The organism is Shewanella sp. 3_MG-2023 (assembly GCF_030548765.1).
GTDB lineage: Bacteria > Pseudomonadota > Gammaproteobacteria > Enterobacterales > Shewanellaceae > Shewanella.
Genome location: NZ_JAUOSH010000013.1, coordinates 1 through 57,671, shown reverse-complemented (window position 1 = coordinate 57,671; position 57,671 = coordinate 1). Strand labels below are relative to the sequence as shown.

General features: G+C 41.8%; 41 protein-coding genes, 1 tRNA gene, 1 rRNA gene and 1 pseudogene (1 of these 44 running past the window's edge). 30 read left to right on the top strand and 14 right to left on the bottom strand.

Annotated features, from left to right (window positions below; translation table 11 throughout):
* Nucleotides 1–289 carry the 5' portion of an inosine/xanthosine triphosphatase gene (yjjX, locus tag Q4591_RS09385; RefSeq protein WP_102476923.1) on the bottom strand. Its footprint begins 269 nt before the window's first position, so the window shows 289 of its 558 coding nt (coding positions 1–289); the start codon lies at nt 287–289; its stop codon lies off the left edge, out of view.
* 102 nt (nt 290–391) lie between these two features.
* Here yjjX and Q4591_RS09380 point away from each other — a divergent pair, with 102 nt between their 5' ends.
* From Q4591_RS09380 to Q4591_RS09370, 3 genes are all read left to right on the top strand, one after another.
* On the top strand, nt 392–1,165 hold the full coding sequence (locus Q4591_RS09380; RefSeq protein ID WP_102439719.1) for a ribonuclease H family protein: 774 nt from the start codon (nt 392–394) through the stop codon (nt 1,163–1,165).
* 498 nt (nt 1,166–1,663) lie between these two features.
* Nucleotides 1,664–2,956: a serine/threonine transporter gene (locus Q4591_RS09375; protein WP_102439718.1), complete on the top strand. Its 1,293-nt coding sequence runs from the start codon at nt 1,664–1,666 to the stop codon at nt 2,954–2,956.
* 190 nt (nt 2,957–3,146) lie between these two features.
* Nucleotides 3,147–4,514: an L-serine ammonia-lyase gene (locus tag Q4591_RS09370; RefSeq protein WP_102439717.1), complete on the top strand. Its 1,368-nt coding sequence runs from the start codon at nt 3,147–3,149 to the stop codon at nt 4,512–4,514.
* A gap of 89 nt (nt 4,515–4,603) precedes the next feature.
* Here Q4591_RS09370 and Q4591_RS09365 read toward each other — a convergent pair whose 3' ends face one another.
* Entirely contained in the window at nt 4,604–5,059 is a 456-nt protein-coding gene (locus Q4591_RS09365; protein ID WP_102439716.1) for a GNAT family N-acetyltransferase, read from the bottom strand.
* A 275-nt stretch (nt 5,060–5,334) separates the two neighbouring features.
* On the opposite strand from Q4591_RS09365, the pseudogene Q4591_RS09360 reads away from it, so the two are divergent.
* Nucleotides 5,335–5,556, top strand: a pseudogene (locus Q4591_RS09360) (hypothetical protein); the annotation flags it as partial.
* A gap of 195 nt (nt 5,557–5,751) precedes the next feature.
* Entirely contained in the window at nt 5,752–7,089 is a 1,338-nt protein-coding gene (locus Q4591_RS09355) for a dicarboxylate/amino acid:cation symporter (RefSeq protein ID WP_303460693.1), read from the top strand.
* A gap of 71 nt (nt 7,090–7,160) precedes the next feature.
* On the opposite strand, the gene Q4591_RS09350 is transcribed toward Q4591_RS09355, so the two are convergent.
* Entirely contained in the window at nt 7,161–7,577 is a 417-nt protein-coding gene (locus Q4591_RS09350; protein ID WP_102439713.1) for an META domain-containing protein, read from the bottom strand.
* 194 nt (nt 7,578–7,771) lie between these two features.
* Here Q4591_RS09350 and Q4591_RS09345 point away from each other — a divergent pair, with 194 nt between their 5' ends.
* Genes Q4591_RS09345 through Q4591_RS09335 form a run of 3 tightly spaced genes read left to right on the top strand, consistent with a single transcriptional unit; the run spans nt 7,772 to nt 8,954 of the window.
* The gene (locus Q4591_RS09345) at nt 7,772–7,999 is read left to right on the top strand and encodes a hypothetical protein (protein WP_102439712.1); all 228 of its coding nucleotides are present in this window, start codon (nt 7,772–7,774) and stop codon (nt 7,997–7,999) included.
* Nucleotides 7,996–8,538: a GNAT family N-acetyltransferase gene (locus Q4591_RS09340; RefSeq protein WP_102439711.1), complete on the top strand. Its 543-nt coding sequence runs from the start codon at nt 7,996–7,998 to the stop codon at nt 8,536–8,538. The genes Q4591_RS09345 and Q4591_RS09340 overlap by 4 nt, the downstream gene beginning before the upstream one ends.
* 50 nt (nt 8,539–8,588) lie before the next feature.
* Nucleotides 8,589–8,954: a hypothetical protein gene (locus tag Q4591_RS09335; protein WP_303460691.1), complete on the top strand. Its 366-nt coding sequence runs from the start codon at nt 8,589–8,591 to the stop codon at nt 8,952–8,954.
* A 47-nt stretch (nt 8,955–9,001) separates the two neighbouring features.
* On the opposite strand, the gene Q4591_RS09330 is transcribed toward Q4591_RS09335, so the two are convergent.
* Nucleotides 9,002–9,592: a GNAT family N-acetyltransferase gene (locus tag Q4591_RS09330; protein ID WP_303460689.1), complete on the bottom strand. Its 591-nt coding sequence runs from the start codon at nt 9,590–9,592 to the stop codon at nt 9,002–9,004.
* A 316-nt stretch (nt 9,593–9,908) separates the two neighbouring features.
* On the opposite strand from Q4591_RS09330, the gene Q4591_RS09325 reads away from it, so the two are divergent.
* The gene (locus tag Q4591_RS09325) at nt 9,909–10,511 is read left to right on the top strand and encodes a flavin reductase family protein (protein ID WP_102439708.1); all 603 of its coding nucleotides are present in this window, start codon (nt 9,909–9,911) and stop codon (nt 10,509–10,511) included.
* A 142-nt stretch (nt 10,512–10,653) separates the two neighbouring features.
* Here the strand turns inward: Q4591_RS09325 and metK are convergent, their stop codons facing one another.
* Nucleotides 10,654–11,805 (bottom strand): methionine adenosyltransferase, encoded by a 1,152-nt coding sequence (gene metK / locus Q4591_RS09320; RefSeq protein ID WP_303460686.1) that lies wholly within the window; start codon nt 11,803–11,805, stop codon nt 10,654–10,656.
* Between the two features lie 782 nt (nt 11,806–12,587).
* Between metK and Q4591_RS09315 the strand changes: the two genes are divergently transcribed.
* The 12 genes from Q4591_RS09315 to Q4591_RS09260 all read left to right on the top strand — a co-directional run bounded on the left by Q4591_RS09315 (nt 12,588) and on the right by Q4591_RS09260 (nt 34,238).
* Nucleotides 12,588–14,672, top strand: coding sequence for a winged helix-turn-helix domain-containing protein (locus Q4591_RS09315; RefSeq protein ID WP_102476928.1), 2,085 nt, complete (start codon nt 12,588–12,590; stop codon nt 14,670–14,672).
* Nucleotides 14,673–14,878: 206 nt separating this feature from the next.
* The gene (locus tag Q4591_RS09310; RefSeq protein WP_303460684.1) at nt 14,879–18,655 is read left to right on the top strand and encodes a S8 family serine peptidase; all 3,777 of its coding nucleotides are present in this window, start codon (nt 14,879–14,881) and stop codon (nt 18,653–18,655) included.
* A gap of 83 nt (nt 18,656–18,738) precedes the next feature.
* Nucleotides 18,739–22,338 (top strand): S8 family serine peptidase, encoded by a 3,600-nt coding sequence (locus Q4591_RS09305; protein ID WP_303460682.1) that lies wholly within the window; start codon nt 18,739–18,741, stop codon nt 22,336–22,338.
* Between the two features lie 408 nt (nt 22,339–22,746).
* Nucleotides 22,747–24,741 carry a transketolase gene (gene tkt, locus Q4591_RS09300; protein WP_102519118.1) on the top strand — a complete coding sequence of 665 codons (1,995 nt, stop codon included), beginning with the start codon at nt 22,747–22,749 and terminating at the stop codon, nt 24,739–24,741.
* Nucleotides 24,742–24,870: 129 nt separating this feature from the next.
* The gene (epd, locus tag Q4591_RS09295; RefSeq protein WP_102439702.1) at nt 24,871–25,893 is read left to right on the top strand and encodes an erythrose-4-phosphate dehydrogenase; all 1,023 of its coding nucleotides are present in this window, start codon (nt 24,871–24,873) and stop codon (nt 25,891–25,893) included.
* 87 nt (nt 25,894–25,980) lie between these two features.
* Entirely contained in the window at nt 25,981–27,156 is a 1,176-nt protein-coding gene (locus tag Q4591_RS09290) for a phosphoglycerate kinase (RefSeq protein ID WP_102476933.1), read from the top strand.
* A 292-nt stretch (nt 27,157–27,448) separates the two neighbouring features.
* On the top strand, nt 27,449–28,513 hold the full coding sequence (fba, locus tag Q4591_RS09285) for a class II fructose-bisphosphate aldolase (protein WP_102476934.1): 1,065 nt from the start codon (nt 27,449–27,451) through the stop codon (nt 28,511–28,513).
* A 280-nt stretch (nt 28,514–28,793) separates the two neighbouring features.
* Nucleotides 28,794–30,137 carry an MATE family efflux transporter gene (locus Q4591_RS09280; RefSeq protein ID WP_303460680.1) on the top strand — a complete coding sequence of 448 codons (1,344 nt, stop codon included), beginning with the start codon at nt 28,794–28,796 and terminating at the stop codon, nt 30,135–30,137.
* A gap of 180 nt (nt 30,138–30,317) precedes the next feature.
* Complete coding sequence (locus Q4591_RS09275) at nt 30,318–31,058, top strand: DUF481 domain-containing protein (RefSeq protein ID WP_102439698.1); 741 nt, start codon at nt 30,318–30,320, stop codon at nt 31,056–31,058.
* 398 nt (nt 31,059–31,456) lie between these two features.
* Entirely contained in the window at nt 31,457–32,209 is a 753-nt protein-coding gene (locus Q4591_RS09270) for a hypothetical protein (protein ID WP_102439697.1), read from the top strand.
* Nucleotides 32,210–32,225: 16 nt separating this feature from the next.
* Nucleotides 32,226–32,756: a hypothetical protein gene (locus Q4591_RS09265; RefSeq protein WP_133126407.1), complete on the top strand. Its 531-nt coding sequence runs from the start codon at nt 32,226–32,228 to the stop codon at nt 32,754–32,756.
* 90 nt (nt 32,757–32,846) lie between these two features.
* Nucleotides 32,847–34,238: a hypothetical protein gene (locus Q4591_RS09260; RefSeq protein ID WP_102439695.1), complete on the top strand. Its 1,392-nt coding sequence runs from the start codon at nt 32,847–32,849 to the stop codon at nt 34,236–34,238.
* A gap of 56 nt (nt 34,239–34,294) precedes the next feature.
* On the opposite strand, the gene Q4591_RS09255 is transcribed toward Q4591_RS09260, so the two are convergent.
* The 6 genes from Q4591_RS09255 to Q4591_RS09230 form a co-directional block, all read right to left on the bottom strand.
* Nucleotides 34,295–36,529, bottom strand: a complete 2,235-nt coding sequence (locus Q4591_RS09255) for a PAS domain-containing protein (RefSeq protein ID WP_102439694.1) — start codon at nt 36,527–36,529, stop codon at nt 34,295–34,297.
* Between the two features lie 168 nt (nt 36,530–36,697).
* Nucleotides 36,698–37,339: a TatD family nuclease-associated radical SAM protein gene (locus Q4591_RS09250; protein ID WP_241904103.1), complete on the bottom strand. Its 642-nt coding sequence runs from the start codon at nt 37,337–37,339 to the stop codon at nt 36,698–36,700.
* A gap of 175 nt (nt 37,340–37,514) precedes the next feature.
* Entirely contained in the window at nt 37,515–40,655 is a 3,141-nt protein-coding gene (locus Q4591_RS09245; protein WP_102439725.1) for an efflux RND transporter permease subunit, read from the bottom strand.
* Nucleotides 40,656–40,693: 38 nt separating this feature from the next.
* Entirely contained in the window at nt 40,694–41,908 is a 1,215-nt protein-coding gene (locus tag Q4591_RS09240; RefSeq protein WP_102439693.1) for an efflux RND transporter periplasmic adaptor subunit, read from the bottom strand.
* Between the two features lie 255 nt (nt 41,909–42,163).
* Nucleotides 42,164–43,396, bottom strand: coding sequence for an ATP-dependent RNA helicase SrmB (srmB, locus tag Q4591_RS09235; protein ID WP_102476937.1), 1,233 nt, complete (start codon nt 43,394–43,396; stop codon nt 42,164–42,166).
* Nucleotides 43,397–43,477: 81 nt separating this feature from the next.
* The gene (locus Q4591_RS09230; RefSeq protein ID WP_303460678.1) at nt 43,478–44,227 is read right to left on the bottom strand and encodes a tRNA1(Val) (adenine(37)-N6)-methyltransferase; all 750 of its coding nucleotides are present in this window, start codon (nt 44,225–44,227) and stop codon (nt 43,478–43,480) included.
* 448 nt (nt 44,228–44,675) lie between these two features.
* Between Q4591_RS09230 and brnQ the strand changes: the two genes are divergently transcribed.
* From brnQ to recJ, 4 genes are all read left to right on the top strand, one after another.
* On the top strand, nt 44,676–46,019 hold the full coding sequence (gene brnQ, locus Q4591_RS09225; RefSeq protein WP_303412070.1) for a branched-chain amino acid transport system II carrier protein: 1,344 nt from the start codon (nt 44,676–44,678) through the stop codon (nt 46,017–46,019).
* An 85-nt stretch (nt 46,020–46,104) separates the two neighbouring features.
* Nucleotides 46,105–47,007 (top strand): site-specific tyrosine recombinase XerD, encoded by a 903-nt coding sequence (xerD, locus tag Q4591_RS09220; protein ID WP_102439689.1) that lies wholly within the window; start codon nt 46,105–46,107, stop codon nt 47,005–47,007.
* A gap of 141 nt (nt 47,008–47,148) precedes the next feature.
* Entirely contained in the window at nt 47,149–47,877 is a 729-nt protein-coding gene (gene dsbC, locus Q4591_RS09215; RefSeq protein WP_102439688.1) for a bifunctional protein-disulfide isomerase/oxidoreductase DsbC, read from the top strand.
* A gap of 156 nt (nt 47,878–48,033) precedes the next feature.
* Complete coding sequence (gene recJ / locus Q4591_RS09210) at nt 48,034–49,758, top strand: single-stranded-DNA-specific exonuclease RecJ (protein ID WP_303460676.1); 1,725 nt, start codon at nt 48,034–48,036, stop codon at nt 49,756–49,758.
* A 280-nt stretch (nt 49,759–50,038) separates the two neighbouring features.
* On the opposite strand, the gene Q4591_RS09205 is transcribed toward recJ, so the two are convergent.
* Nucleotides 50,039–50,114 (bottom strand) — tRNA-Phe (locus tag Q4591_RS09205).
* A gap of 182 nt (nt 50,115–50,296) precedes the next feature.
* Nucleotides 50,297–51,061, bottom strand: coding sequence for an outer membrane protein assembly factor BamD (locus tag Q4591_RS09200; RefSeq protein WP_102439686.1), 765 nt, complete (start codon nt 51,059–51,061; stop codon nt 50,297–50,299).
* Between the two features lie 125 nt (nt 51,062–51,186).
* Here Q4591_RS09200 and rluD point away from each other — a divergent pair, with 125 nt between their 5' ends.
* The 4 genes from rluD to Q4591_RS09180 all read left to right on the top strand — a co-directional run bounded on the left by rluD (nt 51,187) and on the right by Q4591_RS09180 (nt 56,221).
* A complete protein-coding gene (gene rluD, locus Q4591_RS09195; RefSeq protein WP_076540848.1) occupies nt 51,187–52,161 on the top strand; it encodes a 23S rRNA pseudouridine(1911/1915/1917) synthase RluD in 975 nt (324 codons plus the stop codon).
* A gap of 38 nt (nt 52,162–52,199) precedes the next feature.
* The gene (pgeF, locus tag Q4591_RS09190; RefSeq protein WP_102439685.1) at nt 52,200–52,934 is read left to right on the top strand and encodes a peptidoglycan editing factor PgeF; all 735 of its coding nucleotides are present in this window, start codon (nt 52,200–52,202) and stop codon (nt 52,932–52,934) included.
* Between the two features lie 144 nt (nt 52,935–53,078).
* The gene (gene clpB, locus Q4591_RS09185) at nt 53,079–55,652 is read left to right on the top strand and encodes an ATP-dependent chaperone ClpB (RefSeq protein ID WP_102519101.1); all 2,574 of its coding nucleotides are present in this window, start codon (nt 53,079–53,081) and stop codon (nt 55,650–55,652) included.
* Nucleotides 55,653–55,912: 260 nt separating this feature from the next.
* Nucleotides 55,913–56,221, top strand: a complete 309-nt coding sequence (locus Q4591_RS09180) for a hypothetical protein (RefSeq protein WP_102439683.1) — start codon at nt 55,913–55,915, stop codon at nt 56,219–56,221.
* A gap of 96 nt (nt 56,222–56,317) precedes the next feature.
* On the opposite strand, the gene Q4591_RS09175 is transcribed toward Q4591_RS09180, so the two are convergent.
* Nucleotides 56,318–56,761 carry a DUF4124 domain-containing protein gene (locus Q4591_RS09175; protein ID WP_102439682.1) on the bottom strand — a complete coding sequence of 148 codons (444 nt, stop codon included), beginning with the start codon at nt 56,759–56,761 and terminating at the stop codon, nt 56,318–56,320.
* A 740-nt stretch (nt 56,762–57,501) separates the two neighbouring features.
* Here Q4591_RS09175 and Q4591_RS09170 point away from each other — a divergent pair.
* Nucleotides 57,502–57,671, top strand: a 16S ribosomal RNA gene (locus tag Q4591_RS09170); the annotation flags it as partial.

Below are 57,671 nucleotides of genomic sequence, written 5' to 3'. Positions count from 1 at the left end.
ATGTCGCAGGGCCATGGTCAAAATTATCAACACCGCCTTCCATCGCGATAAAAAAGTCAGCCTCTTGGGCATTTGATTGGTATTGCGACTGGCAAAACTGGGCGCGATTAATGGCCCCTAATTTGGTTTCTGCATCTGTCATGGGTTGATCGGCCACTAACGAGGGCGCATGCATGCCGCTGCAATTGATTTTACGATCAGGAAAATACTGACTGATGGCCACTTTGGCGGCATTGATTTTTACGGGGTTATTTGAGCCGACAATAATCGTTAATGGTGCTTGAGGCATAAATTAGTATCCAAGTTTTACTGAACAGTTGGTGATTTTGCTACGTCATACGCTAAACTGGTGCGCATTGAGTATCTTAAGCGATTTTATAGAGAAGTCATTATGGCGAAGAAGTTTTATGTGGTTTGGGCAGGGCGTGAGACCGGCATTTTTACCAGTTGGGATTATACCAAGAAGCAGGTGGATAAATTTCCCCAAGCAAAATACAAATCTTTCCCGACTGAAGCAGAGGCTAAAGCGGCATTTGGCGCATCGGCAAGTAAAAGTATAGGTAAAGCGGCTTTTAGCGCGAAAAGTAAAGCTAGCACTGCGACTAAAACAACATCGACCAGCAAAGCTAAGATTGATTTATCCACTCATGAGGTGATGATATTCACTGATGGCGGCTGTGAGCCCAACCCTGGTAAAGCGGGCTCAGGCATGGCGATTTACCGTAATGGCGCAGTCGCTGAGTTGTGGTTTGGTTTATATAATCCCAATGGCACCAATAATAGCGCCGAATTGAATGCGCTTTATCAAGCGATATTAGTGGCACAAAAGGCCATTAAGGCTAATCAAACGGTTAAAATACTCAGTGACTCCCAATATTCGATTAATTGCATCACTAATTGGGCTTATGGCTGGAAGTCAAAAGGCTGGAAACGCAAGACTGCCGGTGATATCGCCAATCTTGAAGTCATTAAGCAGGCTCATGAACTTTATGATGCCATTAAAGATGATATGGAGATTGAACACGTTGCCGCTCATGTGGGGATTGAAGGCAATGAATTGGCCGACCGTATGTCGATTTATGCCATTGATCAAAAACTGACTGGGTTTGTCAAATATGACAAGGCGCTGGATGTCGCCGCCATATTAAGTTTAAGAACGGGCTAGCGATATTGTTATATCGTATATAACTTCAGTTGAGTCGAATTTACCGCTGTAAAAATGTAAATTCGACGCTTTGCTGGGTGAATATTAACTTTGCTTTTAGCTTACTTATCTATTTCCAGCTAACTTTCTTTTTCAAGCTAATCTTCTATTTCAAGCTAACCTTCTCGTTTCCCTTTCGACAGTGATAAGGCTATTTTATCATCGAAAAACCTTGAGTTACTTGATTGAAATAGTCAAGTATTCACTAGGTTATTAGTGTTTAAACCCCTTTGGCTTGTGACTTTGCAGTACATTCGCAGTTGATCATTTGTATCTAATGTTGGCAATTAAATTAATTGTTGTTAATGAAGCTGTATTAGTAACCAAGTTAATATTTGATCATGCGCACATTGCGCCTCTCTTATTGCTGTGTGGGATCAAAAAAATGAACTAGGTCACTATTCTCAAATAAGAACACTGTATTCTCCGCGCCAAATTAGTTACCTCAAAGGTTATTCCATGCAAAGAGATTCAATCAGTGCGCAGGATGTTGCTGTAGCAACTCAAGGTGAGCAAACTCAAGTTAAAGGCTGGAGTCGTCAAGATACCACTTGGATGTTAAGTCTATTTGGCACCGCTGTTGGCGCCGGTATTTTGTTTTTACCTATTAACGCGGGTATGGGCGGTTTTTGGCCTTTAGTCATGATGGCCGTTTTTATTGGACCTATGACTTACCTTGCTCATCGCGGTTTATCTCGCTTTGTGTGCTCTTCTAAGAATCCGGGTAGTGATATTACTCAAGTGGTAGAAGAGCACTTTGGCGTTAATGCGGGTAAAGCGATCACGCTGTTATACTTCTTTGCTATTTTTCCTATTGTGCTTATCTATGGTGTTGGTATTACTAACACAGTTGATAGCTTTATTGTTCACCAGCTTGGCTTTGCCTCACCGCCACGTTTTTTATTATCGGCATTACTTATTATTGGCATGATGTCAGTGATGGTTGCGGGTGAAAAATTCATGCTGAAAGTGACGCAATTTTTAGTCTACCCACTGGTTGCGATTTTGGCATTTATGTCATTTTACTTAATTCCTGACTGGAAAATGGATGCTTTGCAAGTGGTGCCATCGGCAGGTGAGTTTTTTGGTACTGTTTGGTTAACTATTCCAGTATTGATCTTTGCTTTTAACCATTCTCCTGCAATTTCACAATTCTCTGTGTCACTTAAGCGTGAGCATGGCAACAATGCAGCTAAAAAAGCAGATGTGATTTTACGTAACACCTCAATGATGCTTGTAGGCTTCGTGATGCTGTTCGTGTTCTCTTGTGTTTTATCATTAAGCCCAGCGCAACTTGCTGAAGCAAAGAGTGAAAACTTAGCTATTTTGTCTTACTTAGCCAATGTTCACTCAAGTGGTTTTGTGAGCTACTTTGGCCCTATTATTGCGTTTATTGCGATTATTTCTTCTTTCTTTGGCCACTACTTAGGGGCGACTGAAGGTTTAAAAGGCATGATCACTAAGCAATTACGTAGCAGTAATAAAGAAGTATCAGAGGCTAAGCTAAATAAATTCATTTTGGCTTTCATGTTCTTCAGCATCTGGATTGTTGCGGTTATTAACCCAAGCATTTTAGGCATGATTGAAGCGTTGGGCGGTCCGATTATTGCTGCAATCCTTTATCTAATGCCTATGTATGCTGTCCATAAAGTACCTGCGCTAAAAGCTTACCGTGGCCGCATTAGTAATGTGTTTGTGGTTATTGCTGGTTTACTGGCTATGACAGCGATTCTATTTGGCTTAATGAGCTAAATTAATTCAAGTTTTGCTGTAGTAGAGGAGTATCTTTGATGCTCCTCTTTTCTGTTTTATCTTTGCTGTTTTAGTGTGTTGTTTTGGTCCAAGTGAATTAAGTTAACTCAACTGATTAACTACAATCGATGTTGATTTGACATGATAGCCAAAACCGCGCGCTTAGATACAAAAGTGTTGAGGTACATCTATGTTTAGTGCATTTGAAATCTTTAAGATTGGTATTGGGCCATCAAGCTCGCATACCGTAGGCCCAATGAAAGCGGCTAATCGGTTTGTTGATGATTTAATTGAACAAGGGCAGCTAACACAAATTACTAAATTTACCGTGGATGTTTATGGTTCTCTTTCACTAACGGGAAAGGGTCATCATACTGATATCGCTATTATTATGGGTTTAGCCGGTAATGAGCCTGAAACTGTGGATATTGAAGCTATTGAACATTTCATTGCTCAAGTGGCTAAAACCGAAGAAATTATCATTGGTGATGCGATTCATCATGTGGCGTTCCCTACTGATGCATTAGTGTTTCATCCTGAAACGCTGCCATTACATGAAAATGCGATGAAGTTGCATGCTTGGATTGGTGATGAGCGTGTTTACTCAAATACCTACTATTCAATCGGTGGTGGATTTATTGTTGATGAAGCTGAGTTTAATCAAACACACTCTAATGGGGTAAAAGTACCTTATCACTTTAATTTTGCTGATGAACTCATGGCGCACTGCAAAGAGTCAGGTTTAAGCATCAGCGGTTTGATGAAGCAAAATGAGCTGTGTTTTCGCACTGAAGAAGAGATGTACACTGGCTTTAGTTTAGTATGGAAAACCATGCAAAACGCCATTGAAAAGGGCTGTCATACTGAAGGGGTGTTAGCGGGGCCGCTAAAAGTGTCACGTCGAGCGCCAGCGTTACATCGTGAGTTATTACGCTGTGAGCGTTTAAGTAATGATCCAATGGAAATAATTGATTGGGTTAACTTATTTGCCTTAGCTGTGAGCGAAGAAAATGCTGCTGGTGGCCGCGTGGTGACGTCACCAACCAATGGCGCTGCTGGGATTATTCCTGCGGTATTAGCTTACTATAATAAGTTTATTCAAAAGGTTGGCCCTAAAGAATGCAGTCGTTATTTTTTAGCAGCAGCGGCAGTCGGCTCGCTTTATAAACGTAATGCGTCAATCTCTGGTGCTGAAGTGGGCTGTCAGGGTGAAGTGGGTGTGGCGTGTTCTATGGCGGCGGCGGGCTTAGCTGAGTTAATGGGCGGCTCACCTTCACAAGTGTGTATGGCGGCTGAAATTGGCATGGAGCATAACCTTGGCTTAACTTGCGATCCAGTCGCAGGTCAAGTGCAGGTGCCTTGTATTGAGCGTAATGCCATAGCATCGGTTAAAGCGATTAATGCCTCACGTATGGCGCTTCGTCGTAATTCAGAGCCTAGAGTAAGCTTAGATAAAGTGATCGCGACTATGTATGAGACTGGCAAAGACATGCACTCTAAATACCGTGAAACCAGTCAAGGCGGCTTAGCCATTAAAGTGACTAACCTTTGTGCTTAATTTTTAGTTTGAGATAACAGCTTGAACTCAATAAAAAGGCTTTCATTTGAAAGCTTTTTTTATTGAGATTTTTTGATAGTTGACGCTGATTAGTGAGCTTCTGGAAGCTGTTCAAACATCAAATAATGGCTTTGCTCCATGCCGAGTGCCTTATAGGTTTGCTGAGCGGCATGATTATCATGCTCTACATATAATCTGAAACTGGCCGCGCCGCCCATGTCCTCAGCCATTGCTTTAACTTGCTGATAAAGTTTGCCATATATTCCTTGGCGGCGGTTTTGCGGGCGTATATACACACTTTGGATCCAGCAATAGTTAGTTGCGCGCCAATCACTCCATTCAAGGGTGACCATTAATGAACCCACGATGTCACCATCTATCTCAGCCACTAAATAAAAGCCTTTTTCTGGGCTGCTTAGCATAGTGCTCACCCCTTTAGTGAGCTGTTCATTATCCAAGTGAAGCTGCTCAGTTTCCATTGCCATGGCTTGGTTAAATTCAACTAATGCTGATAAATCTGATAGTTGGCCTTTTCTTATTTTCATTGTGGCTCCTTGATATAAAAATAGTGCTAATTTTTATTCGACTAAAGTCTAAGCTGCTATGCTTAATAATTATACTTGTTTTGTTTTTGGGGGCAGTTATGGCAAAGCCACATGCTCAATGTCAATCAGGATTAAATTCTACGGTTCAGGCTAATAAAGCTGTCAGCTCATCGATTTACCGACGCTATCAATTTAGGGTTAGGCGATATTTTAGCCACCCTAATAGGATTCACTTAGCTCATGCTACTACAGTCAGATCGCTTACACAGCCTTCGATTAATCATTTGTTGCATTTTTTGCTCACCATAGTCACCTTTGGCTGTTGGGGCATGGTCTGGTGGTGGTTAATCTTAAAATCACGTGGCGAGGGCAATAATTTTCTCGCGGGATTTGATGATGATTACTGGAGTTACTTAATTGAAAGGGAGCGACCTCCGGCAGCACTTTATACTCTAAAGGTCGGTACTGATGAGGCTGAAACTGTTTTTGAAGCTTAATGCGCTTAAACCCTGTAATTTATAGTGTATAGACCTTATAAGGTGACCTAGATCATCTAATGTAGTTGAGGTGTCATGCTAGTATGCGTCGCCGATTTTTATCGTGATATATGCCACCTTTAGCGGTGCATTCGTTAGTCATATCATAAGCAGCGTACTTAATTACTCAACTATCAATTTTACAGGGTTTAAATCATGTCAAAACATGCTCCTTCACTTCTTGGTCGGGCCTGGTCTCGCTGGATGTCAGTTCCTTTGTGGTTACAAATCCTCATAGGTATGGTGCTAGGTATTATTACTGGGGTAAGCCTAGGTGAAGATGCCAACTATTTAAAACCCATTGGTACTTTGTTTGTAAATACCATCAAAATGTTAATTATTCCTTTGGTATTTTGCTCGCTCATTGTTGGTGTGACCTCGATGCAGGATACGGCGAAAATGGGCCGAATTGGCTTTAAGTCTTTTGCCTTTTATTTAGGTACCACTTCGATTGCTATCAGTATTGGCCTGCTTGTCGGTTATATCATGCAGCCTGGTGCAGGTCTTGGTCTTAAAGGGGCTGCAGCTGCAGCCGATGTAAAGCAAGCGCCAAGCTTAATGGATACCTTGATTAATATTGTGCCGACTAACCCTGTCGCGGCACTAGCCAGTGGTCAAATTCTGCAGGTAATTGTATTTGCTGTGGCATTAGGTATTTCACTGGTGTTAATCGGCGAGCGTGGAAAGCCTGCGATTAAGCTATTTGAAAGCTTAGCAGAAGCCATGTACAAGCTGACTGACATGGTGATGAAGTTAGCACCTTATGGCGTGTTTGGCCTGATGGCTTGGGTTGCAGGTGAGTATGGCTTAGAGATGTTGTTGCCGCTAATTAAAGTCATTGTAGCGGTTTATTTGGGGTGTGCATTACATATTCTTGGTTTTTACAGCTTAGTATTAACTGTGTTTGGCAAACTCAATCCGCTGCAGTTTTTTAAAGGCATTGCTAATGCGATGGCGGTGGCATTTACCACTTCAAGTTCAGCAGGAACCCTGCCTGCGAGCATGAAGTGTGCCAGTGAAAACTTAGGTGTGAATAAAAAGATTTCAAGCTTTGTATTGCCACTGGGAACCACCATTAATATGGATGGCACAGCGCTTTATCAGGGCGTGACTGCGTTATTTGTTGCTCAGGCATTTGGGGTGGATTTAACTTGGGTTGAATACATAACGATTATTCTTACCGCGACTTTAGCCTCAATTGGCACTGCGGGTGTGCCTGGCGCTGGTTTAGTGATGTTGACCTTGGTGTTAACAACGGTAGGCTTACCACTTGAAGGTGTGGCAATTATTGCCGGTATCGACCGAGTATTAGATATGGCGCGAACAGTGGTTAACGTTTCAGGAGACTTAGTGGCAACGACTATGATTGCTCGCTCTGAAGATGAACTTGATGTTGAGCATTATAATGCGGATATGGAGCAGTCTGCGATGATTGTGCAGCAGGCAGAAACTGAATTACAACAAACTGAGTCACAGGTAAAAATACCTAGCTAGCATCATGCTGTGAGCGATTGATACAAAAAGAGTGAAGCCATGGCTTCACTCTTTTTTTGTTTAATCGCAAGCTAATCTTGTTTAGCCAATACCAATAAGGTGGCGCCATCTTGAGATTTTAGTAATAGCTTACCCGATTTCGCTTGTTTGATATTGGTGACTAACGTCATTGCTTTCATAATACTTTGCTCTTGCTGCATCAATACTTCAACACAGGCCATTCTGGTAGTGCCTGCAGGCGTTAAGCTTAGCTTATCTTGTTGCTGGCTATAATCACCAAAGAAGCGGTTACAGCTGTTGTTGCCAGATAATTTACCTTCTTCAGCAAAGGTAATTTGTGCAGGGCTATTATCAATCACAGGATTTGATAGCGCGGTTTCAATATGCCAACTGCCAAGTAGATTGACTTGTTCAACTGGAGGCGGCGCACTTTGACAAGCACTGAGTCCAAAAATAATACAACACGCGCCGAGGAGAGGTTTGAACATGAGAGGCATTTCCAAATAGGGTCGTTAATAGCCATAGTATATACTGAGTCACATTGATTTTTTTCATCTTGAATAATAATTAATGATAATTTACTGATTTTATTACCGCCTTATTTAATCAATAAATGTTAAATCAGCCGAATCTGCCCGATAAGGCGATACAATAAGGCTATTAGCCAAAAAGAGTGAGTTTAATGAGTAACATTTTTAAAATTTTGCATGCCGTTGGATTGATTTTTGTCGCCGTCGGCGCTGGTTTGTATTTATTCACTGAAGTGGCTAGTCAAGTCTCTGGCATGTTAGTCGTGGCGTGTTTAATTGGGCTTGGGTTTGTCATCATGGCGCCTTATCCGGTAGCCCTGGTTTTTAGTTGGGCGCAAAAACAAGCCGTAAACTCAACTGATGATGAGCAAGATAAATGAAAGTTAGTTATCGATTAGCCCAACGAGATGATGCCGCTGAAATTGCTCAGCTTGAGCTAACTCATATGCATGATGAGCTAGGGGCAAATGGACAGGGGATGGCAGGGCAACACTTTTCGGAGCCGCAAATTACCAGCTTAATTAATCAAGGCTGGATAATGCTGGCTTGCTGCGATAGCAAGATTATTGGTTATGTTATTGCTGGCCCTTGGTCCCTATTTAAATCTTGGTCTATCTATCAAGCGATATTAAAGCGCTTACCCAGTATCGAAATGGGTTATAGCCGTTTATCTGAGAGTAACAGTTGCCAATATGGTCCTATTTGGATCCATAGTAATCATCGCGGCCAAGGTATTTTTGAACAACTGGTTAGTCAGTTAGCAAGGCATGTAGGCAAAAAGCTACCTTATATGGTCACCTTCATTGCTGAAGATAATGCATTATCTTTTGCCGCACATACCCGTAAGGCATCGATGGAAGTGGTCGATTATTTTGGCTTTCAGCAGCGTGATTATTATTTACTGGTGTTAGCTAATTAGTATCGTACTCTCATCGAAAAAGACATCAAGATGAGGTTTAAGAGGTCACTATGGAACAAAATACAACTCAGCTGTTTAATGAGTTATTTGCATCTTATTTGTCGTTAAGACTATCAGCATTCGAGAATTTAAAAATTGTAGTGGGTGTGCTTGCGGCTAATGAATTGGATTGTGAAGCATTTGAGCTTAATAAGCAGCCGACAACCAGCGGGAATGCTCAGTCAATATATGCAGTAAAATGGCAAGACCAATGGATTTTATGCGGGCGTTCAAATGGTTATCAAGAGCAAATTGTGCTGAGTACTGACAATCACCTACTTGATACTGACAATGGTCGAGTGATGAATGTACCAGTTTTATCATTACAGCAGATTTCCTTTATGTGTGTCGAAACTGCGCATTTTGATCACTGTTAACGAAACGATTATTAACGCGAAGTTTTTAACAAGCGGTTGCTTTTAAACTATTTTCTAGAAGAAAGTTGAGTCTGCAGCTGCATTAGCACCAATGGTTTTTGTGGTGAACGATGTTTTAGATAAAGTTGTTGAATATCATTTGTCGCCAGTTTTACCTCATTGAAGCCATGCTCTTGATAAAGTTGGGTTAAATGGGGTAAGGAAAATACAAAACATTGCTCGCATTTTAGTTTTTCAGCAATGAATGCTAGCAATGTATGGGCAAGTCCACCGCCTCTATACTCACTAGCAACGACAAGGCCGGTTACCAACTGATATTGGCCAATGGGCTTTATTCTTACTACCGCAATAATACTATTGTCAGGATTATTGCGACTCTTTCCTTTAGCAATAGCGGCACTAGAAACTGTATTAACAGGTTCATTCATTTCTTTATCAATATTCGACTGCTGTAACTGAGTATCTTGAGCCATGATCACCGCTATATCTTCTTTCATTGTTGGCTTTGAATAAGGCATCTGTTGTTTGTAAAACTGTTTCAGCATTGACCAGCACTTTTGTTGCCTGGCTGTCATCGCTGGTGCTATTGACGTTTTGAATTGAGTGACATCATCAAATAACCATTGGGTTTTACGCATTAAATTTTTACCTATTGAGTATGTAGAGCGATAAAGTTCTGAAAGGTGAAAGCTCATTCTTTTGTTATTGGATGGCACAATTTTAATGTTTAATTGATGGCTTAGATAGAAAAGACTCGCTTCATTACTCCCTTGTTAGAATTGAGCAATTGTCATTCTGAACAGCGGTTTGATATCTTGCAAAGGAGTTTCATCTTTAACCGATCAAAATGTGTTGGGTTAACATATTTTTAAAACCTATACAGCGTACATACCTGACATAGTACTGTTAAAGTTGAATGTGATTTACCCTATTAAGAATATTTGCGAGAGCCTAATGTTATTGTCGCCACAACAGTTAAGTAAGCAACAAATATATAAGTTATTGATTGGTGGAGTAACGCCTAGACCCATCGCATGGGTTTCCACTATTTCTGTTGATGGGGTGGCCAATTTAGCACCTTTTTCGTTTTTTACTGTGGCCAGCGCTAACCCGCCAGTGCTGTGTTTCAACCCTATGGGCATGGATGATGGTCAGGAAAAGGATACGTTAACTAATATTCGCCAACAGGGTGAATTTGTCATCAATACAGTGAGCTATCCTGATTTAGCGGTGATGAATGAAACTTGCCATCATATTCCTGCGGATATAGATGAATTTGAGTATGCCAACATTGAAAAAGCCCCAGCATCTATAGTTAAGCCGAGTCTCGTTAAGCAAGCGCTAATTAGCTTTGAGTGCCAGCTTAATCAGATTATTGATTTGGGCAATGAACCGTTATCTGGCCATTTAATATTAGGTAATGTCGTCGCTATTCATGTTAAAGATGACATCATTGAGGATTTTAGAATCGATAGTGACAAATTAGATGCCATAGGAAGAATGGCCGGCAGTGATTACTGCTTAACCAGAGAGAAGGTTAAGCTTACTCGTAAGTAGTGACAGTTTATGTGCTCTGCAGAACTGTAGCGAAATAAAACTATAGCGAAATAGTCCAAGTTGAATCAATCAGCAAATTATAGATATAAAAAAACCGTCAATTGACGGTTTTTTTAGTTTTACATACTGTAATGAGGGCTAATTATAGACCGGCATCAGCACGTAAGATTTCAGCTTTATCAGTCGCTTCCCATGGGAATTCGTTACGGCCGAAGTGACCATAAGCAGCAGTTTGTTGGTAAATTGGACGAGCCAAATCCAACATCGCTGTTAGGCCGTAAGGGCGCAGTTCGAAGTGTTGACGAACTAACTTAATTAATACTTCTTCTGATACTTTACCGGTACCAAATGTTTCGATGCTAATTGAGGTAGGCTCTGCTACACCGATTGCATAAGAAACTTGGATTTCACAACGATCTGCAAGACCTGCAGCGACGATGTTCTTCGCTACATAACGTGCTGCGTATGCAGCACTACGGTCAACTTTTGATGGGTCTTTACCTGAGAAAGCACCACCACCATGACGCGCCATGCCGCCATAGGTATCAACGATGATTTTACGACCGGTTAAACCACAGTCACCTACAGGGCCACCAATAACAAAACGGCCAGTTGGGTTGATGAAGTACTTAGTATCTTTGTTTAACCACTGTGATGGTAAAACTGGCTTAATGATGGTTTCCATTACGCCTTCGATTAAGTCTTCCTGACTAACATCTTCACGATGTTGAGTTGATAGAACGATTGCATCGATACCAACAATTTTACCTTCATCATAAGCAAAGGTAACTTGGCTTTTTGCATCTGGGCGAAGCCAAGGTAAGGTGCCATCTTTACGTACTTCAGATTGACGTTTCACAAGTTTGTGAGCGTAAGTAATAGGAGCAGGCATTAATACGTCAGTTTCGTTGCTGGCATAACCAAACATTAAACCTTGGTCACCAGCGCCTTGTTCTGCAGGATCACTGCGGTCAACACCTTGGTTGATATCAGGAGACTGCTTACCAATGGCATTTAAAATGGCGCAAGAATCAGCATCAAAACCCATATCAGAATGAGTGTAACCAATTTCACGCACTGTTTTACGCGTGATTTCTTCGATATCAACCCATGCAGAAGTTGTGACTTCACCACCGACTAATACCATGCCTGTTTTTACGTAAGTTTCACAAGCAACACGCGCTTTAGGGTCTTGCTCTAAAATTGCGTCTAATACTGCATCAGAAATCTGATCAGCGATTTTATCTGGATGACCTTCTGAGACCGACTCAGAGGTGAACAAGTGGTTTGCCATAATGGGAAATCTCGTCTTTTTGAATTTGAACGTGTAGAGGTATCTACATCTAGACGTCTATTTTAGTCGAATTTAAAAATGATAACACCCCCCAATACGATAATAAGTCAAAAATTGTGCAATGCCGCAAATAATTAAATTCAACCTAAAAGCTTGTTTAGGAATTAGTTGTGCTTATCTTTATGATTGTATTAGTTTAATGTGTTTTTTGTGGTGATATTTTTTAAGGCTGTATGCTAAATTAAACAATTTATTTAGCCAGTGGATTTGGGCTTATCAATAGAGGCCCCCTTATTGACTTACTAGAAATATGGTCATTAAGCCTTATGTAAACCAGCAAGATTCCACTTTATTGTACCTATACAGAGTTTGATAAGCCTTAAGAGAGGCTAAGCTCTGAAAAAATACTGTGGTTAACCTCGTGTCTTTATTGAATAAAATCAGACAAGTAAGTTGTATTTTAAATAATGCTGCTGTGCCTTTAGCATTTATCACTAAAAAAAGCGCTAATATCAACACAAATCTCTTGTTAAATAAATGTAAACGTAATTGTTAGCTGGTACGCTATTTTGTATACTACCAAGCTATAACTCATAATATTTATTTATATAAAGTGACTGTTTATATTTCGATACAAGTTGTAACACTGGTTAATTCCTATATTAACAGTGGCTTAATTAATTTTGTATCAAACAACTTGTGCGTAGAATGGTTTTTATTTGATTTATATTTATGATGACTAGTGAAAATAATAATAATAACAAATTACTAGGTGAGACTTGATGGCATTACTTCAGTATCAAATAGGGCCGTGTACGTTAGATTGCAGCATAATGACCTTAAGCTGTGGTGATAAGACAATTAAGTTGTCGGCTAAAGTGTTTGAGTTGCTGAAACTGTTTATTGATAGTCCAGATCATATTGTTTCTCGCCAAACAGCAATTGATACCATCTGGGATGGTAACCAAGCTGTTGGTGAAAAAGGTTTCACTAATTCAGTATGGCTAATACGAAAATCCTTTAAAGATTTACATATTGAAGCTGATTTACTGCTGACATTACCAAAACTTGGTTACCAATTAGTGTTACCGATTTCATTAATTTCTTCAGCTAATGAGGAGACGAGTCTTTCAGATATCACTCACAAAAAGGCAGGCCGTAAACATACCGTGTTGGCAGTTTTTGTGCTCGCATTTGTGATACTACTCAGTTATTCCGCTTATCAATTTATCAAATCTTTTACAGAGCCTGAAGCCGCAGCCGCTTTGGCGTCACCAATAAAAAGTAAAGTGACCAATTTTGAAGGGGTTGAAGAGCATATTGCCGTGTCCAATGATGGCAAATACCTTGCGATGCAATGGCGTAATGGTCAGCAACCGGGCAAAATTTATATTAAAGAGCTTAATAACAATGACTCGCCACTGAAATTAATTTCGTTTGTCGATAGTGAAGAAGCTTCTCCCGCTTGGTCGCCGTCCGATCAAAAACTGGCTTACGTGCGAGTTTTAGCTAGTGGTGTTTGCCAAGTAAGAGTAAGGCATTTACAGCAAAATACCGATGATCTTGTGACTGAGGGCTGCTTTTATTTGCCATTTAAACGAGTACTGAGCTGGTCAAAAAATGATGAAGATACACTTATTTTTGCGAAGCAATTAACTGATAGAGTGGCTTTGTTTTCATATTCGATGTCGACAAAGCAAAGTACACAATTAACCAAGCCCGGTAAAAACGAGGTAGACTTTTCGCCTCATCAATTGACCAATAATGATGAAATTGCGTTTATCAGAGAAAAAAGTTCATCACTTCAAATGAGCCTGCTATTAAAACGTGGTGAAAGTGATGTTGTTGATTTAATAGCGAATAGTGTCAGTATTATTGACTATGACTTTAGTTATCAAAATGACAGCTTTTATGTGAATCATATTGAAGGATCAAATTTAGTGATTTCTAAAATTGATCTGTTAGGTAATGTTCAGCATACCATTCCATTTACTGGCTTAATCAGTAGCGTCACTTATTCCGATGTGACCGAGACGCTATTTATTAGCGAGCACATTTCAAAAGAGTATATTGCACAACTGAGCTATCAAAACCAAAAAGTACTGCGAAAAATCTCCTCATCTTCACGAGACATGTATGCCCGTTATTCAAAAAAGACTGGTGATATTTTATTTTTGTCAAATCGTTCAAAATTGTGGTCCACCTGGAAAAATAACCAAGTCACTAGTAAAAACCTGACTAAAAGCATGGGGAATGCAGGGGTCGTGGGGGTATCGCCCACCAGTGAGATGTTTGCCGTCACCATCAACCGTAATGATAAACAAACCTTATATTTAGGTAATATTCAGTCGGAACTATTTGAAAGAGTTGATATTGGCGATCTTGCAGCCGAAAACATCAGTTGGTCTAAAGATGGCAAGGCTATCTATTTTAAAGGCACTGAAAATGAGAGTAGTGGCATTTATCGTTATTCACTTGATGATAAATTACAGCCAATTAAGTTTGGCCAAGGGAATTATGCTGTTGAAGGTGAGTCCCCAGATATACTGTATATGTCGAAGTTTAATTTAAATGGTATTTGGCGTTTTGATGCCAATACTAATGAAGTTAGCCAGATTACCGATCGTTTAGCTAAATATGATTTTGGCTCATTTTACTATGAAGATGGCTTTGTATATTTCGTCGAACGCACAGTAAAACAAGACCTGATCCAACGAATCAACGCTGCTGGCGAGATACAAACTGTGATGTCATTTCCAGCGAATACAGTGCGCAAGTTTTTTGGTTTATCAAGCGCTGATGAACAGTCTTTATTGTTAACATTAAAGGTTGCTAACGAGGCCGATGTTGTTGGTTATCGCCTCTAACTAGTGTTGTTAGTGTTATGTTTTGCGTAGTTAACTGTCTGTATTTAAATAAAAAAGATAATTAAAAGATATAAGCTAGACAAGCGCAGATATAAATATGAGTATTAAATGAATCTGAGGTTGTTGTGACAATGTTCCTTGCACGTTATTAATTGGTTAGAGCCTGAAAAAGGCCGAATAACAAAAAATAACGTGAAGGAATGGAAATGAAATTTAATAAATGCACGCTCGCATTATGCGTCTCAACCGCCATTCTGTCGGGTGCTCTACATGCGAATGCTCAGACCGAATCAGTATCAGCATATGGTAGCGCTCAGCAGCAAGAACGCGCGACCTATACTCTATATTTAACAAATGCCGCAGCTATCGAGCGCCAAGGTGATAAACGCGATTACACGCAACGCCTTGCTGAAGTTAGCAAATTACAAGATCAAGTATTCAACCAAATTAAAGCCATTGATCCGCAGGCAATATTAACAGCGCGTTCAGGGTTAGTAGCGAATATAATCAATGTTGAACTGCAAAGCGGCTCAGTTGCTCAAGTTAAGGCGCTTGATGCAGTGCAACGTATTTTCAGTGCCAGCAATACTAGCAGCGTTAAGCAAACTGAAGCGACTCAGTCTGTTCAGCAAAATGCTACAGTAATGGCTGAGGAAGATGTGACCTTACTTTCTCCATATACTGGCAATGAATCGGCTGGTGCTGGTGTTAGCGTTGCAATCATTTCTACCGGTATTGATTACACTTTACCAATATTTGGTGGTTCAGGTGTTTATGGCGAAAATAATGACCCTGAAACGCCTCCACCGGCTGGCAGTTATTTAGAAGCCTTAGAAAATGGCGCTATTGAATATAGCGGCTTCCCTACAGCGGTAGTTGCAGGTGGTTGGGATTTTTCAAGCGAAAACTATGGTAATGACGCTAACCCAATTGATCAAAATCTTAGCTATGTGGATTGGAATGGTTGGGAATATCCAACAGGTATGGGCACAGAGCTTGCGAGTATCGTGCATCAACTTGCACCTGGTGCATCACTTCATGCTTATAAAGTCTATAACGTATCGGGCGCAAGTTGGGACCCTACTTATATTACGGCGTCAGGACCTTCATTAGATAAACTTGTTCAAGCCTTTGAGCATGCTCTTGACCCTAACCAAGATGGTGATATTAGTGACCGTATCGATATTGCATTACTAGAGGCTTCTGGCGCGGGTGCATTCTTTGATATCGATGGTAATGCCTCGGTAAGCTTACTGCAATTGATGATTGAACGTGTATCAGCTCAAGGTATGACTGTAGTCACTCATGCTGGAGATTTAGCTGAGTATTCACTTTATGGTGACGCTGAAGCTAAACACCGTAACTGGATTTCTGCAGAAGGTAGTGCGACTTCGGCAATTACTGTTGGTGCAGTAAACTATGCTGACGATGGTGAAACACTTGTTGTACCTGAATGGGCTGCAATGGGCCCAGTGCGTGGCTCACAAACCTTAAAGCCTGAAATTGTCACTTTCACTGACAATCAGCCAGTGGTGCATATTTCCAATGCAGATGAAACTGCAGCTAAGTACGGTATGCGCTCTGGCTCTATGGCAGGTGCTGCAAGAATTGCTGCCGCTGCTGCGGTGATTAAAAGTCAGTTCCCAGGTTTTGGTCCTGCTGAAATTAAAGCTGTTTTAGCTAACACTGCTAATATCGATAGTATTTTAGAAAGTGATGAAATTACCCCTGCTGAAATCTATTCTATTGGTCATGGTGTTGAAGATTTAGATGCTGCAATCAGCTCGCCTTTAGTGGCTTGGGAAAGCGCTTCAAATCAACCTTATGTTCAATTTGGTATGCATGAAATTGCAGATACTAAAACAGTTCATAAGAATATCACTGTTCGCAATGTCTCAGATACCGCTCAGACCTACAGCTTATCGTTTAAAATGGTCGGTGATAAAGCTGCCCATGAAGCATTAACACTTAACTTGCCTGAATCAGTGAATATCCCTGCTAATTCAAGTGTGGTTATTCCTGTGTCTATGATAGTTGATGCTAATAAACTGCCACAATGGCCGTTGATGAGCACTGCGGATCATACTGACGCTAACTTAAAAGCAACTGAGCTAAATGGTTACATTAGCTTAATGTCTGAAGGAAAGCCTGAGCTTAACCTTGGTTGGATGGTAAAAGCGCGTCACAGCACCTCGATTACTAAACGCCCAAACGCGATTGAGTTTCCGACTTATCTAGGTTGGAACCCAGACACTTTCCAAACAGAATGGAATCACTTAGCTTGGGGTCGTGAATTATACCCTGATGATGAGTTTGGTAATGGCAGTTATCAAGGTTATGTGGCTTCATTCATTAATGATTCTAAGACTGAAACAACCTTTCAAGCTTATCCGTTAATTTTACAAAACCGTACCGTTAGACCTGATTTAGAAAATGTTAAAGGTCATAAAATCAAAGCTGTTGGTGGCGCTATTTTTGATGATGCCATGTGTACGGTTTCAGGTAAGAAACTCAATATTGCGGTGAGCTTATTTGACCGCGCTGATGTGGCACTGGCTAACTTTCAAGAGCGTGGCCCACAGCTATTTGCTTATGATCTTTTTCTTGAATCGGTTGTTTTAGAAAATGGTTGGAATGAGAGTTTTTCAGATGGCACGATTTGGGATGAAGCGCAGCAGGTCAATCAACCACGTATTGCGTTAAATGCCAAAGGTCAACCAGCGACATATGTAATTGATTACAGCGTTGCTTATGACTACACCAACCCAAATGGTCGTATGAAAGAATCTACCCTACCAACGTATTTTACCAATAATGGCAAAAATATCGTTTCTCAGGTTTGTCTTGAAGACCTATATCACCACGAGCTTGATAGCGTAGAAGATTTTGACCAAAACTTTGGTTTCCATATTCAAACCGACCGCCACACAGGTAAAGAACAATACGAACCAATTGCACAATTTAACCCGATTAAAGGTGGTAATTATGCAGTTGAAGAGTCTTGTTACTTTGATTGGTTTACCGGCATGGATGTGTGTACCGATGTAGCAAATGACCGCTCTGTTCATGTTGGTTTTGCGGCAATGGGTCAAGATGCTGAAGTTGGCGAGCTAGCGTTTTCACCAACCTATACTGCTCAACCAGGTGAAGAGGTTTATATCGCTTCAGTGGGCGCATCTGATTTAGGTGGTATCGGCCAGATCCCTGCACCGAAAGATTTCATGGTTGTTAGTGTAAACGATGACTTTATGCAAATTGGCTATAACGCAATGGTAGATGATGATGGTTCTATTGTTGCAAGAGCACAGGCTAACCAAGTCTTTAGCGTTGCAGAAGGCGCTGAAATGAATACTGTTTTAGGAAAGATTGAGCTGGATACTCAGGGCTTCTTTACTTACGGTTCAACAGACTTTGAGCCGCTTGAATTGCATATCGTTAATTCAGTTACAGGTACGCCTTTTGCGATTGACCAAGAAACTCATGAGTTATACGTGGTTAATCCATCAGCGCTTGATTTTGAGAATAACCAAGAATTTGAACTTAAAATCCTTGCTCAAAAAGGCAACACAGTTGGTGAAACCGAAAGCATTAAGGTGATGGTCACGGACGTGAATGATATTGCGCCAGTAGTTGATGAAGACGTTGCCGCTGCTATGCCGACTCCTCAATTGACCTTCAAAAAAGGCGATTCAGCAAGCTTTACCATGGATATCGATGGACTGTTTATGGATGTCGAAGGTAACAGCTTAAGCTACACAGTTGAAGGTTCAGGCTTTACTGCACTGGCTATCGCTGGCACTCAAATCACGGGTGAACTTGATAGTGAAGGTAGTCATCAACTAACTGTTACGGCTTCTGACGGTGTGAATGAAGTGAGCCATACGTTAACTGTAGAGTCAACGTATGAAAAAGACAGTGGTGGTAGCTTAGGTATGTTATCTCTGCTGTTCGCAGGTCTTATCGCACTGCGTCGTCGTTTCTAACTGGCTAAACACTTGCTTGTTTAACCCTGGTAGGGAAAGCCGAATTCGGCTTTCCCTTTATAAAAAGAATAATAGGTTATCAAATGAAATTAAGTAGTAGATATTTGGTTCTTAGTGCTGTGAGTTCAGTATTGGCATTTTCTAGCCATGCTGATTCAGGCAAACCGCTTAACAGCATCAATCCTGGCCTAGAAAAAATAAAACTAGAACGTGCCGGTAAAATGCGTACTGACGGACTGTACTTTGTCCGTTTAAAAGATAGCGCGCTAGCAAGTTACGATGGCTCGGTTACAGGCTATGCCGCAACCAGCATCAAAAGTAATCAAAGTAACAAAACTACAGCGGGCGTATTAAATCTTAAATCTCAAGCCAGTGTGAGCTATAAACGCTACCTTGAGTCAAAGCAGACACAAATTACCCAAAGGTTAAGCGGTAAACTTAACCGTACTTTAAAGCCAACACAACAATATCAAGTAGTTGCTAATGCATTTGCACTGCAGCTTGATGCCAGTGAAGTTAAAACCATCCAAAAAGATCAAGATGTATACAGTGTTGAACCTGTCGGTATGCATTATATTCAGACTTCTACAGGACCTGAATTTATCGGAGCCAAAAAAGTTTGGCAAGGTGTCAATGATATCCCTGGTACCAAAGGTGAAGGGATTATTGTCGGTATTATGGATACCGGCATTAACGCTACGCATCCCTCATTCAAAGAAGTGGGCGATGATGGCCATGTATTTGTTAATCCAAATGGCGAAAATCAATACTTTGGCGATTGTCAGCAATACCCTAAATTTTGTAACAACAAACTGATTGGTATTGTGAGCTACCCTGAACTTATCGACTATCGTGCCTCAACGGCCGATAATCTGGAAGACCCATCATATGATGACTTAGCTGATAAAGCTAAAGTGGGTTATGACTTCCACGGACATGGCTCACATGTGGCATCTACGGCAGCAGGTAACGTCGTTAAAAACGTTAATTATTACCTTCAAGTGGAAGAAGAAGATGGCAATATCATTGCCGAAAAAAGTGCCTTTGAATTTCCTGCGATTAGTGGCGTGGCCCCCCATGCCAATATCGTCTCTTACCAAGTATGTGACGATGTAGGCTCTTGTTACCCTGAATTTACGATTCAAGCTCTTGAGCATGCCATTGAAAATGGCGTGCAAGTACTTAATTATTCAGTTGGCGGCTCTGCAACTGACCCTTGGGATTCAGTAAGCGCTGAGGCATTCCTAAATGCGCGTGAAGCTGGTATTCATGTGGCAACAGCAGCTGGTAACGCAGGACCTACAGCGAGCACAATTGGCTCTCCTGGTAATGCGCCTTGGGTAACAACCGTAGCAGCTTATAGCCATAACCTGAGTTTTGACGAGAAAGGTTTGACTGATTTCACCTCTGTTGGTGGCACTTCTCTGGCTGATTTATCGGGCCGTGGTGTTACCAAAGGCTTTACCGGTAAGGTGGTTCAGGCTAAAGATTATGATGAAGCCAATGCTATGTGTACTGAGCCTTTTGAAGCAGACACATTTACTAGCGATCAAATTGTTGTCTGTGAACGTGGCCTTAACGCTCGTGTACGTAAAGGTATTATTGTCAGAGATGCCGGTGCGGGTGGCATGATTTTGATTAACTTGGAAGGTGGTGCAGATACGGTAAATGATGATAACCACGTACTTCCAGCTATTCATTTAAATGATGTTGACGGCCAATTATTGACTGACTGGTTAGCAACTGGGACTGATCACCAAGCAGCAATAGCTGCCAGTGTAACCAGCACTGATGATAGTTTGGGTGATATTGCCGGCGCATTTACTTCTCGCGGACCAAACCTGCCATATCCGAATATTTTTGCTCCTGATATTGCTGGACCGGGTGTGGATATCTATGCTGCAAATGCAGAGGACAGAGTATTTGAAGGTGAGATTGGCCATATTCCTTATGTGTCATTCTCTGGGACATCCATGGCAAGCCCGCATGTTGCTGGCGCACTTGCCTTGATCAAATCAGCTTATCCTCTATGGACGCCTGCGCAAGCGCAAATGGCTATTATGTCTACAGCTTATCAGGTGACTTACCAAGATGATGACTATGACGGTGTTAAACAGCGCTCTGATTTCTTCACTCAAGGTGCCGGTAGTATCCGTATTAATGATGCCCTAAAAGCGGGTTTATTAATGGATATCACTAAAGAAGAATATCTTGCAGCTAACCCATCGATTGACGGTAACCCAGGTGATTTGAATACAAGCTCGATGGTTAACAATGAGTGTATTTCAAATTGTACTTGGACACGTAAAGTCACAGCGACGAAAAGCAGTAACTGGACAGTGGGTTATGAGTACTTAAATGATGGCTTTACTTTTGAAGTGTCACCTTCATCATTTGCACTTAACGCTGGTGAGTCTCAAGTATTGACGATCAAGGCTATCGCTAATGCAGAGTTAGTTGATGAATGGGTGCATGGCTACATTAATCTAAAGAATTCAGCTGATGACATGAGTGATACTCACTTACAGGCCACTATTGGCTTTAAAGCGGGGCAAATCGTAGATAGCGTTTCAGCTAAGTTAAACAACCTAGATAATACAATCGAGATCAATGACATCGTTACATCTGGTAGTAATGATCTGCAAGTTAACGGCTTTGGTTTATTTAAATCACAAAGCTTTAGCGGCACAGCGATCGGTGCATCTAATGATGTTGAGCGTAACAGCCCTGCATACAATCAAGAGGTGTTATTTACCACAACGACTGTTGTTAAACCCTATACCAAACGTTTAGTGGTTGAAATCACAGATACAACTTCACCTGACATGGACTTATATGTGGGTATTGATGAGAACAATGATGGTAAAGCGGATGCAAGCGAACTGTATTACTCATTAGTGTGTATCAGTGGTGAAATTGACTCTAACGAACAGTGTATTATTCCAACACCTACCACAGGTAATTACTGGATACTTGCGCATAACTATGAAGGCACAGTCGCTGATGAGCCTGATGACGTTACAGTGCGAGTGACTCATGTTAATTATTCTTCTCAAGCCAGTTTCGACATTGATGCGCCAAGTACTGTTGCCCAAGACGAAGAGTTTGATGTCAGCATGACAGTTAATGGCTATCTTGATGACAGTCAAACCTTAACTCCGCTAGAAGAAGGTGAGGTTTACTACGGCTTACTAGAACTGGGGACAACGTCAAGCTTAGTGCGTAACATTGGTGGCACACTGATTAAAGTTGAAGGTTTGGCTCCAGTTGAAGTACCTGTTAATACCGCTCCAACAGTGGCTAATCCACTTAGCGATGTTGAAACTGAGCTTACTGACTCAGGCAGTGTTGCATTCAGTGTTGATTTAACAGATGTATTTGCTGATGCCGAAAATGACACTCTGACTTATAGCGTGTCAGGCTTAGATACATTAAGCATTGATGGCATGAGCTTATCTGGCAGCTTGACTGAAGCGGGAACATTTGAAATTAAAGTGACAGCAACGGATGGTGAGTTATCAGCATTTAGCATGTTCACACTCACGGTTGCCGCAGCGCCAGAGGTTATACCTCCGGTAATCGAAGAACCAACTAAAAGCAGTAGCGGTGGTGCTATGGGTATGGGTTGGATGATGTTACTTATCATGGCTTGTATTCGCCAACGTAAACGTGTTCAGAAATAGCTTAAAAACTAACTGTAAACTCGCTGTTAATATCAGCCCGATGAATTATCAAGTCATATAATTAATCGGGTTTGTGGCAGTACTTCTTATTGTTTAATTACCTTTATAAGGCCAACAAGGATGTTGGCCTTTTTTTCCTTCCCGTTATCATTTCAGCTATTGCCTCCCCAACGCATCCAAAGTTCAACTTTTACAAAATGTTAATTATTGGTGTAAATGTGATTTAAATGTTACCGATAACATGGTATAAATCGAGCCATTAATAATATCGTCAGGTGTAAGCAGTATTGCTCGGGATAAAAAATTGCTACTTATATTTAATTATAATTTGCGTCCCATCGCTGAGTAGGGGAAAATATGTCCCCACAATTGCCCGCTAGACCTCATCATCAACAAGCAGGAGAGAGCATGTCATCTCGTAAAGAACTCGCCAACGCAATCCGTGCGTTAAGTATGGATGCCGTTCAAAAAGCAAATTCTGGACACCCAGGCGCACCAATGGGTATGGCAGATATTGCTGAAGTGTTATGGAATGATTTTTTAAAGCATAACCCAACCAATCCTAACTGGGCCGATCGCGACCGTTTCATCTTATCAAATGGTCATGGTTCAATGCTTATCTACTCTTTACTGCATTTATCGGGTTACGAACTTCCGATTGAAGAACTAAAACAGTTCCGTCAGCTGCATTCTAAAACGCCGGGTCACCCGGAATTTGGTTACACACCGGGTGTTGAAACCACAACCGGTCCTTTAGGCGCTGGTATCAGTAACGCTGTCGGTATGGCGATTGCTGAAAAAACCTTAGCAGCACAATTTAACCGTCCAGGTCACGACATTGTTGATCACAACACTTATTGTTTCTTAGGCGATGGCTGTTTAATGGAAGGTATCTCCCATGAAGCTTGTTCATTAGCGGGTACTTTAGGTCTAGGTAAACTTATCGCATTCTGGGATGACAACGGTATTTCTATCGATGGTCACGTTGAAGGTTGGTTTACTGACGATACGCCTAAGCGTTTTGAATCATACGGCTGGCATGTTATTGCTGATGTTGATGGTCACGACAGTGATGCTATTCGCGCTGCAATCGAAGAAGCTAAGTCAGTAACAGACAAACCAACAATGATTTGTTGTAAAACTGTCATTGGTTTTGGTTCGCCAAACAAGTCTGGTAGCCATGACTGTCACGGCGCGCCACTTGGCGATGCTGAAATTGCAGCAGCTCGTGAGTTCCTTGGTTGGCCACATGCCCCATTTGAAATTCCTACTGATGTTTACCAAGGTTGGGATGCTAAAGAAGTTGGTATTGCTAACGAAAAAGCATGGGATGAAAAATTTGCAGCTTATAAAGCGGCAGAGCCAGCACTTGCTGCTGAATTTGAGCGCCGTGTATTAAACGGTGACTTACCAGCTGATTTTGAAGCTAAAGCTCAAGCATTTATCCAAGAGTGTCAAGATAAAGCAGAAGGCATTGCCAGTCGTAAAGCATCACAAAATGCCATTGGTTTCTTCGGCGAAATGCTTCCTGAATTACTAGGCGGCAGTGCTGACTTAGCGGGTTCAAACTTAACCCTTTGGTCTGGTTCAAAAGGTATTCAAGACGACGCTGCCGGTAACTACATCTACTACGGTGTACGTGAATTTGGTATGAGCGGCATCATGAATGGTGCATCATTACATGGCGGTTTTATCAATTATGGTGCAACTTTCATGATGTTTATGGAATATGCGCGTAATGCGGTACGTATGTCTGCACTGATGGGCATTCAAAACATCTTTGTTTACACCCATGATTCAATTGGTCAAGGTGAAGATGGTCCAACTCACCAACCGGTTGAGCAATTAGCTAACTTACGCATGACGCCAAACATGACGGTTTGGCGCCCATGTGATGCTGCTGAAACAGCGGTATCTTGGAAGTCTGCAATTGAAACGCGCAAGTCGCCAACCTCATTAATCTTTAGCCGCCAAGGCCTAAAAGCACAAGCGCGAACAGCTGAGCAGTTAGCCAATGTTGCTAAAGGTGGTTACGTACTTGCTGATTGTGAAGGCACAGCAGACGTTATCTTGATTGCCACAGGTAGTGAAGTACAACTTGCATTAGACTCGGCAGCAGCATTGACTGAAAAAGGTCAAAAGGTTCGCGTAGTGTCTATGCCATCTACGAATGTATTTGATAAGCAAGATGCTGCGTATAAAGAGTCTGTATTACCTTCATCAGTACTTAAGCGTGTTGCGATTGAAGCAGCTCACGTTGATTTCTGGCATAAGTATGTTGGTTTCAATGGCGCAGTGGTTGGTATGTCGACCTTTGGTGAATCAGCGCCAGGTGGCGACTTACTTAAACACTTCGGCTTTACTGTTGAGAATGTCGTTAATACGGTTAACTCATTAGGTTAATCCCTAAGCGACTCAATTAAAGGGTAAACTTTTAGCCTTTTAATCTGTATAATGGCGGCCTGCAATCACTTGCAGGCCGTTTTTTTTCTAAATTCTGCTGAGTACTGTTAAGAGGAAGCTTAACCCTCAATGATCCGAGTTGCTATCAATGGTTATGGCCGAATAGGCCGTTCAATCTTACGTGCCTTATACGAATCGGGTAAACGTCAACAGATCCAAATTGTTGCCATTAACGAGCTTGCTAAACCTGCTGCTATCAGTCATTTAACCCAATATGACACCACCCATGGCCGCTTTCAAAACAGCGTTAAATTGCATGAAGACCAATTACATATTGGTGATGATGTCATCCAATTATTTCACCAAGCTGACGCCAGTAAATTACCTTGGGCCGAATTAGACATCGATATAGTGTATGAGTGCAGTGGCAGCTTAATTGAAAGGCAAGCCTGTGAAGCCCACATCTATGCAGGGGCCAAACAAGTGTTAATAAGTCACCCATCTTCTGCAGATGTTGATGGCACTATCGTATTTGGGGTTAATGACCACTTACTTCAGCCGCATCATACTGTGGTGTCAAATGCATCTTGCACCACCAATTGCATCGTGCCAATCATCGATGTACTGGATAAGCACTTTGAAGTAAAAAGCGGCGCAATTACAACAATTCATTCAGCGATGAACGATCAGCAAGTGATTGATGCCTACCATGATGATTTACGTAGAACCCGCGCAGCAGGTCAGTCAATTATACCGGTTGATACTAAACTTGCCCGTGGCATCGAGCGGATTTTACCGCACATGAAAGACAAGTTTGAAGCGATCTCAGTGCGTGTTCCAACCATCAATGTGACCGCAATCGACTTATCAGTCACCGTTGATAAACTGGTTGATATTGCCAGTGTAAATCATGTGCTAGAGCATGCCGCCAGCGGTCGTTTTAATGCTATTTTGGGTTATACTGATGAACCATTAGTATCGTGTGATTTTAACCACGATCCCCGTTCCAGTATCGTCGATGGTACCCAAACACGCGTCAGCGCAGGGCATTTAGTGAAGCTATTACTGTGGTGTGACAATGAATGGGGCTTTGCTAATCGAATGCTTGATACCAGTTTAGCGATGATTTGCGCTAAAAATAACGGTAATTAATTTATATTAATTGAGCGCTTTATCTTATGAGGTAAAGCGCTCAATTGTAACAGCAGCTTTGTTTTTAAATTAAAAGGAAATATCTCCATGGCTATTATCAATATGAGTGAGTTGGATTTGACCAATAAGCGTGTGCTTATTCGTGAAGATCTTAACGTGCCAGTCAGTGACGGTGTTGTGACCAGTGATGCACGTTTACGCGCTGCTTTACCGACAATTAAGCTGGCCCTTGAAAAAGGCGCCGCAGTGATGGTGATGTCTCACCTTGGGCGCCCAACAGAAGGCGAATTCAACGCTGAATTTTCTATGCAACCAGTGGTTAACTACTTACAAGCGGCATTAGACTGCCCAGTGACTTTAGCTGCTGATTACCTTGATGGTGTTGCTGCGAACATTGGCGAAGTGGTTGTGTTTGAGAACGTGCGCTTTAATATCGGCGAAAAGAAAAACGATGAAGCATTAGCTAAAAAATTGGCTGCATTATGTGATGTATACGTAATGGACGCCTTCGGCACCGCTCATCGCGCACAAGCATCAACCCATGGCGTTGGTCTACATGCGCCTATTGCTTGTGCTGGCCCGCTACTTGCAGGTGAACTAGCTGCATTAGGTAAAGCACTTGATAATCCAGCTCGTCCAATGGTGGCCATTGTGGGTGGCTCAAAAGTATCAACTAAGCTAACGGTACTTGAAAGCTTATCAACTAAAGTTGATCAGTTAGTTGTAGGCGGTGGTATTGCTAATACTTTCGTTGCGGCAGCAGGCCATCAAGTGGGTAAATCACTCTTTGAAGCTGACTTAGTTGATGAGGCTAAGCGTTTAGTGGCCAATGCACAAAGCCGTGGCGGCGATATCCCTGTCCCTACAGATGTTGTTGTTGCCAGTGAGTTTAGCCCGACTGCAGCGGCAACCTTAAAGTCAGTGGCGGATGTTGCTGACACAGATATGATTTTTGATATCGGCCCCGATAGCGCTGAAGCATTAGCAAAAATCATTGAAGCTGCAGGCACTGTAGTATGGAATGGCCCAGTGGGCGTATTTGAATTTGATCAGTTTGGCGCAGGGACTAAGCGTATCGCTCAAGCGATTGCCGATTCAAGTGCATTTTCAATTGCGGGTGGTGGTGATACTTTAGCGGCAGTGGATAAATACGATATAGCAGACAAAGTCTCTTATATCTCAACAGGTGGCGGCGCGTTCTTGGAATTCCTTGAAGGTAAAGAGTTACCAGCCGTTGCTATGCTCGAACAACGCGGCAAATAATAAGCATTAATAGCTTAAGCGGCGAATTTAATCGCGATTATCAGAGTTATCTCGGCACAACTGAGTCAAGATGAGTCGTGGTTTATCGCGAATAACGAGTAAAAATTGTAGTACGAAACCGATAATAATTAGAAAAAAACCGCTCTTATACTTGCTAGTTTACTGTTTGAGTGCTTGCTGACATAAGTTAACAAGCACTTTTACATCGGATATTAGCAAGATGTAAGGGTATAAAAATCAATCCAAGCGATAGCGACCTAGGTGAGTAATCACCCTATTTTTGGAGTAAAAAATGGCCTTAATATCTCTACGACAAATGCTAGATCATGCTGCAGAACACGGTTACGGTGTTCCAGCATTTAACGTAAATAACTTAGAACAAATGCGTGCAATTATGCAAGCAGCTGAAGCGACTGACAGCCCTGTTATCGTGCAAGCATCAGCGGGTGCGCGTAAATATGCTCGTCCACAGTTCCTTAAGTATTTGATGGCTGCCGCACTTGAGCAGTATCCAGATATTCCAGTATGTATTCACCAAGACCATGGTACTGATCCTGATATTTGTCAGCGTTCAATCCAATTAGGTATGTCATCTGTGATGATGGACGGTTCTTTGATGGCTGACGGTAAAACGCCAGCGTCATACGAATACAATGTTGATGTAACTCGTCGCACTGTTGCTTTCGCACATGCTTGTGGTGTATCTGTTGAAGGTGAAATCGGTTGCTTAGGCAGTTTAGAAACTGGCGAAGCAGGCGAAGAAGATGGTATCGGTGCTGCTGGTATCTTAACGATGGAGCAAATGCTAACAACCCCTGAAGAAGCGGCGCGTTTTGTATCTGACACTCATGTAGATGCTTTAGCTATTGCGATTGGTACTAGCCATGGTGCTTATAAGTTCAGCCAACGTCCAACGGGTGATGTGCTGCGTATTGACCGTATTAAAGAGATCCACGCCCGTATTCCTAACACGCACTTAGTCATGCATGGTTCGTCTTCAGTACCACAAGAGTGGCTGCAGATCATTAACCAGTACGGCGGTGAAATCCCAGAAACTTACGGCGTGCCTTTAGAGGAAATCGTTGAAGGGATTAAGCATGGTGTGCGTAAAGTGAATATCGATACCGATTTACGTTTAGCATCAACAGGTGCAGTACGTAAATTCTTAGCTGAAAACCCAGCTGAATTTGATCCACGTAAATTCTTAAAAGCGTCAATGGAAGCAATGGCTGACATTTGTACCACACGTTATGAAGCGTTTGGCTGTGCTGGCATGGGTTCTAAAATTAAGCCTAAGTCACTACAAGCAATGTACAAAGCGTATCAATCTGGTGAGTTAGATCCGCAAATTAACTAACTTACTCAATAGTGCATACAAGATGTTCAATGGTTTTTTACTGCTGCTTTTTGTGTAACTAATTGATTAATAATAGTACTAAAAACCCAACCTTTCGCGTTGGGTTTTTTTATGGCTTTTTTTCTAAAACCACTTGTATCCCTTAGGTAAATAGCGCAATATCGCCGCCCTTAAAAACGGACTTAATTTCATATTGACAATAAGCTGGGCGAAATCTCATAAATTATTGTTAAGCTTTAGAAGGAACTGACTAACCTTTTACCTATATTGAATATGACGTATGCACGCTAAACCCAATGCCCAGTTATCGCTTTTCTCCCTCACTTGGCCATTATTTTTTGACTTTGCGTTGCACTTTTTGACCGCAGCTTTAAATACATTAATGATTAGCCGAGTTTCTTATCAAGGGGTTGCCGCACTGTCAGTGGGCAACATGGTATTTGAGCTATCGATTACGCTTTTTAGCTTCGTCAGTATTGGTGCCAGTGTGGTGATCACTCAATATCTCGGTGCCAATAATAAGGCAACGGCTAGCGACGTTGTTTACTCGTCGATAGGGTTTAATTTATTAGTGGGTGTGGTTGCGGCATTAGGGGTATTTAGTGGTGCAGGATTAATTCTACATCTAATGAATTTACCTGCTGAGCTGATCCCAGATGGTAAACTTTACCTGCAAATTGTCGGTATTTGTTTAATACCTGAGGCGATGGCAATGTGTCTTGCTGCAGGGATGCGAGCCCATGGCTTTACCCAACAAGCCATGTGGGTCACTTTACTGATGAATGTGATTACCTTTTGCGGCAACTTGCTGTTACTTTACGGCTGGTTTGGTTTGCCGCAAATGGGCGTTGCAGGTGTGGTTATTAGCACGGTTGTAGGGCGCTTAGTTGGCATGACATTAATGGCTTACTTATTTGTTAAGTACACCAAAATCCAACTTAAACTGCTTGAAATTATCAAACCTAAAAAGCAGCTTCTTAATAAAGTTTTTCATATCGGACTGCCTGCAGCGGGAGAAAATATTTCTTGGATGCTGCAATTTATGGTGGTGACCGCCTTTGTGGGATTAATGGGCGATAAAGCCCTCGCAGCACAAGCTTTGTACTTCCAAATTTGTATGTTTATCTTGTTATTCGGCTTATCTATTGGCATTGGTAATGAGATTATTATTGGTCATATGATAGGCGCCAAACAATATCAAGCTGCTGAAGCACAAATGTATAAAGCACTCAAGATAGGGCTAATCGTCACCACTATAGTGGCGGCATTAGCTGCTGCTTTTGGCGAGCATTTAGTGGCCTTTTTTACCAAGGACCAAGATATCCTTACTATGGTTGGTCAGCTATTTATTCTAACTCTATTAATGGAACCTGGTCGGACATTTAATCTGGTCGTCATTAATGCCTTAAGAGCCAGTGGCGACGCTCGTTTCCCATTTTTTATCGGCCTTTTATCTATGTGGTGTATTGCTGTGCCTGGGGCATACTTTTTAGGAGTACATTTAGATTTAGGCTTAGTAGGCATTTGGTGCGCTTTGGCTGTGGACGAGTGGGTTAGGGGCTTATTGATGTTATGGCGCTGGCGCAGTGGGCGTTGGCAGCAAAAGTGCCTAGTGATGGCTTAGTGATAATTTGGCAGCGCTAAGCTGATGCAGCACAAGAGATTATAGAAAATGGTTTTTAGGGTTTTGTATTAATCGCTTTAATAGGTGAGTAGTTTTTTTCATTTTCGCTATCAAAGTGTTAGAATTCGGTTCGATTTTTGGGGTGAGTTTGAAACTATTGTAATTAAAGGACTTGATGACATGAAAAAATTGCTACTTGCTGCAGCTGTAACTTTAGCTATGCCGTTTGCTGCCCATGCTGGTGCAGACTTTGTTGAAGGTGATAAAACCTTCGCTGGTGAGGCTGAATTAGGCGCAACACTAACAACGGGTAATACCGATACTTCTTCAGTTAAAGCGCGTTTAGGTTTGAAACAAGAATTAGGCAATTGGGAGAATGCATACCTGCTAGAAGGTTTGTATAAAGAAGATTCTGGTGAAAATACTGCTAAACGTTACTATGCCGGTGTTCAAGGCAACTATCAGTTCGACGAAAAAAGCTATATGTATATCACCGCAAACTATGAAGCCGATCCTTTTACTGGTTTTGATTACAAAATGATTGCTTCAGCGGGTTATGGTTACAAGTTTATTGATAATGAAAGAGCTTTTTTGAGTGCAGAAATCGGTCCAGGTTATATCTATAAGCAATTAGATGATGAGCAATCATTGGCATTAGGTTATGACACTGAGGACAGTGTTGTTGCTCATGGTATGATGAACTTTACCTATAAAATTACCGATAGCTCAACTTTTAGCCAACTGTTTGTTGCCGATTACGGTGACAACTTAGAAGGCCGCTCTGAAACTGCGCTAACGGCTAATATCATTGGTGCATTGGCAATGAAGTTTGCTGTTATTGTGCGTTATAACGATGCACCACTTGAAGATAAAAAGAGTACTGATACTGAAACCAATATGACTTTGTTGTATGCATTCTAATTAGTTTTTGGGGCAAGCGCCCTTAAAAAAATCGTCATATCAGAAACCGAGCTATGCTCGGTTTTTTTTGCTTAATAATACAGCTTTATTGATACAAAATTAGCGCAAAAAAAAGCTCGCCAACTATTGAAAATGATTTTTATGTTCGCTAGGGGTGGTGGGTGGTGTTACTAAGTATCGGTTAATGTTGATCTGTGTTGGTTTCGGTGTGATTTTTATGCAACTTGGTTAACAGTTGTATGCTTTTGCGGGCCGTTGGAGTTGATTTATGTCGAAATTTCGCGGCGTAGTTCACGAATTTTAATCTTGTCTGACTATCAGTTGTGTGGATCACAAATAACTATTTACTGCTCCGCTATAATCTAATGATATATAGAGCAATATGAGATGGACTAGGCATGCAAATTGGGTGTTGTTGGTTTGATGATAAGCAAAAAGTGCTTAGCAACCAATCCAAAGCTACCACATGGCAGCTCAATAATAACGAATTCTGGGTGTTGAGCTTATTAGCAAAACATCGCGGACAAGTTGTGCCTATCGAAAGCCTCTCTTTCCCCACTGATGGCCAGCATCAGCAGCAAATTTCAGAAGAAGATTTACAACAAATAATTGTGTTGTTTCAGGATTATTTAGGCGCTTCTCATAGCAGGCTAATAGAGTTAATCCCCAATCAGGGTGTCATTCTTTATACTAAAGTCGTTTCTGGTAAGAATAGCCTATTTGATTCACCTAATAAGGTGATTTCTTATGGTCAGTATATTGTGATTATTTTGCTAACGTTAATCGCACTATTTTTTGTTCATTCACACCTTAATAATCAAGAATCGGTGAAGCCGGATGCTAGCCGAGAGTTTTTAACTCAACAAGGCAATGTTTCTAACCTGTATTTATATGCCTCTAAAGCCAGTGAAATCGATTTAGATTTAAGCAGTATTGCAGACCGTATCTCTAATCAGTTAAGAAATTGCCCCATCATGCCTTGGGATGCTATTTCCGCCACTTTGGCTGAAGATAATAAAGCCGTCAGCATCGTAATGAAAAAACGCCTACCCGATCGCTGGCGTTTTTATAATATCAAGGTTTTGAGGGATCAAGCCCAGCATAGCTTTGTAACGCCTGCGTGGCTAAAAAAGGTAAATATTTGTGGTTAAAGCAGTAACAGATTTTTTGTTAACTAGAATTGGTCGTGTTGTTTTTACTGTCTGTTTCATCGTAGTCTCTTGTATTTCGGTGTTAATGTTAGAGCAGTTTGCTGATACAAGAGATATATGGGCCTTTGATTGCCAGAGTGATTTATATGAATTTAGCGCTGACAAAGAGCATACAATCGAGCTTGATCATGGACCACTATTTTTAGCATTAACAGTTAAAAATAAGCAAATTCAGTTGAATTATTACAATGCCAAAGGTTCAAAAAACCATGAATATGCAACATTCGATGGCGATTTGACTGAACTAGAGGTTGGTGACATGACCTATAAATTAGATTTAGTGTTAACCGATGCTCAGTTTAACCAAAATAATTCCTATTTGAGAAAGTACCTCGCCAAAGAGCTTAAAACCACAGCGGCTCAGTTGCAAACTCAAACACAGCTGCATATAGCTGTTCAAGTCTTAGAAATGGATATTGATAATAAATATATCTTAATGAAATTTAAGCCCTACAATATGCTTTGGGCATGCCGTTTACATGAATAATGGTATAGTTTTAGTTATTTACGCCTCCTTTATCTGCTGAAATTCGTTATAGTTAAGGCAAGGCAAACTCTGAGATAAAATACTTCCATAGTGGCTAAAGTCAAAGTAAAGAAAGAAGAATCATTATCGATTAAATTCAGCCATCAAATGGAGGCTGGGCAGCAGCGCAGCTTTGATTTATATTTTTACTTACCCACAGAAATGGGGGTTGGCGAAAAAACCCTAGACGAAGAAGAGTATTACCACAGCGCAATGCTTGGGCGGCGGTCTTATTACTCTCAAGGGTTACACCTACCATTAGTACAAAACCGTTTTGCCAGTATTAATAAACGCACTAAAGAAGAGTTCCGTTTATACCTCAACTTATTTGCCTATCAATTTGCCGTAGCCATTGAGACTGATGCAAAAGAATTACGTCTTATCACTGACCCTGACGACTTTTATCCCGCATTAACTGAATTAGGTGAGTCGGTCACTCAGTTACTTAAAAAGTTTCGCCGTAACGAGCCCAGCGATGAAAAGCTCAAATCCTACTTCAATAATGCTGACAATTACCTGTCCTGGTTTTGTGAACAACAACTGTTAAAAACCTTAGCTTATCGGCCGCGTAGTGCTGAATATAGTGATGTTAAAGATCAACTGGTGGCGTTATGCCGCGCTGAGCATCATTACCGTGAAGAGGAAAGAAAGTATAACTCATCCGGCACCAAGCAAGATGCTAATCGTATTTCAAATAAGATGCTGTTATTAAGGCGCTTAATACAACAAGGTGTGGTATTAAAGGAGGAGCTAAAACCTTTAGGCATAGGCTTGAAAAAGTTCGTGACGGGATTAGCTACGGGGTTAGTGATGATGGTGGTATCAGCACTGATCATTAAGGCCCAAGGGGTGTTTAGCGGCTTAACCATGAGTTTGGTGGTTACCTTAGCGGTGATATACGGTTTTCGTGAAATTTTTAAAGAAGATGTACGGGTTGCGATGTGGCGTTATATTCAGCGAGGACGTCCACGCTGGAGTCAGATTTTAAGGGATACCACCACCCAAGCCGTGATTGCTAAGCAGTTCGTATGGCTGGATTTTATCCGCACCCAGGATATTCCCGCTGCAGTCGCTGAGATAATGAAACAGCGGCATAGGCAAAATAAAGTCGATGCCGTGGTGCTGCATTACCGTATTGCTTCAAAGGTGACCAACAAAGAATTTGAAGCCGGCTACTCCAAAATCCAAGAGCAAGTAAACTTTAGCTTGGTGCCATTTGCCCGTCACTTAGAGCGTGGTAAGGCAAAAATCTATAGTGAACAAGATGGCAAAGTCAGTAACGAATCAGTAGAAAGGCGCTATCAAGTCAACCTTGTTGCAGTGCTAAAAGATGGCAAAGGCCCACTTGAATATGCCCGTTACAAAGTTATTATGAGCCGCTCTAGTATCATTGAAATTACTCAAAGCAAACTGCCAGGTGGGCTGTTAGAAATTGGCGAATAAGTTGCTTATTCGCCAATTAGACTTTAGCTGTAGTGATGATATAAGGCTGGCTATGATTAGCGAGCCTTACGGGTAAAGGCTTGGCAAATATTTTGGTTACCGGTTTGCTTTGCACGCCTTAATGCTACCTCTGCATTACTGAGATAATGTTCAAAAGACTGCTGCTCTAGATACCCAGAAATACCGATATTAATCCCTTCATTTAATTCATTTTGCTCCAATCTATCCATAATGCTCATGGCGTATTTGTGTGCTTGAACGGAATCACTTAGTGGCAGCAATATCACCAAAGAGCCTAGACGCCAATGGGCGATTTGAAAGCCTGTGGGTAAATCGATGAGTAACTGCATTTCAATGTCTTTTTGGCGTTGCTCTAAATGGTCTATATCACTGATGTGACTTATGAGCCCCTCAGGGTTAATGTCCATGATCAATAAGCAGGTTTGTTCACGGCTAGACTCTGTTAGGGTATTAAAATGTAGTTCTAATTCTGAAAGCTGCAATACCATTGAACTCAGTGGCGTTTGTTGATTAGGTAATTGTTTTAGCGCTGTTTGCGGCAATAGATTTTCAAAAGTACAGATAAAATACTCGTGTTCACCGTCGACAGAATGCTCCGAGCGAATATTGGCTTTTAAGCTAGTGGCAAAAGGGGTTTCACTGCTGGCGATTACTTGGCCCTTCCATTTCCCTTGCAAGCTGATGCGGCTATTGATATCGGCCCATTGTTTGGTGATGTCTTTACCTAACAGGCTTAAGATATTGACATTGCTGTCAGCAGCGAGGGCCATTAAGTTTTTAAATTTAAGGTTATATTTGAGTAATTGACCGCTGGAATCCGTTAATGCCGTGGCTACCGCGCTCTCAGATAATAACTGGTAACGGTATGCTTGATGCTTTGCTTGGGTAAGTTCGGTGATGTTTTCAAAGGTCACCAGCCAGTATTGCTCACTGTGTTTATTTTTATAGCTGGGCTGACAACATAGTGAAATAGTGCAGTTGTCATTATTTAAATTGACCACCTGCTTCCAAGTGACATTGTCACGCATGGCTTCAGTGAGCTGTTTATATTGCTCATCTTCTAATGACAATACGCGCTGTAAACTGCGCTCAAACAGTGATTCAATACTGGTTGATAGGGTATTAGCTGCTTGTAAATTGGCTTTGATGATGCGACCGCTAGTATTCACTATTAAGCAATTTTGATTACTGTTAAATAATACGCTGGCTAAATTAATACTATTGCTATTGGCGGTGCTTTCTAAATAGAAGCGATGCTTTAACACCAATAAACTGGAGGCTAACGCGGTAATGATCAAAGAGAAGCAAATTAACATATAGCGCCAGTGATCAAACTTTGCAGCGATATCCTCATGGCGAATATAAGACAGTAGATAGTATTCTCTTACCTCTGCATCTTGAGGTGCTACTTCAACCTTTAAAAACACAAAAGTGCCACTGTCAGTATGAAATTGACCAAAATGGGTGTTGGCCATGTGTTGCCATAATTCTGGGTATGACTGAATAATACTGCTGCCCAATGTATTAGGTAGTCTTTTCATGGGAAACTGCTGATTACCGCCCGCATAGAGCACGCCTTTAGAGCCAATAAGCAGTAATGGCGAGTTATGGTTAAAAAATGCCGGTTTGATGGATTCGAGTATTTCAGAAACCGAGTTGTAGGTCACTAAGTAACCGCGAATACTTTGGTCGTTATTTTCAATCCATGCCAACTGGTAAACATAAGGGGTTAACTTGCCATTTATTGGTACAAATTGAATATTGGAGTAGTAAGTGTCATTGCCTCCCATTGTATTGGAAGCTTCTAGAATAAATTCAGGGATAGTGACGTTACTAAAAGCATCTGTTGAGCTTATGCGTGGATTACCTTGGGGATCAAACAGGGTTAAACCTAATAACTCAGGAATATTGTTAAGCAATATGTCCCAGTTTTCTTCTAGCTTATGACGTTGCGCCTCAGATGGATTGGCTAAATATTGTTTCACAAGCTCTGCTTTCGCGAAAGCTTGGGTGCGAAATTGAAGGAAGTTAATTTTATCCGATGCGAGGGTGCCTACTGTTTGTATTTCACTATAACGCTTATCTGCCCAATCTTCTTGTAGGCGCCTTTCGCCTAACTTAAGCAGTAGCACAGTCAAAATGACAATACTTAACAGCATAACCAATAATTGACTAGACAGCGCTAATACATGTTGTCGCGCCCATTGAATATCTTGGGTGGAGATTAAAACAGACTTTGAGACGTTTTTATTAGTATATCTCTTAAACATTCACTTACTTATTTTTAACAGTCCCGGTAAGTGAATGTTAGCACGAATGCCCCATAAGGTTGACCTTAGAGACTGAGTTTTTCAGTAATTTTTTGTTCAAAGGTAAAAGTTACCATAGGGGCAAGTGGAGCCAATAATAAAGCTTAATCCAGAAGCCTCTTGGTTTAGTTAGCCAACAATATCCAGTTGACGACATTTAAAGGTTGCGCCTCGTTGCTCAACTAATATTTTACAACGGGCAATATCAACCCCTTCAAGGCCATTGATTGCCGACACCTGTACATCACTTATAAAAGTGGGCGCCATTTCGATAAAGCTGAGTACAGCAGCAAATGCGTGTTTCAATTTGGGCTGACAATGCTGAATATACAGGGCTTCAGTATCGGCATTGAGCGATATTGACAAGCTATCAATACAAGATGCTAACTCAGGTAATATATTGCGCCGATGGAAAAGGTTAGCTAAGCCATCGGTATTTAAACGCACTTTCGCACCTGATTTTTTAAGCTGCGTAGCGACCACTAATAAGGTCTCAAGGTTTAAGGTTGGCTCGCCATAACCGCAAAAAACATACTCATCAAAGTCAGCAGCATTGCCTAATAAAGGAATAATATCGTCAGGCTTCACTTGCCTATCAAGAGATAATTCATATTGATGAACTTGTTTTGAGCCATTATGTTTGGGGCAAAACTGGCATCTTAAGGTGCAGCGACCAGTAATATTAAGGTAGCGACTGCCGCGAATATCATAGACTAAGGTGTTGGCTGCGGTATCATTTGTCGCCGTTGCTGTGGTATTCGTTTTTGACATTGTGGTTTCAGGCTTCATCTGAATATCATTATTGCAGTGTGATTAAATGATATTAACCTAAGCCAATATTGATATCTGTTTGTGAGTTCGCATTATTGGCTAAAGCGCCAATTTCATGAGCTTTAGGCATAAAAAAGGGAGCTAAGCTCCCTTGTTAATGTACTTGGACTAGGCGCTAATAATAAGCTTCATCGTCTTCTTTTTTCGGCTGCCACCACCAGTTAAATATCCGCCGCGTTAACTGCTTCACATCATCTAAAATGATGTACAGTACAGGCACTAAAATCAGCGTTACTACAGTGGAAAACAAAATACCAAAGGCTAATGATGTTGCCATCGGAATGACGATTTTAGCTTGCAGGCTTTTTTCTAACAAAATAGGTACTAAGCCAACAAAGGTCGTCATTGAGGTTAAGATTATTGCTCTGAAGCGATAACAGCCCGAGTCGATGGCTGACTCCATTAACGAGAAGCCTTTGCGGCGGGCGCGGTTAACAAAGTCCACCAAAATCAGTGAGTCATTGACCACAACCCCAGCCAAGGCAACAATGCCACAAAGGCTTAATACACTCATGGATATCCCAAGAATGAAGTGACCCACCAAAGCGCCAATCATGCCAAATGGGATCACCGACATAATGATTAATGGCTGGCTATATGACTTTAATGGAATCGCCATCAAAGCATATATGGTAAACATGGCAAAAAAGAACCCTTGCAAAAGGCCCAGCATGGCATCTTGTTCATCTTGACTGCCACCATCTAATGCGGCGTTGACCTCTTTGTAGCGCTCAGTCAATTGCGGTATAAATTCTTCTTGGATTTCACCAACCACTTTTGATGGCTCAACGGTGTTTTTGTTCACATTAGCGCTAATGGTAATCGCTCGGCGACCATCAACACGAGTAATTGATGCAAAGGATTCACCTAGCTCAATATCTGCCACCGTTGAAAAAGGCACAGCAACACCTTGTGGGGTGCGAATTAACATGTTTTCAAGGTGACCAATGGTGCGGCGCTGCTCTAATGGGTAGCGCACCATCACTTTGATCTCTTCTTTGTTACGAAGAATTCGCTGGGCTTCATAACCATAAAAGCCATAACGCACCTGACGGGCTAGATCTGACAGGGTTAACCCTAGTGCTTCGGCTTCTGGGCGAATGTTGAGTCTGATCTCTTGGCTACCAGATGAAAAGTTATCCGAGATATCGAACACACCTTCATAGGTGGCAAGTTTGGCTTTTAACTCTTTTGAGGCTTGGGCTAGTTGCTCTAAGTTACTTGAGGTTAATCTAAACGAAATATCGCCGCCGGCATCATTGGTACTGGCAGAAATATTAAGCTTTTTCACTGATAATAATTCAGGTAGCTGTTTACGCCACTCTTCAGCTATTGTGACACCGTCAATTTCACGATCTTCACCTTTTGACAGCTCAGCAAAGATAAACCCAGAGCTACTGGAATTTATCGCGATAAAGCTGTGCTTTAACACGTCAGAGCCAGTCTCTTCGACAAACTTTTCATTCATGGCGTACAGCGCTTCTTCAACTTGCTGTACCACATATAAGGTATTGAGCTCGGAGCTGCCTTCTTCCATCTCAAGGTTGACTTGAATAAAGTCCGACGGAATATCAGGGAAAAATACCCAACGAACTTTGCCACTGGCAACCAGTGCGATAGATAAAATCAGTACCCCGACAAACACCGCCACAACGTTGTAGCGATTTTTAATACAAGTACCTAAAAAGTTGCGATAATTGTTGTGAATAAAGTATTGCAGCTTCTCATTAATCCACAGTTTAAATTTTGAGAATATGTTAGTTGGCGGGCGCTTTTTCTTCACTTTCATATGAGCTAAATGCGCCGGTAAAATCAATTTTGATTCGATAAGTGAAAACGCTAACGCTAGGATCACCACCATACCGATGGACTTCCAAATTATCCCCATAGGTCCTGACACCATGATCATCGGTATAAAGGCGGCAATTGTGGTGAGTACGCCGAAGGTTGCGGGCATGGCGACCTTTTGCACCCCTTTAATGACATTCTCTAAGGAGTGACCGTTGTTTTCTACTTCTGTGTAGGCACTTTCGCCGATGACAATGGCGTCATCCACCACGATCCCCAACACCAGAATAAAGGCGAATAGGGTTAACATGTTGATTGACATGTTAAAGGGCTCTAATGGCATCAATAATAAAGTGCCAAGAAAACACACGGGTAAGCCGACCATAACCCAAAATGCCAGTTTCAAGTCGAGAAACAAGGCTAAGATCATAAACACCAATAATGCACCATAAAACATGTTTGATAACATCATGTTTAAGCGGCCTTCAAGGTAATGGGTTAAATCTCCCCAGGTATCTAGCTCGACATTGGCGGGTAGGGTGGTTTTCTTATCGGCGATATAGCTTTTAACTTGCTCTGAAATCGTCAGCGCGTTTTGATCGTCAATGCTGGTGATTTCAATAATCGCGGCAGGTTTACCATTAAAGCGGGTGTATTCAATGCGCTCTTCGAAACCATCTTTAATGGTGGCAACATCGGGTAGCATGATACGGCTGCCATCTGGGCGGGTGGAAACCACAATGTTGGCAAAGTCGGCTCCAGTATAGGCCTGGCCTTTAGTGCGCAGCAAGATATCACCATCTTGGGCTCTAATTGAGCCACCGGGTAAATCTATCGAAGAGTTTTGTACCGCTTGTGCGACTTGAGTGAAGGTTATTTCATATTCACGCAGCTTATCTTCTGATAACTCAATGCCTATTTCATAATCTAGCACGCCATTAACTTGGGCACGTGTGACAGCAGGTAAATCGGTAATATCATCACGGATGCTTTTAGCCATTTCTTTCATCTCATGGAGACTTAAGTCGCCATAGACAGAGACCCAGATGACATTGTTTTCAGGTTTTATTTGGAAAATATTCGGCTTTTCTATGTTGTCAGGAAAGGTTGAAATCGCATCGATACGCAGCTTAGCCTCATCTAAAACTTGCTGAACATCATAACCGTCTTCAACCTCAATGGTGACTGTTCCTACGCTATCACTGGCAACTGAGGTGACCTTGGTAATACCATTAATATCTTGAATGGCCTCTTCGATTTTAATATTAATCCCTTCCTCAATCTCTTGAGGTGCAGCGCCAGGGTAGGCTACTGAGATCGTCAGCAAATTAAGTTCAAAGCTAGGGAAAACTTCCTTATTAATTAATTTGGCGCTGAATAAACCACCAATGAGCAGGGCTGCCATAAGTAAGTTAGCGGCAACACTATTGCGAGCAAACCAAGCAATAATGCCTTTGTTGTAATCGATATCGTTATCGGAGGCTGAGTTTGAATTAGTGTTATCCATTACAGATCACCTGCTATGGTTATTTCATCACTGTTTTCTGCTGGCGCTTCTAGTTCCTCATCTGGCGCGTCAGCTTCTTCACCTAACAATTTCACTTTCTGGCCTGAGGTCATATTATTGATATCGGTGATCGATACGCGCTCACCACTTTTCAGGCTACCCTTAATATAGACATGTTCAATATCGGTGCGCACGATATTAACTGGGCGTATTTCAATGGTATTGTCGTCTTTAACAATGGCAACTTGATTGTCTCTTACCACATAGCGGGGTAGCTTCACTATGCCATCGACAGTGCGACCAGTGATAACGGCAGTCACAAAGCTGCCATATTTAAGTGGGAGTTCATTTTCGCCGCGCTGTTGTCTTAGGTAAGGATCTTTAACTTCTGCGACTAAGTAAACCATACGGTTTTGCTCATCAATGACGTTTTCACTGCGGACAATATTACCTTGCCAAGTAAATGAATTACCCGCCAAAGAAGCGCTTAAAGTGACTGAGGTATCAGGGTTATCCACCGACTCTAAGTAAGCTAAATCATTGTTGCTTAACGGTAAGCGAACTTCAGCAATGCTGATATCGTATAGCTCACCTAAATTTGTCCCTAAAGAGACATATTGGCCTAAATCGACGTTACGCGCTTTAATGAGGCCATCAAATGGGGCTCTTATCACTGTGCGCTCTAAATTTCGCTGAGCACGGGCAAGTGCGGCTTTAGCGTATTTGACATTGGCTTGTTCTTTTTTCAGTTGCGGTATACGCAGGCCTAACTCTGGCGGTAGGCCATCATCAAAATCTTTAAATTCAATTTTAGCGACTTCACCACGGGCGACTTCTTCATTAAGCGCTGCATAGGCTTGGGCAAGGCTAGCTTCTGCTTGGATAAAATCAGCTTCATAATCTGAAGGTTCAATTTGTGCTAAAGCTTGACCTTGTTTGACTATACCGCCGGCGACAAAACTTGGATCTAGGCTAACTAAACGGCCTTGTACTTCGGTGACTAACTGGGTTTTGTATTTAGGGCTGACAACACCATACGAAGGCAGATTTAACGAGACTGTTTGTAGCTCGACGTCAATGACATCAACAATAGCAATTTTAGCTTGTTCTTGTTTTTGCTCAGGAGCTTCTTTGGTACTTAGCAGCACAAAAGCTAAGCCTGCGAAAATGATCAGGATAAATAAAGGCGATAGGATTCTTAAGATTCGTTTCATTGGTAACTGTATCCATACAAAATATTACATCAGAGAGTAACTCTATTTTTTTCATGACTTTTAGAGTCTTATACCCGCTAAATTAGCAGAGTTCGTCAGCGAGCTAAAGCGATAGATGTAAATTAAATGTTTCATAAGATTTTTTCATCTTTATTTAGGGTTTTACACTATAAAACTGATTTTTAGATAAAAAAAAGCCCTGATGCATTATATTGATTCAGGGCTTAAACAGTTTTTTAATCGCGAGAGAAAGGCTTACTTTTTCTTTTTCGCTTTTGCTTTTTTAGATTTTTTCTTCGCAGCGATTTTCACTTTGTCTTTTTTCTTGCCAGGCACTTTCGCTTCTTTGTGCGTTGGTCGTAAACCGTCGATGTAACGACGTTTTAGTGGCTGCTCAATATAGCGCTCAATTTTATTAACGATGCGCATATCATGGGCTTCAATTAATGAAATTGCCGTGCCTTTCGCGCCTGCGCGTGCAGTACGTCCAATACGGTGAACATAGGCGTCGGCTGAGCGAGGCATATCAAAGTTAATCACGTGGGTGATACCTTCAATATCAATACCACGGGCTGCAACATCGGTTGCCAGCAAGATATTGACTTCGCCTTTACTGAATTTACTTAAGGCTTGGAAGCGCTTTTTCTGCTCCATATCACCACGTAAGAAAGCGCAAGGAATTCCGGCTTTAAGCAGCTGGCCTTCAAGGCTTGCTACAATTTCACGGGTTTTTACGAATACGATAGTGCGCTTAACTGACTCTTGCTGAAGAATGTTGCATAGCAAGGCAAATTTATGGGCTTGATTATCGGCAAGGTGAGCCCATTGGTGAATTTTGGCTTTTTCACTGCGAGGTGAGTCAACGTCAATCGTGACCGGGTCATTCAATAGCACTTGCGCGAAGCGCGATACACCGCTGCCTTCAAGGGTGGCAGAAAATAACATATTCTGCTTACGGCCTTGGGCCTCAATGGCGATAGTTTCTACCACTGACGAGAATCCCATATCTAACATACGGTCAGCTTCATCAATGATCAGGATTTCAACTTCTGTTGCTTCAAACTGGCCTTTATCAAGATATTCAACTAGGCGACCGGGAGTGGCAATCAATAAATCGACATTGTCTTCAAGTTGTTCTTCTTGGGGGCCGTATGGCACACCACCGGTGATAATACCAATATCGAGATCTAAATCGGTGGCAAGGTGGCAAGCGTAACGATGAATTTGGCTAGCAAGCTCACGTGTTGGGGTTAGGACTAACACACGGGCTTGACCATTGAATCGTCTTGGGAAATCAATCAAGTGTTGTAATGCCGGCAGCAAAAAGCTGGCCGTTTTACCGGTACCTGTTGGCGCTTTAGCTAAAATATCCCGTTGTTCCATCGCCATTGGCAATGTTTGTTGTTGAACTGTGGTCGGGCTCAAATGTCCCATGGCCTTTAATGAATCTAAAAGCATTGGATCTAGGTCAAAATCTTCAAATAGCATGCGCTGTAGGTCTCACTGATTGATAGCCGAGCATTATAACCTAAGAAGCGCAACTCAGCGAGAGCGATATCTATACAAAGCTTAAAGTTTTAGATAGAACTCACGACAAAGGGCGATCATTTGCTGACTATATTGACCGCTGGGATCGCTTATCACCAAACTTGAGTGCTCAGTGCTTTCAATCTTTGCTTGATGCTTAAGCTCAAGCAGTAATCGTCTTGGTGGCTTTTTGCTAACCGTTGAAACGCTGACGCGCTTAGATATGGCCAAAGAGGTTTGTGTTAATGCGCCGGTAAAGCGCGTTTCACTTTCAATTGGAAGAATCAAGCTCGCCGCGCCATGTGGCGCCAATAATAACTCAATATGTTTCAGTAACTCGCTAAAGCTTAAGCTATCGGTATGTCTCGCGGTTGCTCGCTGCTGCTGCTTTGATTGCGGCCCATTATCAAAGTAGGGCGGGTTACAAATGATGCTATCAAATAATGGGCTTAGCTTAGCTTTATACTGAACTAAGTGCTGGGCACTAAAGTCTTGTATTGCCCCATGGTGAAACTCAATCATCTCAGCCCAAGGGCAATTGGCGATATTGTGTAAACAATCTTGAGCGGCTAAATCATCGAGCTCAACAGCGACAATTTTAATCGCTGAGCTTGCTTGTTGATGGGCTCGCTGGGCTGCCATCAAGGTCAGTAATCCACTACCTGCACCGATATCCAAAATCGTTCGGCTATGTTCGATATTAGCCCAAGCGCCTAACATCACCCCATCTGTACTGACGGGCATACCGCAGCGGCTATCATCAATATGAAATTGTTTGAAACTAAAAGGCATAGGACTATAGATTGAGAAATGGCCGATTATGGTAACTGTTTTTGCAATTTTTCCCAAACGGATAGTAGGTTGATTTATTGTTGCTAATATACTGACAGCTTCGGTGCTTGTGTTGTTATTGTAGCGCTAATGTTTGGCTGTTTTTAAGCTTGTTTTCAGATGATGGTTGTTTTTGCTTTATGCGGGTTTTGCGCTTGTGTATCTAAGTGCTATTTGCTATTAGTTCCTACCCGTTTGAGTACATTATTGCGGTTTAAATGGGAAAAATGAAATCAGCTTCACAAATCGGCATAGGTATTACGAAAATACGCTGAATTTATCAGCAATATTGCAGTGATTTTAGTGAGCTCAAGTGTAATTTAAAGTTTACAGGTTTGTCGGGAGGTTAGATTAGCGATAGCTAATTGGTGACTATTCCCTTAAGTTTGTAAAAAAACAAAACAACAAGATGGGGCAATGTGTGCAAAACAATAATATGAGTATTGGCGATACGATAGGCTTAGGCTTTATGACGTTCGCATTTTTCTTAGGTGCTGGTAACCTAATTTTTCCACCGTTTGCAGGTATGTTAGCTGGTGAGAACATGACACTAGCAATGTTAGGCTTTCTTATTACTGCCGTGGGTTTACCCCTTGCTGGACTTATTGCGATTGCAAAAGCAAATGGTAAGGTCATGGCGATGTTACCGGCATTTGCGGCAACTGCTTTAGCGATTTCTATCTATATTATTATCGGCCCAGCCTTTGCTGCTCCGCGTACAGGCTTGGTGGCTTTTGAAATTGGTGCTCGTCCATTTTTAGATAATGCCGATGCAATCATCCAACTTGGTGCACTGTCACTTAATAAAGCACAATTGTTTTATACCATTGGCTTTTTTGCCATTGCGATGTTGTTGTCGTTATTCCCAGGTAAATTATTAGACAGCGTTGGTAAAGTATTAACCCCTATTCTTATTTTCCTATTAGTCGGTTTAGCATTATCTGTGATCATTACCCCTAGCGCTGCAATTCAAGCTGCAAGCGGTGATTACATTAATAGTCCACTTTCTAAAGGTATTTTAGAGGGGTACAACACTATGGATACGCTAGCATCATTGATTTTCGGTATGTTAATCATTGATATTTTGCGTAAAAAAGGCATCACTGATTCAAAAGCGCAAACTCGCTATTTAGTACGCGCTGCTATCATTGCTGCATCGGGTTTAGCTTTTGTTTATGTGTCATTATTCTATTTAGGCGCTACCGCTGGTGATATTGCTTTGGGCGCTGAAAATGGTGGCCAAATTCTAACAAACTATGTGACTCATGAGTTTGGCACTATGGGGACTATCTTATTAGCAACGGTAGTGAGCATTGCCTGTTTAACAACTGCAGTTGGGTTAATTACCGCCTGTTCAGAGTTTTTCAATGAGCTATTGCCTAAGATCTCATACAAAGCGTTTGTGATTTTCTTCAGTTTGGTTTGTGCCACGGTTGCCAATGTGGGCTTAACGCAGTTAATTAACATCAGTATTCCTGTGTTAATGACTATTTACCCAGTGGCAATTGCATTGGTAGCGATTACTTTCTTAACTGAGCGTTTCCCTCGTCCTGAATTTTCACATCGTTTAGTGTTATCTGTTGCTTTGTTCTTTGGTATTTTTGATGGTCTTCAAGTTGCTGGCGTAGATACAAGTTTCCTAAGCTTTATGCCACTTCATGCTGAAGGCATGGCATGGTTATTACCAGTAGGGCTTGCGATTATTGCTTGTTTATTTGTTCCTGCCAAGGATCAAGCTTTAGCTGCAAGCTAGGTAACCTTTGTCAAACTAAGCTAACTTTAGTTACACTAACGGCGTTATTTCATCTTGAAATAACGCCGTTTTTTTAGGAATTCATGTGACAGATAAGTATCAAGCCGATCCCATTATCGATGCATTTTTAGATGACCTTTGGTCTACGAAAGGACTTAGTGACAATACACTGGCTTCCTATCGTACTGATCTACGCCATTTTGAACGTTTTGTGCTAACGAAAAAACGCCAGTTGATTAATGTCGATCAGTTGCTGATCCGCGATTACTTAGCCTTTCGAGTGGAACAAAATTTTGCAAAAAGCAGTACTGCGCGGTTATTGAGTAGCTTGCGGCGTTTGTATGGTTATTTGTTGGTTAATGAGCAGATAGCTGTTGATCCCACCGCGCTGGTTGAGTCCCCTCAATTAGTTAGGCAATTACCCGAGGCACTCAGTGAAGCCCAAATAAACAGCTTACTGGATGAGCCCAATGTTGATGATCCGCTAGAGTGCCGAGATAAAGCCATGTTGGAGTTACTTTATGCCACTGGGCTGCGGGTAACCGAACTGGTTAGCTTAACCCTTGAGCAAATAAGCTTACGCCAAGGCTTAGTGAGAATTGTCGGTAAGGGCGGTAAAGAGCGCTTAGTTCCCTTAGGTGAGTTAGCGGTGACAGAAGTAGATCAATACCTTGTTGCGGCAAGAGCTGAGCTACTGGGTAATAAGCAAAGTGATGTACTGTTTCCATCAAAGCGCGGTCAAATGATGACAAGGCAGACCTTTTGGCACCGAATTAAGCTATATGCGTTACGGGCAGGAATACACAGCCATTTGTCGCCCCACACTTTGCGCCATGCTTTTGCGACCCATTTATTAAATCACGGCGCAGACTTACGGGTAGTGCAGTTGCTACTGGGCCACAGTGATTTATCGACTACGCAAATTTACACCCATGTAGCTAAAGCGAGGCTGCAACAGTTGCATAGTGAGCACCATCCAAGAGGTTAGTGCAAAATGAATGTTTATTATTGCTTACACAAAATGAGCGCTGTGTAGTTGCTTTCATGAAATATTGTCTGTAACTTTTGCGCTGATGAGCGGGTCTATATAGTGAGTAGACTAATACAGATTGACCAAATAGGATTTTAAATGAAGTTAACCAAAGCATTCTCTTTAGCGATAACGCTTGCAGTAGCCCCGTTATTACATGCCGCTTCTGCCTCTGATATCCCTAATGAAGCAGAACTCAAAAAACAAGTTTCAGATACCTTAGGTGTGAATGTTTTGAGCATTGAGGCATCGCCAATTGATGGTCTTTATCAAGCGCTTACTGACCGTGGTCTGCTATATGTGTCTCCAGATGGCAGTAAGTTACTTCACGGTAATATGTATGATTTACAAAAGGGCATGAAAAACTTAACCGAGGCAGCACTAGCAGGCCCTCGCATTGATATGCTAAAACCTTTTGAAAAGGATATGTTGGTTTATAAAGCCAAAAATGAAAAACATGTGGTGACTATTTTTACCGATGTTGATTGTGGCTATTGTCGTAAGTTGCATCAGCAAATGGATGGCTATAACGATTTAGGAATTACCGTAAGATATTTAGCTTATCCTCGTGCGGGTATTCCGTCAGCGAATGCCGATGAAATGGAAGCTGTGTGGTGTGCTAAAGATCCACTACAAGCGATGACCGATGCCAAAACTGGTCGTAATGTAAAAGCGGCAAAATGTGATGCTAATATCGAAGGTCAATACCGCTTAGGTGGCTCATTTGGTATTAACGGTACCCCAGCAATTGTGTTAGAAAATGGCGTATTAGTACCAGGCTATCAACCGCCTGAAGCATTATTAAATACCATTAAAACCAATCTTTAATCTACAGTGAGTTAACGGATTTAGCCGCTAAAGCGCGTTAAAAGACGTTAATTTATAACAAAAGGTGAGCCCAAAGCTCGCCTTTTTTGTTATGGTAAATTTAGTTTCAATGATTCATTCCCACTTCATAATTCGATATTTTCTTAAGGTGTTTTTGTGGCCCATAAAATTGTTCGCCGACCTCTAGTAGACGATAGTCATTTACCAGCTAGTATTCCTGCTATTTTAAAGCAATTGTATGCCCGTCGAGGCGTCGACCTTTTGGGCTGTGAACTGAGTCTTTCAAAGCTATTACGCCCAGATTCTATGATGGGCTTGGCTGAAGCTGCGCGTATTATTGCCGATGCTATTATGGCGAAAAAGTCCATTTTGATTGTGGGCGACTTTGACGCAGATGGCGCTACCTCAACCAGTGTGTGTTTGTTGGCATTACGGATGATGGGTGCTCAGCATGTGGATTATCTTATTCCTAATCGATTTGATTATGGCTATGGCTTAAGCCCAGAAATTGTAGCTGTGGCGCAGTCAAAAGGCGCTGAGGTATTAATTACCGTAGATAATGGTATTTCATCCATAGAAGGCGTAGCAGCGGCTAAAGCGCTGGGGATGACCGTAGTGGTGACAGATCACCATCTACCGGGTAAATCATTGCCCATAGCCGATGCCATTGTTAATCCAAATCAAGCTGGCTGTGAGTTTGCCAGTAAATCTATTGCAGGTGTGGGCGTGGCATTTTATTTGATGTCTGTACTGCGCAGTGAATTACGCGCCCGCGATTGGTATCAGCTTAATCAATTAGCCGAGCCGAACTTAGGCAGTTTATTGGACATTGTTGCACTGGGGACTGTGGCTGATGTGGTTTCCCTTGATAGTAATAACCGCATTTTAGTGCAAGCTGGCTTACAAAGAGTACGTAGTGGTCGCTGCCGTGTTGGGATCACAGCTCTGCTTGAAGTCGCTAAGCGAAACCCGCAGCGCATTGTCGCATCAGATTTTGGTTTTGCAGTAGGCCCAAGACTTAATGCCGCAGGACGCTTAGATGAAATGGCCTTAGGGGTCGAAACCCTACTTTGTGAAGATATGATGCTCGCCAGACGCATGGCAGGTGAGCTTGATGGTCTGAATGCTGAGCGCCGCGAATTAGAAACCGGTATGCAGCAAGAAGCCCTAAAAAGCTTACAAAAACTCAGCTTGGATGAAACTAAATTACCTTGGGGATTAGCCATTTTTCAAGAAGATTGGCATCAGGGCGTGATTGGTATTTTAGCATCACGCATTAAAGATAAATATCATCGCCCCGTGATTGCTTTTGCCGATGCAGGTAACGGTGAGATTAAAGGCTCCGCTCGCTCGATTAAGGGCTTACACATGCGTGACTTATTGGAGCTAATTAATAGCCGTCACCCTGGGATGATCCTTAAGTTTGGCGGACATGCGATGGCAGCAGGACTATCGCTAAAAGCTGATGCCTTTAGCGAGTTTGAACAAGCCTATGACAAAGCGGTGCGCGAGATATTAAAACCTGAGCAGCTTACCGGTGAGATTTTATCTGATGGTGAATTGCCAGTCGCGCTGATGAACCTCGATACTGCCTATTTGTTAAGAGATGCAGGCCCATGGGGGCAAGCATTTGAAGAGCCATTATTTGATGGTTATTTCAGTGTCATTCAACAGCGCATTGTCGGTGAAAAGCACCTAAAGCTGGTGTTAGAGTCTCAGTGTGGCGCTGTAATGATGGATGCGATTGCATTTAATGTTGATTTAACCACTTGGCCTGATGCAAGCATAAAACATGCTCGTGTGGCTTATAAACTGGATGTGAATGAGTTTAGAGGTAATCAAACCGTACAAATGCTGGTGGATTACATTGAGCCAGCTTAATGGGTATTGTCTGTGAGGTTAACTTAAGCCAAGGGTGACTTTGTGTTAGTTAGCTGCGGCGCTAATAAGTTGCGCTTTAATGAGCTGGTATTACTCAGGTGTGCTTGCTCAAGAGGCTAGTACAAGGAGCTAGTAAATGAGTCAGAGTACTGACTCAAAGTCGTTAAGGCGCTTTATTGATACAATGGTTACCGCATGAATGATAAATGACAGAAACAAAAAAGCCTCGCATTGCGAGGCTTTTTTGTTATTTGGTCGCGTTAGCCACCAAATCTAAATATGGTGCCCGAACCCGGAATCGAACCAGGGACACGAGGATTTTCAATCCTCTGCTCTACCGACTGAGCTATTCGGGCGACGGGATGCAATTTAAGGTTTTAAGCCGTTTGAGTCAACCGTTTTTTTAGCATTTAAGCTGAAAATGTGTCAACTGCATATCTTTTGTACCTTTTGTGATGTTTTATTCTACATGGCGTATAAATAAAAAATGCCTTCAAATTGAAGGCATTCTAGCGTTGTTAAGCAGTAAGGCTAAACATTAGTTACTGACTAACTCATTATTCGGGAAATTCGCCGCCATCACGGTTACCACGTTTTGCTTTAGCTGCTCTTGACCTAATTCTTCGTAAGCCTGAGCCATGATTTCAAGGGCATGTTCAGTTGATGGTGTTCCTGGGAATTGCTCCATCACAGTTTGTGCTCTTACCGCTGCAGCGCTCCAAGCGCCCATTTTAATATAATACTCAGCTACTTTGATTGAGTATTTTGCTAAACGGTTTTTTAGGTATTGCATACGATGTTGTGCATCTGCTGCATACTTACTATCTGGGTAGCTTTTGATTAAACGATCAAAATCTTTAAAAGCATCTTGGGCATTTTTAGGATCGCGATCGGTGCGGTCAATATTCATCATATCGTGAAAAAGATAATTATCAGCCTGCATATTAGTCAAACCACGCATATAATAGACATAATCAATATCTGGATGGGTTGGGTTTAAGCGTAAAAAGCGGTCAATGTTAGCAATACCTGATGCGACATCATCCATCTTATAATAGGCAAAAATCATGTCCAATTGGACTTGAGTTTTGTGGGGGCCGAACGGGTAACGCGAGTCTAACGCTTCTAGGGTTCTAACGGCTTTTGAGTAGTTCCCAAGTTCCATTGAGGTTCGTGCCTGAGCATAAAGTGCTTCTGGCGACTTGTTACTGACAACTTCTTCTTCAAAACCTTTAGAGGTGCTACAAGCCGTTAAAGTCAATGAAAACAATACTAGGGCGGCGCCTTTGGCAAAATTATGCATATGTAAATTCAATTCTTTTATAAGTTATTGTTAAGAATTTTTCCATTTCACTGTAAAATAGAAAACAATCCGATTGTAACAGATAGTTCATTCACTTTGGACCCCAAAAAAGGGGTACGGTTCCTATGACACAAGAGATTAATCTAAAAAGCGAAATCACAGCAAGTCAAACGGGTCTAAGATTAGACCAAGCTTTGGCTGAATTGTTCCCTGATTATTCCCGTACACGCATCAAAGAATGGATTTTATCTGGTGCAGTTTCAGTTGATGATACTGTCGTCGATATACCTCGTGAGAAGGTACTAGAGTCGCAGTTAATTGCTGTAGAAGCAACGCTTGAAGAAGAAGTTAAAGATAAAGCGCAGAAAATCCCACTAGATATCGTCTACGAAGATGACCATATTTTAGTGGTAAACAAGCAAGCGGGCTTGGTTGTGCATCCTGGTGCAGGTAATGCTGATGGCACATTATTAAATGCGTTATTACATCATTGTCCTGAAATCGAACATGTACCACGTGCTGGTATTGTGCATCGTTTAGATAAAGACACCACAGGTTTAATGGTGGTGGCTAAAACGGTTGAAGCACAAACTCACCTTGTTGCGGCGCTTCAAGCCCGTGATATCGTGCGTGAATACGAAGCAATTGTGATTGGTACTATGACAGCTGGTGGCACGGTTGATGAACCTATTGAACGCCATGAAACTCGTCGTACTCAAATGGCAGTGATTATGGGGGGCCGTCCTTCAGTCACTCATTATCGCGTTGCTGAAAAATTTAGAGCCCATACTCGTTTAAGACTGCGTCTTGAAACAGGTCGTACTCACCAAATTCGTGTTCATATGGCTTATATTGGCCACGTGCTAGTTGGTGATCCTGTTTATGGTGGTCGTCCACGTCCGCCTAAAAAAGCAAGCAAAGCGTTTTTTGAACTTTTAAAAGGCTTTGAGCGTCAGGCGTTACATGCGGTGCGTTTGGAGCTTGCACATCCGTTTACCCAAGAAATTATGACTTGGCATGCTCCTATCCCTGAGGATATGAAGATGCTAACCAAAGCATTGCGCGAAGACACAGAACTAAATCCAATAGAATACCTATAGGCGTTAGTCTTGCGTAAGCAATGGCATAAGGATTGATTGTGTTTAAAGCCAGTTGGCCATTACCTGATAATGTTGCTATCGCCATGACAAATCGTCATGGCGGTGTCAGCAAACCACCTTATGACAGCCTGAATTTAGGCTTGCATGTGGGGGATGTTGTAGCAGATGTCATGGCCAATCGGGCTTTATTACAAACAGCGCATTCAATCCAGTCGCCACTTGTTTGGCTTGAGCAAGTGCATGGCACTGACATCATTGATTGCTCTAGACTGACGACAGCTGATATTGCATCTCCTCTCATTGGCGATGGTAGTTATACCAACTCCCCCAATACTGCACTGGCGATTATGACCGCAGATTGCCTTCCTGTATTACTGTGTAATAATGCGGGCACTGAAGTTGCTGCAGTCCATGCCGGCTGGCGTGGCTTATGTGATGGCATAATTGAAGCCGCAGTTAGCAAATTTTCCTCTCCTACGACTGAACTCATCGCCTATTTAGGTCCTGCAATTGGCCCTGGTGCGTTTGAAGTTGGCGCAGAAGTACTTCAATATTTTACCGAAAAGCATCCTCAAGCGACTGACTACTTTAAACCGCAAGCTGAAAAGTATTTAGCAGATTTAGCGGGCTTAGCTCAAATGAGACTGGCGTTATTAGGTATTCCCCAAATATATTGCGCTAATCGCTGCACTTTTAGCGATAGTGATTACTTTTCTTATCGCCGCGAACAACAAACTGGCCGCATGGCGTCGCTTATCTGGCTTAAGTCCTAATCTGTTTTTTAGATTTGATCTACATCATTTAACCTAACGGTTTATTTTTAAATTCGCCTCATTAGATTGAAAAATCCATAAACACCCCCATATTTTACTTATCAAAAACATTCCCGTTTTTAAATTAATTGTTTAGGAGGCCGTATGAGACTCGATCGTATGACCAATAAGTTTCAAATCGCCATTTCAGATGCACAGTCACTGGCGTTAGGACGAGATCATCAGTTTATTGAACCTATTCATTTGATGATGGCTTTGTTAAATCAAGATTCAGGTTCAATTCACCCATTACTGACCCAAGCGGGCATTAATGTCAGTGCGCTGCGTTCGTCAATTAGCCAAGAGCTGGAACGAGTATCGCAAGTGCAAGGCACCGGTGGTGATGTTCAGTTGTCACAAACCCTGATCCGCTTGCTGAACTTATGCGATAAATTAGCCCAAAAGCGAAAAGACAAATACATTTCGTCAGAGTTGTTTGTATTAGCGGCGTTAGAAGGCAATGACCCGTTAGCTAAAAGCCTTAAAGCGGCGGGTGCCACCAAAGAAGTCTTGGAGTCGACCATAGATCAAATCCGTGGCGGACAAAATGTCGATGATCCCAATGCCGAAGATCAACGCCAAGCGCTAAAGAAATTTACCGTCGATCTTACTGAGCGAGCAGAGCAAGGTAAATTAGATCCGGTTATTGGCCGCGACGAAGAAATTCGCCGTACCATCCAAGTACTGCAGCGCCGTAGTAAAAACAATCCAGTATTGATTGGTGAGCCCGGTGTGGGTAAAACTGCCATCGTTGAAGGCTTAGCTCAACGGATTGTCAATGGCGAAGTACCTGAAGGCATTAAAAACAAACGGGTACTTTCCCTTGATATGGGCTCGTTAATTGCGGGCGCAAAATATCGCGGTGAATTTGAAGAGCGCCTCAAAGCAGTATTAAGTGAGTTAGCCCAAGAAGAAGGCCAAGTCATCCTGTTTATCGATGAGCTGCACACTATGGTTGGTGCAGGTAAAGGCGAAGGGGCGATGGATGCAGGTAATATGCTTAAACCCGCTCTTGCTCGAGGCGATTTACATTGTGTTGGCGCTACCACGCTTGATGAATACCGTCAGTATATTGAAAAGGATGCCGCACTTGAGCGTCGTTTCCAAAAAGTGCTGGTTGATGAGCCAAGTGTGATAGATACCATTGCGATATTACGGGGTTTAAAAGAACGCTATGAGCTGCATCACCATGTGGAAATTACCGATCCTGCTATTGTAGCCGCAGCCACTATGTCACACCGCTATGTCTCTGACAGAAAGTTACCTGATAAAGCTATCGATTTGATTGATGAAGCAGCCTCAAGTATCCGTATGCAAATTGACTCAAAGCCAGAGTCATTAGATAGGTTAGAGCGTCGCGCAATTCAACTTAAGCTAGAAGAACAAGCACTAGCGAAAGAAGAAGATGAAGCCAGTCGCAAACGTCTGAGTGATTTACAGGCTGAGCTTGCTCAAGTTGAAATTAAAGCCAACGAGCTAAACGAAATTTGGCGCACTGAAAAAGCCGCATTGGCTGGCACTCAACATATTAAAGCCGATTTAGAACAATCGCGCATGGATATGGACGTGGCGAGAAGGGCAGGCGATTTAACGCGAATGTCTGAACTGCAATATGGCCGTATTCCTGAACTTGAAAAGCAATTAGATTTAGCTTCTCAGGCTGAAATGCAAGACATGACCTTATTACGCAATAAAGTCACCGATATTGAAATTGCAGAAGTGTTGTCAAAAGCCACCGGTATACCAGTGAGTAAAATGCTCGAAGGTGAGCGTGACAAGTTATTGCAAATGGAAGACGCACTACATCAAAGAGTGATTGGTCAAAATGAAGCGATAGAAGCGGTATCAAATGCGATTCGTAGAAGCCGCGCAGGTCTAGCTGATCCAAACCGCCCTATAGGTTCTTTCCTCTTTTTAGGCCCAACTGGTGTGGGTAAAACCGAACTATGTAAATCATTAGCGACATTCCTATTTGATACTGAATCCTCCATGGTGCGTATCGATATGTCAGAGTTTATGGAAAAGCATACCGTGTCACGGCTGGTGGGTGCGCCTCCTGGTTATGTCGGCTATGAAGAGGGCGGTTACTTAACAGAAGCCGTTCGTCGTAAGCCTTATTCTGTCATCTTGCTCGATGAAGTTGAAAAAGCCCATCCTGATGTATTCAATATCTTACTGCAAGTATTGGACGATGGTAGATTAACTGACGGCCAAGGCCGAACGGTCGACTTTAGAAATACCGTTATTATCATGACCTCAAATTTAGGCTCTGACATTATCCAGCAAGGTTTTGAAACCCAAAACTATGCTCAGATGAAGGCATCGGTAATGGAAGTCGTTACCCAAAGCTTTAGGCCTGAGTTTTTAAACCGTATCGATGAAACTGTGGTGTTCCATCCACTATCAGCTGAACATATTGCCTATATCGCAGAAATCCAGTTAGAGAACTTAAAAGCGCGCTTAGCAGAAAAAGACTTTAGCTTAACGATCTCTAAAGCTGCACTGGCATTAATTGCTGAAGCAGGATTTGATCCTATATATGGAGCAAGACCACTCAAGCGTGCCTTGCAGCAGGAAGTTGAAAACCCATTAGCTAATCACTTACTAAAAGGTGATTTACTACCAGGTAAAGCAATCAACGTAGATGTGAAAGATGGTTTGCTAACATTTAGCCAATAATCTACTTCGTCATTAATCAACTTAGTGCATGGCTAATCAATTGAGTGAAGCAATTAAAGGGGCATAGTAGTTAACTATGCCCCTTTTGTGTTTTTGGCGAGGTGAGACTGATCAATAGAAACTATCCAAAATAAATAACCCTTTTGACGAATTCGTAAACCCAGTGTCGGCAAGCTATCTTGCGAGTATCAAATTTATAAACTAGCTTGAAAGTAGACTGTTTAACTCAACCACTGTGATTTTAGTCAAAAGGATATAGCATGAATAAATTAGTTGTAATAAGTAGCGCACTCATAGCAATAGCCCTAACAGGCTGTAGCTCTGCCCCCCAAACCAATGGCGAAATCCCAGTTATTAAGGTTGGTAATGTTGATTACGACAGTATTTATCATTATGGCTATAACCGTGGCTGTCAAAGTGCACTATTGCAAAGCACATCAAGTGAATCACTCGACGGAATGAAAGATAAAACCTTAAATGGGATAAATGCATTTGAAAAAGGTTGGCGCTCAGGTACCCAAACCTGTAATGGTGGCGAGTTTAAATCAATGTACACTGTTGGCAATTAATCATGCCCAATCGACAAAACTTATAGCAAAAGGGGCCAATAGGCCCCTTAATATCACAATGTCATGCTATTGCTTAATATTGTAGCTAATACAATATTACTGGCAAAACAGTTTTATTCTTTCTTCATTGGTTTCAATTTGAGCAAGTCTCTCTTCTTCGGTTACCTGTACGGCTTCACCGGTGGTGGGATCTTTGCGGTGTAATCGTTGATAAGTATTTAATACATTTAGGCTGTGTTTAGCGCTTTCACAAATAGACGCTGCTTGTTCAGCATCTCTAGCCTTAATGGTTTCGGCATTCTTTTCTGCATCCGATGGTTTATTTGCACTTGATGATGCATTAGCAATAACAGGTAAGTAACCCACTTGTGCAGGCTCAATGTCTTCACTATAGAGTTTTTCAGAATTAACTTCATTCGGTGGCTGTTGACTATAATGCTTTACCCCTTTCTCATCGACCCAAGAATAAATCACGGTAGCATTGGCAACTTGTATCAAACTACAACAGCCTATTAAACACAATAAACGTAAACTAAGCATATATATTCCTAAATGGTGTATACCAACTTTCCTTATTAAAAATAAAATAGGCGATTTGAACCTTAAAACCAATAGTTATTATCGAGTTTATTGAAGACTTAGTTCCAATACTTGAGCTATTAAAGGTAAACAAGCAGCCTAGAATTGGCAGTCAACAACAAAATAGGGTGGTTTTAGGTGATAAAAACCACGAATTGTTTAGCTTTTGCGCATTCAGTTTGTGTTGCAGATAAAAAATGCCAAAAGCCCTTGCGCTAAATCTTAACTTGCCTATAATGCGCATCCACTGACACGGCGACAGGCCAATAGCCTCAAGGTGTTAGCGTTAATTAAGCTGCTTTTAAAGCGTCATAATTAACCGGTTGAAAAGCATTTTAAATTAATTTTTAAAATGACTTGACGCCAACAACGGGAGGTGTAGAATACGCATCCCTAAGCCAACGACCTAGCGTCAAATGGCTGCTGATATGAAAGATTATTTCTTGCATAATTAGCAACGCTCTTTAACAAATCAAACAAGAAATCTGTGTGGACACTCACAGGTGTTGAGTTAATCGAAATTGCTCATTCTTTCTCGTAAAGAGTGAAGCAATCAAAATTATTATCAATGTAACGATGAGTGTTCATAGCAATATGTAACAAACGTTTTAGAGATTCTTCCGAGTCTTTAAATCGAAATCAGAATTCATTGAGCCGAAACGAAGCTTTTATTTATAAGAGTGGTTGTTTCAACAAAACTTTAATTGAAGAGTTTGATCATGGCTCAGATTGAACGCTGGCGGCAGGCCTAACACATGCAAGTCGAGCGGTAACAGGAATTAGCTTGCTAATTTGCTGACGAGCGGCGGACGGGTGAGTAATGCCTAGGGATCTGCCCAGTCGAGGGGGATAACAGTTGGAAACGACTGCT

Excerpts from the sequence above, each read along its gene's own strand:
- Q4591_RS09380 (WP_102439719.1), top strand. The coding sequence starts at position 392 with ATGGCGAAGAAGTTTTATGTGGTTTGGGCAGGGCGTGAGACCGGCATT.
- Q4591_RS09375 (WP_102439718.1), top strand. The coding sequence starts at position 1,664 with ATGCAAAGAGATTCAATCAGTGCGCAGGATGTTGCTGTAGCAACTCAA.
- Q4591_RS09370 (WP_102439717.1), top strand. The coding sequence starts at position 3,147 with ATGTTTAGTGCATTTGAAATCTTTAAGATTGGTATTGGGCCATCAAGC.
- Q4591_RS09365 (WP_102439716.1), bottom strand. The coding sequence starts at position 5,059 with ATGAAAATAAGAAAAGGCCAACTATCAGATTTATCAGCATTAGTTGAA.
- Q4591_RS09355 (WP_303460693.1), top strand. The coding sequence starts at position 5,752 with ATGTCAAAACATGCTCCTTCACTTCTTGGTCGGGCCTGGTCTCGCTGG.
- Q4591_RS09350 (WP_102439713.1), bottom strand. The coding sequence starts at position 7,577 with ATGTTCAAACCTCTCCTCGGCGCGTGTTGTATTATTTTTGGACTCAGT.
- Q4591_RS09345 (WP_102439712.1), top strand. The coding sequence starts at position 7,772 with ATGAGTAACATTTTTAAAATTTTGCATGCCGTTGGATTGATTTTTGTC.
- Q4591_RS09340 (WP_102439711.1), top strand. The coding sequence starts at position 7,996 with ATGAAAGTTAGTTATCGATTAGCCCAACGAGATGATGCCGCTGAAATT.
- Q4591_RS09335 (WP_303460691.1), top strand. The coding sequence starts at position 8,589 with ATGGAACAAAATACAACTCAGCTGTTTAATGAGTTATTTGCATCTTAT.
- Q4591_RS09330 (WP_303460689.1), bottom strand. The coding sequence starts at position 9,592 with ATGCGTAAAACCCAATGGTTATTTGATGATGTCACTCAATTCAAAACG.
- Q4591_RS09325 (WP_102439708.1), top strand. The coding sequence starts at position 9,909 with ATGTTATTGTCGCCACAACAGTTAAGTAAGCAACAAATATATAAGTTA.
- metK (WP_303460686.1), bottom strand. The coding sequence starts at position 11,805 with ATGGCAAACCACTTGTTCACCTCTGAGTCGGTCTCAGAAGGTCATCCA.
- Q4591_RS09315 (WP_102476928.1), top strand. The coding sequence starts at position 12,588 with ATGGCATTACTTCAGTATCAAATAGGGCCGTGTACGTTAGATTGCAGC.
- Q4591_RS09310 (WP_303460684.1), top strand. The coding sequence starts at position 14,879 with ATGAAATTTAATAAATGCACGCTCGCATTATGCGTCTCAACCGCCATT.
- Q4591_RS09305 (WP_303460682.1), top strand. The coding sequence starts at position 18,739 with ATGAAATTAAGTAGTAGATATTTGGTTCTTAGTGCTGTGAGTTCAGTA.
- tkt (WP_102519118.1), top strand. The coding sequence starts at position 22,747 with ATGTCATCTCGTAAAGAACTCGCCAACGCAATCCGTGCGTTAAGTATG.
- epd (WP_102439702.1), top strand. The coding sequence starts at position 24,871 with ATGATCCGAGTTGCTATCAATGGTTATGGCCGAATAGGCCGTTCAATC.
- Q4591_RS09290 (WP_102476933.1), top strand. The coding sequence starts at position 25,981 with ATGGCTATTATCAATATGAGTGAGTTGGATTTGACCAATAAGCGTGTG.
- fba (WP_102476934.1), top strand. The coding sequence starts at position 27,449 with ATGGCCTTAATATCTCTACGACAAATGCTAGATCATGCTGCAGAACAC.
- Q4591_RS09280 (WP_303460680.1), top strand. The coding sequence starts at position 28,794 with ATGCACGCTAAACCCAATGCCCAGTTATCGCTTTTCTCCCTCACTTGG.
- Q4591_RS09275 (WP_102439698.1), top strand. The coding sequence starts at position 30,318 with ATGAAAAAATTGCTACTTGCTGCAGCTGTAACTTTAGCTATGCCGTTT.
- Q4591_RS09270 (WP_102439697.1), top strand. The coding sequence starts at position 31,457 with ATGCAAATTGGGTGTTGTTGGTTTGATGATAAGCAAAAAGTGCTTAGC.
- Q4591_RS09255 (WP_102439694.1), bottom strand. The coding sequence starts at position 36,529 with ATGTTTAAGAGATATACTAATAAAAACGTCTCAAAGTCTGTTTTAATC.
- Q4591_RS09250 (WP_241904103.1), bottom strand. The coding sequence starts at position 37,339 with ATGTCAAAAACGAATACCACAGCAACGGCGACAAATGATACCGCAGCC.
- Q4591_RS09240 (WP_102439693.1), bottom strand. The coding sequence starts at position 41,908 with ATGAAACGAATCTTAAGAATCCTATCGCCTTTATTTATCCTGATCATT.
- srmB (WP_102476937.1), bottom strand. The coding sequence starts at position 43,396 with ATGCTATTTGAAGATTTTGACCTAGATCCAATGCTTTTAGATTCATTA.
- Q4591_RS09230 (WP_303460678.1), bottom strand. The coding sequence starts at position 44,227 with ATGCCTTTTAGTTTCAAACAATTTCATATTGATGATAGCCGCTGCGGT.
- brnQ (WP_303412070.1), top strand. The coding sequence starts at position 44,676 with ATGGGGCAATGTGTGCAAAACAATAATATGAGTATTGGCGATACGATA.
- dsbC (WP_102439688.1), top strand. The coding sequence starts at position 47,149 with ATGAAGTTAACCAAAGCATTCTCTTTAGCGATAACGCTTGCAGTAGCC.
- Q4591_RS09200 (WP_102439686.1), bottom strand. The coding sequence starts at position 51,061 with ATGCATAATTTTGCCAAAGGCGCCGCCCTAGTATTGTTTTCATTGACT.
- rluD (WP_076540848.1), top strand. The coding sequence starts at position 51,187 with ATGACACAAGAGATTAATCTAAAAAGCGAAATCACAGCAAGTCAAACG.
- clpB (WP_102519101.1), top strand. The coding sequence starts at position 53,079 with ATGAGACTCGATCGTATGACCAATAAGTTTCAAATCGCCATTTCAGAT.
- Q4591_RS09180 (WP_102439683.1), top strand. The coding sequence starts at position 55,913 with ATGAATAAATTAGTTGTAATAAGTAGCGCACTCATAGCAATAGCCCTA.
- Q4591_RS09175 (WP_102439682.1), bottom strand. The coding sequence starts at position 56,761 with ATGCTTAGTTTACGTTTATTGTGTTTAATAGGCTGTTGTAGTTTGATA.